The following is a 57,671-nucleotide window of genomic DNA, read 5'->3' as shown; positions in this document are numbered from 1 at the left end:
CCTATTCTCGCAGGTTCGCCGGCCCGCCGCGGCCCAGAGAACCGCGCGTTCACGGCATTCGTCCACGCCGAATGAGGGCGGAGCCCGGCGAAGAGGGTGTCCCCTCGCCGGGCTCCATCAGTGTCGGCACGGCCACCGTCGACAGTTGTCTCGGGTCAGGCCTCGATCGGGGCGCCGCGCTTCATGGCCGAGACGACCTCGATCGGCAGCACCAGGAGTGCCGGCTGCTCGGTCGCTGCGGGCTCGGTCGTCTCCGGGGCGTCGGTGGCCCCCGGCTCGTCCGCCTCCGGCTCGTCCGTCGAGGCGGCGTCGGTCGCGTCAGGCGTCTCGCCGGTCGAGCCGGGCCCCTCTTCGTTGGCGGCGCCGTCCGTCGCCTCAGGCGTTTCGGTCGGCTCACCGTCGGCCGGCGCCGACTCGGTGGGGGCCGGCGAGAAGCTCGCCGCCGTCTTGAGGCGAAGCTCACCGTTCTCGACGACGTAGACGTTGCCGTTCGGCAGCGTCACCTCGGTTCCGAGCGAGAGCGTCGAGTGCGTCAGCGTGCCACACACCTCGGGAGCCAGCTCGACGTAATCGAGCCCGAACGCCGCCTCGGTGTCGGCCGACTCGAACGGCACGAGCTTGCCGTCGATGCCGATGGAGTTGGTTCCCTCGCAGCGGACCGCCGACGAGTAGAGCGGGGCGATGTTCGACCCAAACTGCTCGAAGTTCGACTGCGGCACCGTGATGGCACCGTCAATGGCAATGTCCAGGTGCGCGGCGACGCTCGGGCTGCCGATCTGCACCAGCTGCTCGCCGTTCACGAGCCAGATCCCGGTGCCGGCGGCGTCGGTGATGACATCACCGATCTCGAGCGCCACTGGCGGCTCTTCCGTCTCGGTGGGCTCGGGCGTCGTCGTCTCGGTGGGCTCGGGCACCGCCGTCGGCACCGACGTCTCGGTGGGTTCCACCGTCGACGGGTCGGTCGGCTCCGGCGTCACCGTCGGCTCCGGCGTCTCGATCGGTTCGGTCGGCTGCGGCGTTCCTGTTGGGGGCTCGTACCCCGTCGGGACCGCCGTGACCGTGTTGCCGGTGGGCAGCTGGTCGGCAACCTGCTCCGACACGATGACGGCCCGGCTGTACCCATCACCGAATGCGTTCACGAGTTCCGGCCACCCGATGGGTCGCTTCTCGCCGCCGACGACCCAGTACACGTGCTTGCCGTCGCGGAGGATGTCGCTCATCGGTTCACCGACCGGAATGAGCCCGCACAGCGTTTCGGAGAGCGCCTGCGAAGCGAGCCCGTAGTCGGCCTCGACCTCGGAGTTCGGATAGGGGCGCAGCACCCCGCCCGCGGCGAAGCCGGTCACACCGTGGCAGGTCAACTGCGTGCCGTCGAGCGTGGTCTCACGCTGCTCGATGTTCTCGAACGACTCCGTCGTGATCGTGATCGGCGCCTGCGTGAACCCGAGGGCCTGGGCGATCTCGATGCTCGCGACCGGCTGGAGGTACATACCGTCGAGGATGAAGAGCTCCTCGCTGTTCTGCGGCTTCAGCACCGATCCATTGACGATGCCGTTGCCCTCGACGATTCCCGTGACGGCGCCGGCGACGGTCGTGTACACCGTGGCGTCGATTCCTCGCTTCTCCGCCTCGCTCTCGACCGCGGCCGCGTCGGCTAGCGGGAAGCGTTCGCCGCCGGCGATGAGTTGGATCTGGTCATCACCCTTCATCTGCACGAAGTGGGCGCCGAGCGCCGTGCCTGCGCCCGGCAACGCGGCGATGGTCGCGGCCGAAACCGTGTTGAAGCGCACGCCGCTGCCGTACTGAGCCGATGAGACCTTGAGCAAGCCCTTGTCGGTGACGAGGTAGTTCGCGGAACCGTCCGTCATGAGCGCAGAGATTGGCTCGCCCTGCTCGATGGCGGCGTAACTCTCACTCGTGAACGTCGAGGTGGTCGCGAGGCCGCCCATGGTTGCGAACTCGTCCGGCACTGGGTGGCCGATGCGATCGCCGTCGATGAGGATCGGCTGTTCGCCGCCGGCGCCGGCAATGACGCCACCACGAGTGATGATCGGCGAACCGTACGGCAGCCCATCGACGAGCTCGGCAGGAATGTTGTTGGTCACGGCCGTGAACATGCCGATGGCCTTCAGCGCCTCGAGGTTCGAGACCTCGCGCTTCGTGCCACCGGCAACGAGGAAGAGCTCGTTGCCCGCAGTGCGCACGAACGATTCGATCGTTCCTGCCGACTTGAGCTCGTCGAGCTGCTTCTCGGTGAGCTTGGCCGTGCCGACTCCGCAGCCGCCGCCGAAGGCTTCGGCGACCCCGCAGGACCGGAACTTCGCCAGTGCGCCGCTCTCGTTGAGGTAGTACGCGTTGCTGTCGGCGTCAGACAGGAACTGGTCAGCCCAGGATCCCCACGGCGTCCAGTCCAAGTGTTGCTGCGGCAAGACGGTCACGTCCCCGAAAGCGGCCGTGTACCGGTCGAGGTACTCGGGCGGAATGTAGTGCCGGATGCCGTCGCTCAGCAGGTACGTGCTCGTGCCGCCGTTCGCCATGATCAGCGACGGCTCGTCCTTGGCGTTCGAGCCCTGAGTCGAGCCGAACCAGTCGGTGTACATCCACCAGAAGTTCCGGTTGCCATACGCCGAGCAGCCGTCGCCCGTGCCGCGCAAATTGTTCAGCGCCGCCTGGTTGGGCTGGTAGGGCGTGTAGTTGTAGAGACCCGCCGTGGCGGAGTTCTCGATGTAGACGGGCGACGACCCGCATGAGAAGTTCGGGTTGTACAGGACGTTGTTGGTCGCGCCTGGGATGTGGTTGAAGCTGTACGGATTGGCCTTGTAGACCTGGAACTGCCGGGCGGCGTAGTAGATCTGGTAGAAGAATCCGCCGACGCTGGAGTCGCAGGGGGCCGTGTCGGGGCAACCGAAGCCCGTCGCCGCGGCGAGCCGCCCGGTGGTGGGAGCGGCGAGGCTCACGAGGCTCTGCTCCTTCTCGAGCAGCACGAGCATGGCCTTCTGGCTGAACTTGCAGGCGGCACCGACCTTGGCGATGATGCTGGCCGCCGAATCGTTCGCGGAGCCCTGATAGGCGGCGCAGTACTTGTCGGCCGGCATGCTCGGGGTGTTCTGCGCGTAGTTCCGCAGCGCTGTCGGGCTCGACGAGCTGTTGCGAGAGACGAGGAAGTCCTGCGCCTCCGCCGCCGACATGGCCGAGCCGTCGTAAAAGAGCTCGTCGCTGATGATGTTGCCGGGGTTCCAGTCCCGCGCCTGCGCCTGCGCGGCGGCTTGTTCGATGCCGGCGACGTCGGGGTCGGGTGCCGTGGCTTGGAAGGCCGCGAGGCCCGCCGCGGCGGTCACCCCTGCGGCCAGGAGGGCAAGGAATCTGCGAATCATGACATCCCAAACACGTTGAGTCAGTGGTCGCTCGAACTCACCACACGGGGTGTGGAACGCTCAGCAGTTTCTAAGTATGCAGACTTCTGCCCCAGAACGCCACACCTACACCAAATTTCACACAAGCCACACCAGTCTCTGTGGTGGTGACACGGGTTCAACCGGCACGGGGGCTGGCTTCGTACCCGGCAGGACCAACCATCAGCCGTCAGTCCTCGCGGTCAGCACGGCGCACCGGCGGCGCCTCGATCGGCCGCGGCGGCGTGAGGTTGCCGAACTTCGAGCCCAGCGTCACGAGACCGCCTGATTCGATCGGAGTCCCCGGCCCGACGCTGAATGTGAACGCGCGCTGCCACACGTCGTAGTTGTGCGTGCCGTCAAAGTCTTGAATCGAGGCACTCAGGTAGGCGTTGAGGGGCCGGAAGGTCACGCTTGGGATCTCGATGTCAATGGTTCCCTCACCCGGCTCGATCGCATCCGGGACGAACCCAGAATCCCGGCTCGTGTGCCCCCACAGGAACGGCCCGTTGACCACGTCGACTGACACGCCGAAGACTGGTCGCTCAATGCGCTCCGCGGCCCGGTAGTGGAGGCGAATCGTGGCCCGGTCGCCCGTCGACAGGTTCCGCACGTCACCACGCTCCGGATGGAGCAGCTCGAGCTTCGTGACCTGGGCCTCCCCAGTGCCAAACCGCTTGCCACCGCCCTCGACCAGGGTCGCACCGTGCTCCTCGTTCGAGTAGAGGTCAACGATCTCGGCCGCCGGCCCGACGTCCTTCAGCACACCGTGATGCAGCCACGCGGCTTCGTCACAGAATGAACGCATCTGTTCGAGCCCGTGCGAAACGACAACGACGGTACGGCCCTCGCGCTTAAACTCGGCAAACTTCGCCATGCACTTCTCTTGGAAGGCCATGTCTCCGACGGCGAGCACTTCGTCAACGAGCAGGATGTCGGGGTCGACGTGGATCGACACGGCGAACCCGAGACGCACGTACATCCCCGACGAGTAGTTCTTCACCGGCTGGTCGATGAACTGCTCGACGCCCGAAAAGTCGACGATCGCGTCGAACTTCCGATCGATCTCGGCCTTGGTCATACCGAGGATCGAGCCGTTGAGATACACGTTCTCCCGGCCCGAGAGTTCGGGATGAAAGCCCGAGCCGACCTCGAGCATGGCGGCGATGCGGCCGCGGTGCGTGATCGTGCCGGCATTGGGCTCGAGGATGCGCGCGATGCACTTGAGCAGCGTCGATTTACCCGACCCGTTGTTGCCGAGCAATCCGAAGGTCTTGCCTTCCGGAATCTCGAGCGACACGTCATCGAGGGCCGTGAACTCCCGATACTTACCACGGCTGCGACTGAGCACGGTCGCCTTGAGCGATTGATTCCGGTCGCGGTACACCCGGAACGTCTTCGAGACGCCGTCGATCGTGATGGCCGAGGGCTTCGTCATTACAGCTCCTCCACGATGCGGGCTTGGAACGTCCGGAAAACCAGCACACCGACCAGGAGCACGGCTGCCGCCCAGGCCAACATCGTGAGCCACGTGACGGGGCCTGGCATCGCGAAGTCGTAGAGCACCGAGCGATACGCCTCGAGGAAGTGGAAAGCGGGGTTGAGTTTAAAGATCTCGACGAGTGGAATGTGCGCGCCGAAGAACGTGATTCCCTGCTCGCCGAGTAGCCGCTCGGCCGATTCGACCATTGCGATGGGGAACACGACACCCGAGGCGTAGAACCACGCTTGATTGACGATGCCCCACAGGTGCTGGATGTCACGGAAATACACGACGCCGACCGCGAGGACGAGCCCGATGCCCAGCACGAAACACGCGGTGATCGCGACGACCACGAGCAGCACCGGGATGTACGCGAGCACGAGGAGTCCGTGGGCACCCGTCACGAAGACCGCGGCGGTGAGCATGATCGCCATAACCACCAGGAGTTCGACGAGGAACGTGGCCACGAGCGACATCACCATCGAGGTCACGAGCACGTGTCTCGGGAAGTACACCTTTGTGAGCAGTCCCGCGTTGGCGGTGATTGAGCTCATGGCGGCCTGGATGGAGCCCGAGATGAAGGTCCATGGAATGATGCCGCACGCGATCCAGAGGGCGTAGGCGTGCAGGCCCGAATTGGTGCCTTCCGGCGGTGGCGCTTGGAACAGGAAGCCGAAGATGATGGAGAAGATGGCGATGGTCGCGAGAGGATTGAGAAGCGACCACAGCCGTCCGAGCGCCGTGCGCTTGTACTGCGAGCGAATCTCTCGCAACGTGAGGTTCCAGAGCAACCCGAGGGTAGGGTGCTTCAGGAACCGACCCGGGCGCGGCCCGGGCCGCTGCTCGTCGGCGGTGATGTTCTCGGCTATGACGCACCTCCAGGTGCCTGCGCGTCGAGTTGCGCGTCGATCCATGTACAGAGGCGGCGAACTCCAGAGTCTACGGGTACCTTCGGTCGCCACCCGAGAACCGCGACCGCGTCGTCGATGACCGCGGACGCGCTTCGCACGTCGCCATTGCGAAACTGCCCGGTCACGGTCGGTTCCGGGGCGCCATAGATCTCGGCGATGAGTTTCGCGAGCTGAAGGATCGTCGTGCCCGTGCCGGATCCGATGTCGAACGGAAAGCGTGTGCCGTGGCCCGACGGCTCCGTCGGTGTGGACGCACCCGTGACGCCGCGCACAACCGCATCGACCACGTCATCGATGTACACGAAGTCGCGAACGATGTGCCCGTCCTCGTACACGGGAATGACCTCGCCGGCGCGCGCCCGCTGCGCGAAGAACGACACGATGCCCGTGTATGGATTCGTCAGCGACTGCCCCGGCCCGTAGACGTTCTGCAGCCGGAACAGCACGGGCGTCACGCGCATCGCGAGACACCACGAGCGCAGCACGTGTTCCTGCGCGAGCTTCGTCGATCCGTACACGCTCGTCGGGGCGGGCGCCACGGTCGCTGATCGGTGCGGAAGTGCCGTGAGCCCGGGAAAGTCCCACTCGCCGCGAGCGAGCATGGCCGCCGAACGCTGCCCCGGCGACACGACGCTGCCGTCCTCCGCTCGCCAATCGCCCTCCCCGTAGACCGCCCGACTCGACGTCAACACGATCCGTTCGGGCAGGCGCTCGTGCCGGACGAGCGCGTCGAGCAATTCGGTCGTGCCGACCACGTTAACCGAGGCGTGCCTCGTCGCCTCCGTGAGCGACTGTCCCGTCCCGGTCTCGGCGGCGAGGTGCACGACGACGGTCACGTTGCCGATCGTCGGCAGCAGGGCGTCCCACATGGCGGCATCGGTGACGTCGCCGTGCACGAACTCGACCCGTGAGTCGAGCGCGCGCGGTCGACGCTCGTGTGGATGCACCTGCGGATGCAGGTTGTCGATGGCGATGACGCGATCGAACGCGTCGGAGAGGGCCGACGACACGGCACAGCCGATGAACCCAGCACCGCCGGTCACGAGACAGGTGGTCGGGGCGGTGGTTGCGGGCGTTGCGGTCATGGGTTCCCGTCAGTAGGTGATTGGGGGCACGAAATTGAGGTGGCGTTCCGTGAGCTCGATGATCACCACATCGGGCTCATGCTCGAGCGCGACCGAGAAGTAGTCGACGGCCTGTTCGGGCTTGTCGAGGTTATGCGGGTATTGCCAGGTTGTCGTGAAGCCGGCCTGCCAGCCGGCCGCGATGCTGTCGCCCTGCGAATCACGGAAGATCAGTGCCGTGGCGGCCGACTGCGCCGACGGATTCTCGGTCGTCACCGGCAGCTCGAGCATGTCGACGGGCCGGTCGGTCGGCTCGCTTGCGACGGTGCCATCGGCCATCGTCAGCTGCATCTCGGGCGGCGGAGCCGCCCAGACCGGCACGGCATCGATCGGGTCGTCGTCGGTGTACCCGAAGCTCTCGAACTCGTTGCTCGCCGGTTGCAGGTCGAAACCGGAGATGTCGAGCGGCGCGAGGCCCGCGTACCGCTCCGGGTCGACGGCGGTGAGGCATTCCGCGAGGGCCTGCCAGCCCACCGTTCCGCCGAAGTCCGTCCAGTGCGAGTTGAGCGGCGTATAGACGCTCTGCTCCTCGGCCGCCGCCCGCAGCCGCTCGCGCATATCCATGACCGGCAGGTCTGGATGCGCGTACCGCAGATAGTCGAGCGTCGTCGAGCCCACGATGTTGTTGGTCCACGCCGGAAGCTTGTCGGGGTACACCGACCATTTCGCGGGCACCACCTGGATCACGAGATCGATCCCCTGCTCGTCGAGTCGGTCCCGGAGCGAGCTCATGGCCCCGTACCAGGCGTCCATCTCTTCCTGCGAGAGCACGCGGCGTCCGATCGCCTGCGAGAAGTTGTTGGCCTGCTCGTCTGCCCAGAACACGAATCCGTCGGCACCCTCGATGACGCCCGGTGCGCCGGCGGAATTGAGCCGGTACGTCGATTCGCTCGTCGACCGAGCCTGTCCCAGCCATGGCTGGTGAGCGGGGAGTGCGGCGAGCGGCGGGGCACACCCTCCGGGGAGGCTGTCACCGCTCGTCGCCGACTCGACGGGCGCTTCGACAAGCGCCTGTGCGATGCGCTCGCGCGCCACGAACCCGGCGACCGTCGCCGCGATGACGGCGACCATGAGCACGCACAGCGGCACGAGCGACCACCGCCTCCACCAGCGGCGAAGCGCGCTCGGGGCGTGAACGCGCTCGGCGAGATCGCCCGGGGCGTCGCGCAGGCCGGAGTGCTCGGCCGGTCCCCCGGTCCCCGCGGTCATCGCCGGTCACCCGCCGACTGCGTCGACGCGGCCGGGACGATTGCGCGGGCGTCCCGGAGCGTGCGCGCGTACGGCGCCGTCGAGAAGTCGGGGTTGACGGTGCGCCGTTTGACGGCGGCATCGAGTGGTCGCAATCGATCGAGGGCCCAGGCAAGGGGAGCCGGGGTCCAGTTCTTCAGGCTCATGGCGGGCTTTTCGATCGCGTGCCACGAGACGAACGCGCACAGGTGCGCGGCGATCACGATCACGAGGTGGTAGACGAACCAGCCGGTCTCGTGCAACCCGAAGTAAGCGCCGAACTGCATCAGCGGCCACGCGAAGATGTAGATGCCGTAGGAAAAGTCGCCGAACTTCTCCCAGTTCCGGAGCGCCGTGGCCCGCACGGCGAACCACATCACGAAGTACAGGAACCCGTACTGCCCCCACACGTTCCAGCCCCCGGTCGTATACGCGAGGACGGCGAAGAGCAGCGCCGCCACCGCCAGCCGGTCGTCAATGGGGATCTTGTCGCCGAAGAGCGCGAACAGCATGCCGAACGCGAATGGCGCGAAGAACATGACGTTGAACGGGTTGTCGAGGATCGACGAGATGCGAAGCATGTCGACCATGCCCGACCATGTCATGGCGTTGAGCACGATCAGGCCGAGCGCGAATGCGCCCCCGATCCACCGGTTCGCGAGCATGCCGAAGAGGCCGAGGAGCCCGACGATGATGTACGCGCGGAACTCGTACAGCAGGGTCCAGGCGCTCCCGTTCCAGTCGTAGCCACCGTGCTCGGCATAGGGGATCGACTGGCCCATTTCGGCGATGTTCCGCTGGCCGAGCGTCAGCCACATGTTGTTGAGGAAGTAGGTGAACGGCGACTCGTTCGTGGCGTTCCAGTAGCCGTCCATCGTGCCGGCACCTTGGAACCAGGCGATGGGAGCGAGCACGAACGCAGTCGTGAGCAGGGCGAGCCAGAACGCCGGAAAGATGCGCAGCGCGCGCCGCCAGAAGTAGCGGAAGATCGACGAGCGCCCCATGCGCGACTTCGTGATGAGGAAGCCGGAGAAGAAAAAGAACCCGGCGACCGCGACGCCGCCGATCGACTGCTCGCTCGAGACCTGGATGCCAAGGTCCTCGCCACCGTAGAAACCGGCAAGAGGCCCAGAATGGCTGAAGATCACGGCGAATGCCATGAGCCACCGCAGGAATCCAATGCTGTTGGCCCGGGGGTCGAACGCCTGTTGCAGCGTCAACGGCATGGGCACCTCACGTGTCGTTCGGGCCGGCCCCTCTGGCGGTGTCTACGCACGCGAGCGGACTCGCCCCGACCGGCTGCGGGCCATTGTAACCACGGCCGCGGCATCGGCCTGTTCAACGGCCGCGGGCTCGGCGGTACACGCTGCGCGCAGCCCGGTAAGCGGGACGAATCGCATTCGCGATGGCCGGCTTGCCCTCGACAAGGCGTTTCGCCAAGCCGACCGGCGACGATACCCCACCGTGCGCGGACTCCAGGTACGCCACCTGGTCGATGCCGTATCCCGGCAGGAACGCACTGACGGCCTGATACTTGTACTCGAGGAATGAGTAGTTGATACCAGCGAGCTCCGGGCTCATCACGGTACGGACATGGAATCCGTTCGCAAGCGCGACATAGCTGAACATGCGCTCGATCACATGCGCGAGCGTGCCGTCCTTGTAGCCGCCCTCAGCCGGGAAGTCCTCCCACGTGAGTCCGAGGTCGGTGAGCGAGGCGATGGCTTCGCGGCGCGCGACGAACATCGAACCGTAGGACGACAACGGCGTCGAATCGTCGAAGGGCACGGTGATGCCGAGGCGCTCTGCGAACTTCTTCGCCGGCGCCTTGTTCGCGAACCACGCATGCCCCATCGTCGGATATCCGGTGTGGATGGTCGGGGGGAACGCCATACCCAACGTGGCGTGCCGCTGGAATAGGGCAACGAGGTTCTCCGTGTAGCCCGGGCTCGCGAGCAGGTTGTCGATGAGATGCCGTTTGAACCACGTTCCGATGTTGTAGCCGTCCTGCGCCGACTTCTTCCCGTGGATCTTGACGATCAGTTCGTATTTCTCGTCGCGGAGCACGTCACCACAGCCCACGATGAAGGCCGAGATGTCGCGGCCGCGGTTCGATTCGACGACTCGGACGTCGCTGCCACCGATGAATGTGGACGCGTTGATCGCGGCCTCGATACGAGCCCGCTTCGCGTCGTCGCTCGTCGTGATGAAGAGGTCGACGGGACCGGGGATCGTGCCAACGGAGTCGAGGATCTCGCCGACGAGATCGTCGTAATAGAGATGGCAGACGACAGCGATGTTCGGGAGTGACGATCGGTCGAGGGCGCCCGGGTGACCATCGGGGAACGTCTGCTCGGGGAGGACCTCGGTCAGCGAGAGGTTGGTGGCCAGTGTGCGTGGCTTCGCTGCGCGGGTGACGTTGCGCCAGATCAGATCGCTCGGGTAGGGGCTGCGCTCGATCTCGGACATCGCATCGCGTGCGATGATCGCGTACCGGTCGAGATACAGCGGGTCGTGGAAGAACAGGCGTCGCTTCACGATCGGCAGCCTGTCGCGAAGCATGAGCACGATGTCGTCGAAGATCGGATGATCCGAGGGGTAGTCCTCGAGGGGGAATGCAACGCGCGAGACGAAGCCGGCTTGCTCGAAGTGCGCGAGGAACCGCGCCTCGTGCCGGTCGACCGATTCGTCGTATGACGAGATCATGGGCATGTCGCGCCAGTACGCCCGGTATTCCTCCGAGGAGAACATTTGCCGGCGCACCGCGATCCAGTGCGACTGGATGTGTCGCGGCATGACCCCGCTGCCGTGGTGCGGATGCGGGTCGACCTCCGCGTGCTCAGTGAGCCCCCAGAAATCGACGTCTTCGGCATCCATCCGGTCAAAGACCTCGGCGAACGGGAAGATCGGGCCGAAGAACGTGTAATTCAGCAGGATCAACTCGTCATACTCGCCCAAGCGGTCCCACCCGAATTGCTCCTGCGCCTCCTTGTAACCCCACACGTCGAAGCCGACGTTCTGGCGCTCCCAGACCGTGTCGGCGACACCCTCGAGGCGTTGTCGTCCAGCCGGCGTGAGCGGCCCATTCGAGACGACGAAGATGTGGGACGTGTGCTGACGGAGTTGCTCCAGCTTGTAGACGACATAGTCGTCCACCTGCCCGTCCGCGTCGAAGAACAGGTAGAACGCGATTCGCTTCGTCACTCGGTCGGACACGCGCGTGTCTTCGCGGTGTCGTCTGCGGGTCGCGGGCGCCGGCGCCGACGCCGCTTCCGTCGGCCCACCTGGCGTCGTCGTGCTGTCGGAAGCCGCCGCCGGTGCCGTCGACTCCGTACGCCGCCCGAGCAGCCGCCGAGCACCGCGCCGTGCAGCGAGTCCGGGCGCCATCAGCTTGCGGAGCCCACCGATGACGGGGCGGCTGTAGTCGAGCAGCTCGTTCATTCGCTGCTGCGTCGCCTCAATGCGCTTCTGTCTCTCGTCAATGCGCGCGATCTCCTGCTGGAGTTCAGCATGCACGCCTTGGAGGTGTTCTGATTGGGCGAGTTGGCCCGCGCGAATCAGCTCGGCGGTAAGACGCCCTGAGCCGGCGGCGTTCCGCTCGACCTCGTCGAATAGGCCCGAGATGAAGAGCAACTGGCCGAGGTCGTTGCCCGACGCGACGGACTTCCGCAGGTACTCGTCGCGAATCCGCCCCATGTAGTCGCGGTGGTCTCCGGCATCGACGATGACGCTGTTGCCCTCGTCACCGGTCGAGCTCTTGCGCTGATGCCAGAAGGCGCGCGGCTCGCCGTCGATGAACCCCACCGTCGTCGCCGACAGCACGCGCAGGAGGAACTCCCAGTCGGCCAGCACGGGCAGGTCGCCGCGAATGGGACCGACCGCTTCGAACACCGACCGGCGAAACACGAACGAGATCGGCGGTACCGTGCTGCGACGGATCGTATCGGCAAGCCGCACGGCGTGCAGGTCCTCGGCCAGGATCTCGCGAGCCTCTTCGATGACCCGGCCGTCTTCGATCCGTTCGAAGACCACCTCGGTGCGCACGGCGACGCCCCCGTCTTCAAGGTGCTCATCGAGGTGCCCGATCGTGCGCTCGAGGAAGTCGGGAGCCCACGAATCGTCGTCATCGTGAAGGACCAGGAACTCTCCGGCGGCGGCATCGAACCCGGTGTTCATGGCCGCCTCGCGGCCGGCCGAGGTCTCGTTCGACACGAGCCGCACTCGGCCGCTGGCCTCCTCGGCGAACTGAGCGATGAGGGCTTCGACGGGTGCCGGGTCGCCCGCATCATTGACGATGATCATCTCGTAGTCGCTAAAGGTCTGCCCCAGGACGCTCCGAAATGCTCGCTCGAGCAGCAGCGGGCGATCCTTCGTACGAGTGACAATGCTCACGCGGGCAGACATGTGTGCTCCTTCAGATGACGCCAGTGCCGCCGCGAGGGCCTCGGAGGCACGGGTGGCGAGTCGATGCTGCGCGCAAGGCTACCGACCGCGGCGTCAGACGGCGGTCAGGATGCGCCCTACGGCACGGTGACGGTGACGGTCTCGCTCGTGGCCGGGCCCGACGGGCCGTCGTACGTCATCGTGAGCTGCCAGTCGCCCGAGGCGACGTCGGGCGAGTGCAGGTTGACGACGCAGATCGTCGTCGTGACATCGGGCGTGGCCGGCTCGGTCGCCACGAAGGTGACACTGCCATTGGCGGCCGTCAGCGTGCACGAGCCGCCCGGCTCGGTGCCCTCGATGAAGCCTGCGACCGAGAAGCTCCGCTGATCGGGGATCCAGTTCCATCGGTTCAGCGCGAGGTCCGCGCTGGCGGTGGGCGTGGTCGTCGCGGCTGCCGAGGGATCGGGTGTCGACGGCGGCGCCGTCGTCGCGGTCGCGAGCGGGAGCGATTCGGTCGGCTCGGATGTCGGCGCGGGCAGCGACGTCACGGGTGCCGTGTTGTCAGCCGCAGGGCCCTGCGAGAAAGGGTTGAACCAGATCAGGACCGCGCCGATGATGAGCACGAGCAGCACGGCGAGGCCGAGTCCGGCGAACGCCCCCTTGCCGAGCCCGCGGCGTTCGGCCTCGACCAAGCGACGCTGTTCGCCGGTGTCGCCGGCAGCGAGATTGTCGTCGTCCGGGTAGCTGCCAGACGTGTCGCGATCAGCCATGACGCCTCCCTGTTTCTCGTCTGCGACGGTACCGCCGAGTGCGCCGGGCGTCACGGCAGGCGCGCCGATCGCGCATTCGATCCCCGACTTTCGAACGATGCCGGCCGGCCACAGCGCTCCGTAGGCTTCGGCTGTTCACGACGACCCGGTTGACAGGATGACGACCTCAATGACACCAACGCCCATTCAGGCGCAGCCCGGCGATCCGGTCGCGAAGATTCGGGCTCGCGTGGGCGCGTGGGTTGAGTCGGTGCCGGTCCAGCGCCTCGTCATCGCGGTCATCGTGGCGAACGCGATCACGCTCGGCCTGCAGACATCGGACGACATCATGCGCGCCGCGGGCGGCGTGATCCACGCCCTCGATGTCGTCTTTCTCTGGATCTTCGTCATGGAGCTGGCCTGCAAGCTTTTCGCGCGTGGCTGGGCGTACTTCACGGACGGCTGGAACGTCTTCGACTTTCTGGTCGTGGCCATCGCGCTCGTCCCCGCATCCGGCCCCTTCTCGGTGCTCCGAGCGCTTCGAGTGCTCCGCGTGCTCCGGCTCGTCTCGGCCGTGCCGCAGCTGCGGTTCATCGTGACGACCCTGCTCGCCGCCATTCCCGGCATCGCCTCGATCGGCGCGCTGCTCGCCATCATCTTCTACGTGGGGGCCGTCATGGCGACCGAGCTCTTCGGGGCCGCCTCCCCCGAGCACTTCGGCACAATCGGCGAATCGCTCTTCACGCTGTTCCAGATGATGACGCTCGACTCGTGGGCCGCCGTCGTTCGCCCCATCATGGACAACGGCTACCCCGCCGCGTGGGTGTTCTTCGTGCTGTTCATCGTGGTGAGCGCGTTGACGATGCTGAACCTCTTCGTCGCCGTCATCATCGACACGATGCAGAACCTGACGAAGGCGCGCGAGGGCACGGCCGAACAGCGTGCGGGCGATGACGCGGCCGATTCCACGCCGCCGCCGCGCGCCGAGCCGGCCGGGCTCACCGATGCACAGCTCGCCGCCGAACTCGTCGCGGTGCGAGCGCGCCTCGACGTGCTCGCGACGGCACTCGAGCGGCGCCAACAGCCGTAGTCGGAGCGGTACTCGATCGGTCAGCTGCGCCAGCGGGCGATTGCCGCGCGAAGTGACTGCGCGAACTTCGGGGCACGGCGAACCAGCGTCTCTCCGATCGCCTCTGGGCTCAGCGCACCGCGGCGGCGAGCACGCAGATACCGAATGGGCTCTCGAGCGCCCGGCGGCAGCATTCCCGCCACCTCGGCGTACTTCGCCTGCAAGTGCGCGAGGCTCGCCTCGAGCTGCGCCACCGTCCCCACCTCGACCGTGAGGTACCCCGCCGTCAACACGATGCGCGAGGCGAGCAGGTCGAGCTGACGCTCGAGCTCGGGCCCTCCCCCATGGGTCTGGGCCACGAGCGGTCCCCAGCCGCCCAGCGCACGGAACACGTCGGCGAGTGGGCGCAGCGCCGCGGGCCGGTAGACGGCGACGGCGGAATACGGGGCTGCGGGCCCGTGCTCGTCGAGCGGACCGTCGAGCCCGAGCCGCACCGTCAGCTCCTCGACGGCGTCACGTCGGCCGAGCCAACCATGACCGATCGCCTCCGAGCCGATGTGCGGTGTGAGCGGCACGATCGCGCCGAGCGCCGGTTCGTCGGCGAGCGCCCACGCGATGGGAGTCGGGTCGGCGAGCAGCGCGTTCCCGGCGTCGCGCGCGGCACGCACGGCGGCGGGGTCGGCGATGTGCTCGGGGCGCTCGTCGACGACCTGGCCGCCGTCGTCGTCGCCCCCCGCGGTGATGGCCCTGGTGCCGACTTCGGCCGGCGGGATCGCGCCGAGGACGGGATAGGCGCCGCGGCTCACGATGAAGTCGACGTCGTCGAGCAGCCCGCGCGGGTTGTCGGCGAGGCGGCGCCACAGGTTCCCCTCCACCCGGCGCATCCGCATACCGCCCACGATCGCCACCTCGCCCCCGGAGGTCGCGGCGGTTTCGGGATGCCCGTCTCGCGTGAGGCGTGCCGGCTCGCGCAGCGTTCGAACCCCGCCGAGTGCCGACGCAAGCGTGCGCGGCGGGGTGGTGAGCGCGGCGGAGTGCACGATCACACCCGCGTCGAAGCCGCCGGCCGCCATGGCCCGCGCCACCTCGGGCACGTCGACCGCGCGGTGGTCGAGCTCGACGGGGTCGTGGAAGAAGAGGCGACGCTTCACGATGGGGCAACCGGCGCGGAGGAGCGCGAGGGGCTGCTCGATGCTCGGATTCGCGACGCCGAAGGGTGCGGCGGCGAAGACGGGTTCGCAGCGGAAGCCGGCATCGGCGAAGAACTGCGTGAAGCGAGACTCGTGGTGGCGGATCGAGTCGTCGTACGACGTGATCTCGGGCATCGACGCCCAGTACTGGGCCCACGCATCGCTGCGAAGCACGCTCGCCCGCACGGCGAGCCAGTTCGACTGCAGGTGCGCCGGCAGTGTTCCGCGGAAGGTGTAGGGGTTCGGCGTGATCTCGCCGTGCTGGGTCATGCCCCACACATCGACGTCGCGCGCGTCCTGCCGCTCAAAGATGTGCGCGAAGGTCGCGCCCCGGCCCGGGAACACCTCGACCGGACCGAAGTTCGTCGAGTTCGTCATGAGCAGCTCGTCGAATCGCGCGAGGCGCCGAGGGCCGATCGCCTCGATCGCGGCCCGGTAGCCGCCGACGTCGAACCCGGTGTTCTCACGCACCAGCAGGTCGTCGGAGAGGCCCGCGAGCGCACGCTGTCCGTCATTACCGAGGGCGCCGTTCACGACGACGTGCAAGCGCTGTGCGAACGGGCGGAGACCCTCGAGGAACCGACGAGTGCCGGCGTCGATGCGCCCAAAGCGGTCGTGCAGCAGAACAATGACGAGTCGTTGCATGTCGCGCTGCTGCCCTTTCCTGTTGCAAGCCCACGGCCCGATTCAGGTGATGCTGCCCGAGGGGGTGCGGCGAGGCTTCACGTCCCTCACGGTACGCACGCCGGGTCGTGCCAAGCTATCAGCATGGTCGTCTCGAGCATCGTCGCGCAACGTGAACCGGGTGTGGCGCGCGCTAGCTCCGCGATCCCGCCGTCATCAGGGGTGACCGCGGTCGTGTGCACCTTTCGGGGCGAAGCGTTCCTCGCGCAGCAGCTCGCGAGCATCCTGCGCCAGTCGGTGTCCGTCGACGAGGTGATCGTGAGCGACGACGCCTCGACCGACGGCACCGTCGAGCTCGCTGCGCGAACGCTCGAAGCGTCTGAGGTGCCGTTTCGCGTCTTCACTCGATCGACCGCCCTCCGCGTGGCGGCGAACTTCGCGTTCGGCGCCGACCAGGCGCGCACGCCGCTCGTGGCATTCGCCGATCAGGACGACGTGTGGCACCGCGACAAGGTCGCCCGCCTCGCGCCGCTGCTCGCCGACGATGAAGGCGCGCTGCTGGCGCACTCCGACGCCCGGATCGTCGACCGGGCGGGCGACGAGATCGAGCCGTCGCTCTTCGCCTCGCTCGAGATCGGCGACGGCGAGTGGGCGGCATATGTGGGCGACGGCGCCGGCCCGGGCCCCGGTCCCGATCAGTTCGGGGTGTTGCTCCGCCGCAATCTCGTGACGGGGGCGACGACGATGGTGCGCCGCGACTTCGTCGTCGCGGCCGGCGTCGCACCCGACCCCTGGATCCACGACGAGTGGCTGGCGATTGCCGCCGCACTGCGTTCGGGCATTCGCACGCTCCGCGCGCCACTCATCGACTACCGGCAGCATGGGGACAACCAGATCGGGCAGGTCACGCCAACGCTCCGCGACAAGGTCGACAGAGTCGTCGGCCCCGGTTACGAACAACAACGGCTCCGGGTGCAACGAGCCGACGCGCTCCGCGCACGGCTCGGAAGCCTCGGCGCAACACCCGAGCAACGCGTCGAGGTCGAGCGCAAGCTGTCGCACGAGCGCCGGCGGCTGCGGATGCCGGACGCGCGTCTCGCGCGGGTCGGCGCCGTCGCCCAGGGTCTGCGCCGCGGCGACTACAGGCGGTACTCCTCGCGCGGCACGCTCGACGTGATCCGCGACGCTCTCCACTCCCGGAGCGACCGGCCTGACTGACCCGCCGCAGTCCGTACGCTCAGCCGAGGCCGGCGGCCTTGTGCGCCAGCAGACGCATGAGGTACTTGCCGTAGCCAGATTTCGAGAGGGGCGTCGCGAGCGCCTCGAGCTGCGCATCGTCGATCCACCCGGCGCGCCAGGCGATCTCTTCGATGCAGCCGATCTTGAAGCCCTGCCGGTCCTCGATGACCCTGACGTACTCCGACGCCTGCATCATCGACTCGAAGGTGCCGGTGTCGAGCCAGGCGGTGCCGCGGTCGAGCACGTGCACCTGCAGCTTGCCGGCGTCGAGGTAGGCCGAGTTGACCGACGAGATCTCGAGCTCGCCACGCGCCGACGGCGTGACGCCCTTCGCGATCTCGATCACCTCGTTGTCGTAGAAGTAGAGGCCCGGCACGGCGTAGTTGCTCTTGGGCTGCGCCGGCTTCTCTTCGATCGACAGCGCTTTCATGTCCTCGTCGAACTCGACGACGCCGTACGCCTGGGGGTCGGCGACCTGATAGGCGAAGATGAGCCCGCCGTCGACGTCGCCGTAGTTCCGGAGGGCCGAGCCGAGGCCAGTGCCGTGGAAGATGTTGTCGCCCAGCACCAGCGCGACCGAATCGTCGCCCACGAACTCCTCACCGATGACGAACGCCTGGGCGAGCCCCTCGGGGGAGGGCTGCACGGCGTACTCGATCTGCATGCCGAGCGCCGAGCCGTCGCCGAGCAAGGCACGGAACTGCTGGTTGTACTCCGGCGTCGTGATGATCAGCACCTCGCGGATGTCGGCCATCATGAGGGTCGAGAGCGGATAGTAGATCATCGGCTTGTCGTAGATCGGCATCAACTGCTTCGAGATGCCCTTGGTGATCGGCCAGAGGCGCGTGCCGGATCCTCCGGCCAGGACGATGCCCTTCATGCGCCGTACCCTGCCTTCGCGTCGAGTTCGCCGTAGAACGTCCTCGCCTGCTCGTACGTCGGCAGCAGTCCCTGCCGCTCGGCTTCGAGGAGTCCCGGTGCCCCCGTGTCCTTCTCCGAGAGCAGGAGCTCCTCCGACGGCAGCTCGAACTCAAGGCCGACCGTCGTGCACATCGGATTGATGCCGTGCTCGCGGCCGGGTGCGTAGGTGTCGGAGACGAGGTAGCTGACGACCGAGCCCTCTTCGAGCGAGATGAAGGCGTGCCCGAGGCCCTCGGAGAGGTAGATGGCCTTGCGGTCGACGTCATCGAGGCGCACCGAGTCCCACTGCCCGAACGTGGGCGAGCCCGAGCGGATGTCGATGACGTAGTCGACGACGGCGCCCTTGGGGCAGGTGACGTACTTCGCCTGGCTCGGCGGGATGTCGGCGAAGTGGATGCCTCGCACCACACCGCGGGCAGACACCGACATGTTTCCCTGCCTGAGGTCGAGGGGGTGGCCGACGACCTCGGCGAGCTTGTCGAAGCGGTACCACTCGAGGAACATGCCGCGCGAGTCGCCGATGAGCTTCGGCGTGATCTCGTATGCGTCGGGAACCTTCAGTTCGCGAATCTCCATGCCGCGAGTCTAGGACGCTCGAAATCGATGACGGCAACTTGTACCTGTTCATGGTCGCGGCACGTGCGCGGCCATCGGCTGTTCTACTCTTGAACGCTGGCCCGGGGCAAGATGCAGGGGGTTCCATGGCAACAGCAACGACAACGGGCCTCGTGTCCGTCGGATCGGGCGACGCCCGCAACGATCGAAGCGCCGGCACGGAAGCGGTGCCGCCATCGCCTCCGACGAACCGGTACGTGCCCGAGATCGCCGGTCTGCGCACAATCGCACTCCTTCTGGTGGCGAGCTTCCACATCTGGCTCGGGCGCGTTTCAGGTGGCGTCGACATCTTCCTGTTCATCGGCGCCTACCTCATGACGCGTTCACTGGCCGACCGCGCCGAGGCGGGCAACCTCACCAGACCGATCACGTACATCGTCCGCAAGTTCGCGAGACTGTTACCGGCGGCGCTCGCTGCCATTGTGCTCACCGTTGTTGCGGTACTCATCTTCATTGCGCCGCACTCATGGAGCACGCTCTTCGATCAGGCCCTCGCCTCTGGCACTTACTGGATGAACTTCTGGCTTCAGGGTGAGGCCGTGGATTACTACGCGGCGAACCGGCATGAATCCAGTTTCTTCCAGCACTTCTGGTCGCTATCCCTGCAGGGACAGGTCTTCGTCCTCTGGCCGTTCGTGCATCTCCTCTGCGAGTGGATCGCGCGCAAGACGGGGATTCGGCCTCGCTCACTTCTCCTCGGTGTCTTCGCCGTGGTCTCGATTGCGTCGTTCTCGTGGGCCCTGCACTTGACCTCGGTCAGCCCCGAGTTCGCGTACTTCGATCTCCCGGCGCGCCTATGGGAGTTCGCGCTGGGGAGCGTGCTCGCTCTGGTCATCCCGTGGCTTCGATTCCCCGGACATATCCGGCGCATCATGACGTCGATCGGTCTCATCGGCGCCGTGCTGTGCGGTTTCGTCATGCCCGTCGACGCCGCATACCCGGGCTGGCCCGCGATGTGGCCAGTCTTCTGCGCCGTACTGGTCATAGCCGCAGCGGACGCCCCACGGTCGACGACCCAGAGACCAGACCCTATCCTCGGCAGTCGCATACTCCAGCGCATTGGTGGCTATACGTACGCCCTCTACCTCACGCACTGGCCGATCCTCATTCTGTACGCGAATCTCGTTGGCGGCGACACCCCGAGCGCGATCGATGGCCTCGTACTGCTCCTCATCTCGGCGGCACTGGCCGTCGTCATCACCCACGCCGTGGAACGCCCGGTCACAAGATGGATGAGCCGAGAACAGCCCATGCAGAAGCGTCGACTTCCACGTCTGGGGAAACGAACCCTCGCGGTTTTCACTGTTGGCGCAGTGCTTGCAACAGGTATCGGAGTCGGGGGCGAAGAAGGACTCAAGCGAATGCAAATGTCCGCGCTTGACGCCATTTGGCTGACCGATGTTTCCGATCGTGGCCCTCAAGCGAATCCAAACGAAGAGTTCGATGCGCTCGTACCTGCGGATATGGTCGTCGAAACTCCCCCCGACATTCGTGGAGACTGGTGCCCGCTGGACAAGTGGTGGGGCGGACTTGCTTGCCTCGAGGATGGTGCTGATGTACAAAGCGGTGCCGCAGATCGCCGGATCGTTGTCATTGGCAACTCGCACGCAATGATGTACACCGGCATGCTGTGGGAGACAATGCAACAGCATCCGTCCTGGCACATTCGGGCCTACGGATCGCCCGGCTGCATCGCGCCTGGTCCCGATAGCACCCCCACAGAACAGTGCGCGAAAATGTGGGAAACGGCCATTGAGTTCGTTACCGAGACACAACCAGACCTGCTCGTCATCGTCGGAACGGTTTCGCGTGTTGGAGACACCGATCTCCTACATAATGATACGGCGTCTCCCTATAAAGACACCGTCCTCGGCGATCACGTCCCAACGGTCGCGCACGTTACCCAGCAGACGACCACCGAAGTCGTTGTCATCCGCGACACACCCCGATTCCCAACTGCGCCCTACTTCTGTGCCGTTGAGCACGGCCACGATGCAGAAGAGTGCATATTCAAAGTTCCGGAGGATCCGGATGCACTCCCGCAGTTCATCACACAGATCGAGGAAGCTGGTGGCGTATGGGTAGACGTCAACGGCGCAGTCTGCCCCGACGGCACGTGCCGACCTACTCTAGGCGGCATTGTGACGTACTTGGACGACAACCACCTCACGGCAACGATGTCACGATCGCTTGCTCAAGTATTCGCCGATCAAGTTCACCCTCACATCAGTTGGTGGCCTGCCAGCGTTTGGAGCAAGTTCTGAGTACACACTTCGGAACGCCGCCGGTGTCGGGTGACAGGCCACGCGCCGGCGATACGATGAAGCGCATGCCCCCGGTCGCGAACCCTCCGCGCATCGCCGTCCTGCTCGCGACGCACAACGGCGAGCGGTACCTCGACGAACAGCTCTCGACAATCCTCTCGCAGGAGGCGGTCGACATCACGCTCCTCGTCTCGGACGACAACTCGACCGACGGCACGCGCGCCAAGCTGAAGGACGCCGCGGCCCGCGACCCGCGCATCCGCGTCTTGACCCCCGGCATCTTCGGCGAGCCCGCCCCGAACTTCTTCCGCCTGCTGACCGAGCTCGATCTTGACGAGATCGACTACGTCGGCTTCGCCGACCAGGACGATCGCTGGGCGCCGAGAAAGCTCGCCTCGCACGCGCGCCTGTTGATCGAGCACGGCGCCGACGGCGTGTCGTCGAACGTCACCGCCTTCCGGCCCGACGGCAGTCGCACGCTGATTCGCAAGGACTATCCGCAGCGCCTCGCCGATCACCTCTTCGAGACGCCCGGTCCCGGCTCGAGCTTCCTGCTGACCAGTCGCCTGGCGCGCCTCGTGCAGCACGAGCTGCGCGACCCGGCCTCGCCCGCGCGACTCGTGTTCGCACATGACTGGCTCATCTACGCGATGGCACGTTCGGCGGGACTGCGATGGATCATCGACCCGACTCCGACGGTCGACTACCGTCAGCACGACGGAAACGCGGTGGGCGCGAACGCCGGCGCCGCCCAGGCACTCAAGCGGCTACGGCTCAGCGCGGCCGGGTGGCACCGCCGCCAGGTCGAACTCACCGTGGATGCCTGCCTCCGGGTCGCCTCGGCCGAGGAAGCACCGAGGCTCGCCTGGTTCCGCGAAGTCCTCTCGCGGAAGACGCTCACGGAGTCGCTGCGGCTCGCGCGCCGCGCCTCACAGCTCCGCCGCCGCCCGCGCGATCGTTTCGTCCTCTTCGGCCTCCTCGTCACCGGCTTGTGGTGACCACTGGGCCGATGCACCCCATAGCCGCGCTACCGCGAATGCTCCCGATCGTTCTTCGCGTCGTTTACGCTGGGGCGTCTCCGTCGCCCAACTGTGAAGGCTCCCTTCGTCTATGACGCTCCCCGCCACCGTCTCAGCGGCCCCGTCGACTGGCGCGGGCGGACCACGAGGCGACTGGATCCCCGAGGTGCAGGGGCTGCGCACCCTCGCGCTGCTGCTGGTCGCCACGTTCCACATCTGGTTCGACCGCGTCTCGGGCGGCGTCGACATCTTCCTGCTCGTCTCGGCCTTCCTCATGACGCGATCACTCGTCGGCCGCCTCGAGCGGGGCGAACCGCTCCGCCCCATCACCTATATCGTGCAGCGCTTCGGGCGCCTCATGCCGCTGGCCATCGGAATCGGGGCGGTGACCCTCGCCGCAAGCGCCATACTGCTCCCCCCGTCGCGCCTGCGCGAGTACATCGAGCAGTTCCTCGCGAGCTCGCTGTACTTCGAGAACGTCTGGCTCCAAGACGCCCTCGTCAACTATTTCGCCGACGACGGCACGCTCGCGTCGCCGTTCCAGCACTACTGGTCACTCTCGATTCAGGGGCAGATCTTCGTGATCTGGCCGCTGTTGTTCGTCGTGATCTGGCTGCTCACGAAGTTCGCGCGCGTGCCGCTCCGGCCGCTCGCCCTGACCCTCTTCGGCGCGCTGTTCGTCGCGGGTCTCGCCTGGTCGACGATTCTCACCGCGCAGAACCAGCAGTTCGCGTACTTCGACCTGAGCGCGCGCGTGTGGGAGTTCGCGGCGGGCTCCATTCTGGCGCTCGTCGTGCCATGGCTGCGCCTCGGCCCCCTCTCGCGCTCGATCATGACGTGGGCCGGCATCGCGGGCGCCGTGCTCGGCGGCATCGTCATCCCGGTTGAGGGCACCTTCCCCGGCATCGCGGCGCTCTGGCCCGTGGTGTCGGCCGCGCTCGTGATCGCCGGCGCCGGCGCCCCGACGAGGTTCGGCGGTGATCGCTTGCTGGCCCACCCGGTCATGACGCGCATCGGCGAGTACACCTATGCGCTCTACCTCGTGCACTGGCCGGTGCTCATCATCGGCATGGGCGTGTTGCGCACGCCGCGCCCCGACGTTCTGCAGGGCACCTTCCTCCTCGCACTCTCGGCAGTCTTGTCCGTTGCGGCGGTGCACCTGATCGAGAAACCCTTCGGATGGTTCACGCGCTCGCGCGCCCCGCGCAACGGTCGATGGCCGCGCACCGCGCCGTGGCGCGCCGCGGTCGTTATTGTCACGCTGCCCGCATTGGCTGCAGCTACTGCAGCGCATGCGAATACTCTCGTCGATGAGCGCCAAGTCCTTGCGTGGGAGCAGCTCAGCGAATTCGACCTCGCAACGATGGGACCAAATGCCGCCGGTGGAGAGAATCCGCACCCCGGCGTCGTGCTGCCGAACCCATGGATAAACTCGCACGACATCGGCGGCATGACTCCTTGCACAGAAAGCATGCTCCCAGCGGGCGTAAGTGATGCGGCTATCACGCATTGTCAAGCCAACCACACGTCTTTCGATCCCGAAGACACGAACCACAGCGTCTACTTGGTGGGCAATTCGCACGTGCAGCAGTTGACGCAATTCGTCGGGCAAGCGGCGATTCTCCATCAGTGGGCTCTGCGTGGCTACTTGATGTTCGGCTGCCAGTACGGCGCCTACGGCGACGTGGCCGAAGAGGAATGTCTCGGCATGTGGGACGATGCGACGATCGACATTCTCGAGAACAAACCCGATGCGGTGTTCGTCCTCGGCACTCAGAGCACGGGCCCGGACACAGAAGATGAACTCCCAGGCCTGTATGACTGGGTCGAGACGATCACCGCCGCGGGAGTCGATGTGGTCGTGGTGCGCGACAATCCCCGTTCCGACGTGAACATGCCCGAGTGCGGCGACAGGTGGGGCTACGAAAGCGACCGTTGCACCTGGCCTACCGCTCTGGTGCAGCCAAACGATGGACTGCGCACTGCCGTGGAAAACGCGGGTGGGATCTACCTCGACATCAACCACCTCATTTGCCCGGAAGGACGGTGTCGAGCCGTCTACGGCGGCATCGTGGTCTTCTTCGATAACAGCCACGTCTCGGCGACGTACATGCGCGCGCTCGCTTTCACGACGGCGCCGATGCTCGCGCAGCGCCTGCCCTGGTGGCCGCCGGCACTGAAATAACCCACGTGCGTTGATCGCGGTTACGGTGATTCGCGTGGATGCTGCGGCCGCGACTGACGCGAGGGGGACCGTCTCACACGAGCCGGTCACGCCCTCGCGCGCCCACTCCCCCGCCGGCTGGATGCCGGAGGTGCAGGGGCTGCGCACGCTCGCGCTGCTGCTGGTCGCCACCTTCCACATCTGGTTCGACCGCGTCTCAGGCGGCGTCGACATCTTCCTGCTCGTCTCGGCCTTCCTCATGACGCGATCACTCCTCGGCCGCCTCGAGCGGGGCGAACCCCTGCTGCCACTCCAATACATCGCGAAGCGATTCGGCCGTCTCATGCCGCTCAGCGTCGTCGTCGCCGCGCTGATCCTCGCAGGCAGCCTCGTCGCCCTGCCCGTTTCGCAGTTCGGCGGCTACGTCGAGCAATTCTTCGCGAGCACGCTCTACGTCGAGAACCGCTGGCTGCAGAACACGCTGGTCGACTACTTCGGCCAGGGCACTGGGCTGGCCTCGCCGTTCCAGCACTACTGGTCGCTCGCCGTGCAAGCACAGGTGTTCGTCCTCTGGCCGCTCGTCTTCGCCGCCGTCGCCCTCGCCATGCAGTCGTCGCACGTGCGGAGGCTCCTGTCGATCCGCACGCTCTGCCTGTGGGTCTTCGGCACGATCCTCGTCGCCGGGTTGGCGTGGTCGACGATCGCGACGGCGATCAACCAGCAGCACGCCTACTTCGACCTGTGGGCGAGGCTGTGGCAGTTCGCGGCCGGTTCCGTGCTCGCGCTCGCGCTGCCCTACATCCGGCTCGGCGCGGCGTGGCGGGGCGCCCTCATCTGGCTCGGTATCGCCGGGGCGGTCTCCTGCGGTTTCCTCATCCCGGTCGAGGGCACCTTCCCCGGCGTCGCCGCACTCTGGCCGGTCGTGTCGGCGGCGCTCATCATCGTCGGCGCCGGCGCCGCGACGACCGCCGACGCCCCCACGCGCTTCGGGGGCGATCGCCTGCTGGCGCACCCCGCCCTCGCGCGCGCAGGCGGCTATACCTACGCGCTCTATCTCGTGCACTGGCCCGTGCTCATCTTTGGCATGGCCGTGCTGCGCACCGACCATCCGGGCCTCCTCGAGGGCAGCGCCTACCTGCTCGTCTCGGTTGTCCTCGCCGTGCTCGTCGCGCACCTCGTCGAGCGCCCGGCAGCTCGCCTCATTCGCCGCCGTTCGTCGCGATCGGCCGCGCGACCGGAGCATCCCGCCGATCGCCCGCTGCTGCTCACCCGTGTGCGGCGTTTCCCCTGGCGCGCCGCCGGCAGCGTCGCCGCCCTCGTCGCCCTCGTCGCCGGCGTCACCTCGGCCGCGGGCGCCTACGCCGACCGGCAGCGTGACGAGGCGCAAGCGCAGGCACAGGGGGCCGACCTGTCGGTCATGGGTCCGAACGTGGTTTCCGCCGGCGCACCCGCCGGCGCCGCCGGCCCGCCCGCGGTCGTGGCGCCCGGCACCGGCTTCACCGACGACCCCGACCAACCTGACGCCCAGGCGCTCGGCGCCACGTCGCCGATCCCCGCGCCATGGGTGAGCGGCGACCTCGGCGAGCTCGCCCCCTGCGAGCCCGAAATGCTGCCAGCCGAGACCGTCGACCGCTCGCTGCGCTTCTGCCAGGCCAACCTCGACGACGTCGATCCCGCGAGCGCCGACCACTCCGTGTACGTCGTGGGCAACTCGCACGCCATGCAGCTCGCCCAACTCATCGACGAGACGGCGCGGCACGAGGGATGGGCCGTGCGCGGCTACCTCGACCACGCCTGCCAGTTCGGCGCCCTGCAGGCCGCCGACGCCGACTGGTTCGACGACGCCTGGCGAGACGGCTGCCTCGCCCTCTGGGAGGACGCGACGGCCGACCTGCTCGAGAATCGGCCGGATGCCGTCGTGGTACTCGCGTCGTGGAGCCAGGACGAGCACACCGAGCTCGAGTTGCCGGGCCTCGCCGACTGGGTTGCCGACATGACCGAAGCCGGCATCGAGGTCGTCGCCGTGCGCGACACCCCGCGAAGCGACCTGCACATGCTCGAGTGCGCCGAGCGGTGGGGCTTCGGCAGCGAACGCTGCCTGTGGGGCACGACCCTCACGGCACCGAATCCGGCGATCCGGGCATCCATCGAAGACGCCGGCGGCGTGTATGTCGACCTCAACCCGTTCGTCTGCCCCGACGGCGTGTGCCGCCCCGAGCTCGGTGGCCTCACCGTCTTCTACGACGACGACCACGTGACCGCGACCTTCATGCGCGCTCTCGCCTACACCGCCGCGCCGACGCTCGCAGAACGCCTGCCCTGGTGGCCCGAGGCGCTCGCTCCGTAACCCGGCTCCGCAATGCCCCGCGGTCGGCTGAAACCCACGGCAGCCACCGCGGCGGTCGTCTTCGGCGGTCTCTCCCCGTCAGGCGGGCTAGGCGGCTTCCCGCGCGCTCAGTGCGCGAACGCCTCGGCGTCGGCGTGCGGACGCACACCGTCGTGCAACCGCATGGCCGCGGCACGGAAGTCGTCGAGAAACCGCTCCGCCAGGTTGCGGCTGAAACCGTCGCGCACGACGATGCGCAACACCGCGATCGTCTCGGCATCGGGTGGCATCGTGTAGGCGGGCACCTGCCAGCCGAAGGTGCGCAGTTCATGCGAGAGGTCGTGCGCGGTGAACCCGAGCGTCGCATCCAGCCGTAGCGCGATGACGGGCAACTGCGAGCCGTCCGCAATGATGTACACGCCCTCGACCTCGGAGAGCCGCGTCGCAAGCCACGTGGCGGTGTCGCGGAGGGTGCGCATGATGGCGGCGTATCCATCCCGGCCGAGCCGAATGAAGTTGTAGTACTGGCCGACGATCTGATTGCCCGGACGCGAGAAGTTCAGGGTGAAGGTCGGCATGTCGCCTCCCAGATAGTTCACTCGGAAGACGAGCTCGTCCGGCAGATGAGCGGCATCGCGCCAGATCGCGAAGCCGATGCCGGGATAGGTCAGCCCGTACTTGTGCCCGCTGACGTTGATCGATACGACGCGCGGGAGGCGAAAGTCCCACTCGAGCTCGGGGTGGAGGAACGGCACGACGAAGCCACCGCTCGCGGCATCAACGTGCACGGGTACGTCCGGGCCGCCCGACGCCGCAAGGTCGTCAAGCGCGGCCACGATCTCCGCGATCGGCTCGAACTCGCCCGTATACGTCGTACCGAGGATGCCGACCACGCCGATCGTTTCCTCATCGACGGCCTCCCGCACCTGGTCTGGCGTGATCGTGTACTGACCTGAGCGCACCGGAAGGTAACGGGGTTCCACATCGAAGTACCGGCAGAACTTCTCCCACACAACCTGCACATTGCTACCGAGCACGAGATTCGGCGCCGCAGCTTCGGCACCGGCCTCGCGGCGCCGCTGACGCCAGCGCCACTTGAGCGCAAGCCCCGAGAGCATGACGGCCTCGGATGAGCCGACCGTCGACACGCCCGTAGCGTCAACGGGGTCTTCGCTGAGCCCCGGCGCGTTGAGCAAATCGGCGACGATCGCCACGCAACGCTCCTCGAACCGGGCAGTGACCGGATACTCGTCCTTGTCGATCATGTTCTTGTCGAACGTCTCTGCCATGAGGCGATCGGCCTCTGGATCCATCCAGGTCGTGACGAAGGTCGCCAGGTTCAAGCGCGAGCTGCCGTCGAGCTGCAGCTCTTCGTGCAAGTACTGGTAGGCGTCCCGTGGCTCCATGCCGGCTTCGGCGAGGCGCGTCGCGGGGAGTGGGCGCAGGCCGGGGCGTCCCGTGAACGCGGGCCGGGCGGGCTGTTCGCTGGCGGACTCGGTGACGTCTTGAGACATGACCACAGGCTAACCACATGGCACCGGCGCGACGGGGCACGGGGTGAGCATCGGCTGCTATGGTCAGTCGCTGAGAGCCGATGCGGGTTCTCCCCGAGCACTGACATCCGGGGCCAGTCAGGCGCTCACGTTTTGCGAGTCGCACCTCGCCCCGCGGCTGCGGCACTGCGACCGTGCCGCGCGCACCCGTCGGGAGGCGCGCCCCGGCGTCACTGCGAGTGGCGTCCACCGATCCCGTTTGACAGGGTTTCAGGCGCTGACGTGCTCGCGGGTGCCTCGCGGTACCATGCCGGGTGGACGCCCGGATCCTCGGGCGACCCGCGCACTCGATCACCACGCAGCAAGGACCACGCATGCAGCTTCTCGTGACCGGCGGAGCCGGATTCATCGGCTCCAACTTCGTACGACGCGCGCTTGAAGACGCGTACCCCGGTCTCGAGGGCGCCGAGGTCGTCGTGCTCGACGCGCTCACCTACTCGGGCAACCGGGCCAACCTGGACCCCGTCGCCGACTCGCCGCGGCTCACGTTCGTGCACGGTGACATCCGCGACAACGACGTGCTCGACGAGTGGATGCCGAAGGTCGACGCGGTCGTGCACTTCGCAGCCGAATCGCACGTCGATCGCTCCGTGCGCGACGCCTCGATCTTCGTGGAGACCAACGTGGTCGGCACGCAGCGCCTGCTCGACGCCGCCTTGCGCCACGGTCTCGAACGCTTCGTGCACGTGTCGACCGACGAGGTGTACGGCTCGATCGAGGAGGGCGAGTGGGACGAGGAGTGCCCGCTGCTGCCCAACAGCCCTTATGCGGCGTCGAAGGCGTCGAGCGACCTCATGGCGCGGTCCTACTTCCGCACCCACGGCATGAACCTGTCGATCACGCGCTGCAGCAACAACTACGGCCGCTACCACTTCCCAGAGAAGCTCATCCCGCTTTTCGTCACGAACCTGATCGACGGCAAGCACGTGCCCCTCTACGGCGAGGGCAACAACGTCCGCGACTGGCTGCACGTCGACGACCACTGCCGGGGCATCGCCCTCGTGCTCACAAAGGGCCGTGCGGGCGAGGTCTACAACATCGGCGGCGGCACGCAGCTCACTAATAAAGAGGTCACGCAACAGCTGCTCGACGCCACCGGCAGGGACTGGTCGTACGTCGATCGGGTCGCCGACCGCCTTGGCCACGACCTGCGCTACTGCGTCGACATCTCGAAGATCCAGAACGAGCTCGGTTACGAGCCGCAGGTGCCGTTCGAAGAGGGCCTCGCCGATGTCGTGCAGTGGTACCGCGACAACCGCAGCTGGTGGGAGCCCCTGAAGGAGCGTGCGGCCCTGTGACGCGCGCCTCGTCGAGCTCGGCTGACACGCCGCGGTCCGGCGGGCCAACGCGCGTGCTCATCGCCGGGGCCGGTGGCATGCTCGGCCTCGACCTCCAACGTGCGCTCGAGGGGCGAGGAGTCACGGCGCTTGACCACGCCGACCTCGACGTGGCCGACGCCGCCGCGTGCCTCGCCGCCGTCGAGGGGCACGACGCCGTCATCAACGCGGCCGCGTACACGCGCGTCGACGACGCCGAGGGCGACGAAGACGCGGCCTACACCGTTAACGCCACGGGAGCGGCCAACCTCGCGGTCGCCGCTCGCGAGGCCGGCGCCCGGTTCGTGCAGCTTTCCACCGACTACGTCTTCCGCGGCGACGCGACCTCGCCCTACCCCGAGGATGCCCCGCTCGACCCGATCTCGGCGTACGGGCGCACCAAGGCGGCCGGCGAGCGGCTCGCGCGCGCCGAGCATCCCGACGGCACCCTCATCGTGCGCACCGCCTGGCTGTATGGCGCCGGTGGGGGCAACTTCGCGCGCACGATGGCGCGCCTCGCGGCCTCCCGCCCCAGCGTCGAGGTCGTGGCCGACCAGCTCGGGCAGCCCACCTTCACCGGCGACCTCGCCGCGCAGATCGTCGCTCTCCTGGACGCCGACGCGCCCGCCGGCGTGTATCACGGCACCAACGCCGGTGAGGTCTCGTGGCACGGGTTCGCGCGTGAGATCTTCCGGCTGGTCGGCGCCGAGCCCGACGCCGTGCACGAGACCGATTCCTCGGCATTCGTGCGCCCCGCCCCGCGCCCCGCGTACTCGGTGCTCGGACACGACCGGTGGCGCGAGGCCGGTATTGCCCCCATGCGGCCGTGGCTCGAGGCGCTCGAAGACGCCGCCCGTCAGGGGGTGCTGGCGGTCTGATGGTCACCCTTCGCGTCATTCTCGACCGGATGCTCGACGACCGGCCCAGCGGTGGGCGCCGCTACGCCCGCAACCTCGCCGAGCAGGTGATCGCGCGCGCCCCCGTCGGCTGCGAGGTCGAGGCGATCCTCCCGAAGGCCACGCCCGACGAGTTCGAGCGCGTGACGAGCGAACTGCCCGGTCTGACCGAGATCACGCAGCTCTCGAAGCGGCCCGACGCCCTCGGGAGGGCGTGGCGGCGTGGCTTCGCGACCGGGCGTGCCGGCGGCGGCTTCATTCACGCCATGAGTCTGCTCGCTCCCGTGCGCGACATCTCGCTCGCCTACGGCATCGACCAGACCGTCGTGTCGGTGCACGACACGACCGCGCTCCGACGGCCCGAGCTGCGCTCGCCCGCGGCCGTGACGTTCGAAACGGCCATGTTGCGGCGCGTGCACCGCTACGCCTCGGCGGTCGTGGCGCCCACGAACGCCGTCGCGGACGAGCTCTCGGAGCACTTCGACTTCGGTGATCGCCTGCGCGTCATCGGCGGCGCGGCCGACCGGCGCATCGTGCTGCCGCCCACCGAGGACGAGGGCGACCGCATCGCCGAGCGACTGGGGCTGCCCGACGACTACGTGCTCACGTTCGCGAGCGCCGCGCCGCGCAAGGGGCTCGCGCCACTCCTCCGGGCCTTCGCGCGGCCGAAGCTCGCCGACGCGACCCTCGTCGTCGTCGGCCCGACCTCGGCCGGGACCGACGACGAAGCGTTGACGACCGAGGCGCTCATCGCCGCCAGCGGTGTCGACCCTCGGCGCGTGCTGGTGCTCGGCGTCATCAGCGACACGGCCGTGGCCGTCGCGCTGCAGCGGGCTTCCGCCCTCGTCGTGCCGAGCCTCGAGGCCGGCTTCGGGCTGCCCGTCGTCGAAGCGTTCCAGTTCGGCACCCCCGTCATCACCTCCGACGCCCCCGCGCTCCGCGAGGTCGGCATGGATGCGGCGCACGTCATCGAGCGCGGCAGCGCCGCGAACGCCGCCGCGTCGCTCGACGGCGGCGATGTCGAGACAGCCCTCGCCGACTACAGCGAACGCCTCGAGTCGGGGGTCGCCGACGTGCTGGGCAACACCGATCTCGCTCGGCGACTGCGCGTCGCCGGGCGCGACCGCCACGATGTCTACCACTGGTCCGCATCCGCCGACCAGGTGTGGGAGCTGCACGCCGACCTGTAGGCGGATCGGGGTGGCGGCCGGCGATCGCTCACGGCCGTCCAACGGCAATGGGCCGTGCTCGACGGTGGATTCGGTCGGCGGCCTTGACCACGAGCTTTGCCGTCTCAAGCAGTTCGTGCCTCATGTCGAGCCTCGACCTCGGCGCGACAACGACGACGGCCGACGTGCAGGTTCCGTCGCCGGCCACGATCGGCGACGCGACCGACGCGATCGGGGCCCGGAATCCGCCCATGGTCACCGCCCAGCCGGTCTGCCGCACTCGCTCGAGTTGAGCGGCAAACTGCTGCCAGGTTGTTCCCTGCAACGGCTCAGGCTCGTCGCCACTCGCCGGAAAGTAGCGGCGGACATCGGACGAGTCGCGGCGTGACAGCATCGCCTTCCCCGCCGCCGTGGCGTAGGCGGGAAGCACACGGCCGTTCTGCGGGCCGATCGAGGTTTCTCTCGTACCGGGAATGGACTCGACGAAACGCACGGTTCTGCCCTCGAGGACCGCGAGCGCTACCATCTCGCCGCTTTCGCTCGCCAGCCACGACATGGCCGCGTCCGTGGCTTCGTTCAATCGAGATTCCGCCTCCAGCAGACGCGCCGTCTCGCGCAGCGTCGGGCCCACCGTGTACGGGCCACCCCATCGCTGTTGCGTCGCGAACCCGCTCGCGCGGCAATCGCCGAGGATGCGGTGCGCGGTCGTCGTCGGTACGTCGAGTGCCCTGGCAAGCTGCGTCACCGTCACCGCTCCGCGCTCCGCGAGCAACGCCACCGCCCTCAGCGTGAGTTGCGCCGCCGTCACCCGGTCCCCCGTTTCCCCACAACGCCGTGCGCGCCGCATCCGTCCCTTTCCACATTACGGAAAACAGCTCGCACGTGTTTGTTGCATCACCGACGTGTCTGATGCTTGTGCACGGATCCCCTGGACGCGCCAACGGCGGCGCCCCTCGCTCACGCTGCTGCTCGCGGTTGTCCCGCTGACAACCGTCGATCAGTCATGCGCATTGTTCACCTAATCAGCGCGCCTTCGAGGTCGGAACCGTGCATGACGCATTCGTCCCGGCTCACAAGCTCACGGTCATCACACACGGAGAGGAATCCGCATGATCCACCCAGCCGTCGCGATGTTGCACGACTACATCGACACGTTCAATGCCGGGGATTTCGATCGCCTCGTCACGTTCTACTGCCGCGAGATCGACTTCGTCGTATCGAAGGGCACGGTGCTCACGACGCCGCACCAGGTCGTCGACCACTACCGCACCGTGCAAATGACATCGACGCGCACGATGCGTATCGATGACGCGTTTGCGAACGGCGACCGGCTCGCAGCAGAGTTCATCTCCGACTTCCGCTTCATCGAAGACGCCCCCGAGTTCCCGTCCGGCGCCGCGGCCAAGGGCGACCGGCTGATGGTGCACACGTTCGTGCACTACCGACTCCTCGACGGGCTGTTGTGGCGTGCCCGCTCAGCGACGCTGGAGCGGACATGGCAACGCACAACCTAGGCACCCGGATCGCTCGTCTCGAGGCGATCCGCGCCATCCGGCAACGCCAATCACAATTCGGTCGTCTGCTAGCGCGCCCCGATCCCGCGGCGGCTGCGGCCTGCTTCCTGCCGGATGCGACGATAGAGATCGGCGCGAGCGGAGTGTTCGTCGGGAGACGGCGCATTCAAGCCGCCCTGACACGGCTCGTCGGGGCCGAAGGGCCGAGCTCACCCGGCGGGATGCCGAACCTGGCCATGCACGCGCAGATCATGCCGATCATCGTGGTCGGCCCCACCGGGGATCACGCCATGGCCACCTGGCGAGATCTTGACACGGGGGCGAGGAACGGCAGCGCCTACTGGGCCGATGGCGTGGTGCTCACCAGCTACCGACTGACGCCGACCGGCTGGATGCTCGCCTCCCTCCGGTGGGAGCGCACCATTCACGTTCCGTTCGACGGCGGATGGCGCGAGAACGCAGACGCCTGTCCGCCGCTCGGCATCGAGCCTGACCGGCCGACGACGCATCACGTCCCGGTCTGGCCCAACGTGCCGAGCGAGCCGCTCGAACTCGAGCCAAGGCTTGCCCCCGTAGGGGACGAGGCGCCTGAGCACGCAGACGCCGATGTCACTCCGTCCCACCCGGACGACGCCGTTTTGGCACGCGTCGAATCTCTCGAGCGCACGTTCGAGATCTCGTACCTCGTCTCGCGACTCGGCTACGCCTTCGATGACGCCGATTGGGAGCGGTTCGCAGATCAGCTCAGCGACGACGTCGTCGTCCGGTTAGGAACACGCGCCATCCGGAGACGCACCGCGGTCCTTGCCGCACTGCGTGCCATCTGCAACGACCGCGACACCGAAGGCCGGTTGTTGGAGACGGTGCTGTTCGAACCCGAGATCACGTTCGACAACGGGCGAGCACGCGTCACCGTGCGGTTCTTCTCCCAGTGGACGGCATACGGCATCTGGCACGAACTCGGTGTCGGCACGTGCGACATCGAGTTCACTCGCGTCGCGACCGGGTGGAGCATCACACGCCTCGATGCCTCGGACGCGCAATTCACGCCGTATGACCGAGGCTGGGCGAAACACCGCTCCACGAACAGTCGTCTGGCTCGCGCCGAGCGCCCCGCTCCAGTCACCCAACCGCCCGAAGGGAGCGCCGGCGTCACCAGAACGGCCGCCGCATGGCCGATCGCCGCCCCCAACGGCGACTGCACCACAGACCCTGCGCTACCGGTCGAGCAGCGGCTACGTAGGCTCGAGTCGCTCGTGGAGATCGAGCAGACGCAATACGCGTATGGCTACCACCTCTCCTCACTCGCCTGGGACCAGCTGACCGAGTTGTTCACCGACGACGGCACCATCGAGATCGCGCACCGCGGCATCTACCGCGGGCGCCCGTCGATCCGGCGAAGCTTCGACCTGTACGGCGCCGGCCCCGAGGACGGTGTCTTGCACAGTCACCTGCAGTTCCAGCTCATCGTCGAGCTGAGTTCTGACGGGTCACACGCCACCGTCCGCGCGCGAGCGTTCAGCATGCTCGGAAGGTACCGATCGTCGGCGATGTGGACGGCGGGGAGGTATCGGAATGAGTATGCCCGGCTTGATCGTTTCGGCCCTTGGCGCATCGCGGTCGATCACCTTGTGAACCGATACTTCGCGCCGTACGAAGTGGGCTGGAAGGACATTCCGCATCGGGATCCGCCCGGGCCGAGCGAAACGAGTCCGCCGGACGCGCCGTCGACGGAGCGGTTCTCCCTCTATCCGCACTAGGGCGCGGCACGCTCGGCGCACCGTCTCCGAAGACGTGAGTATCGTTGACGCATGGCCGAGCTGCCGTCTTCTCCCCCCTCCCTCTCCCCCACCCCCACCGCCGAAACCCCGGCATCCGGCGCGCCACGGCAGCGCCCCGCTTGGTTGCGCGCCGCCGCCCGAATGCCGGCCACGCTCTCGATCGTCGTACTCCTGCTCGCTGCCGGCGTCGTCTCGCAAAGCCTGTGGTCGCCCTTCTCCGAGCATGGCTGGTTCGACCAGGTCGCTTACGGCCTACCCTCCTTCGCCGAGGGACGCTGGTGGACCCCGCTCGTCGGCACGTTCTTCGTCGTCGAACCGTGGGTCTACGTCCCGACGCTGCTCGCCTTCGCGGGCATGGGGTACCTGGAGTGGCGCCGCGGCAGTCTCGTCGCGCTACGCGTGTTCTGGCTCGGCCAGCTCTTCGCAATCCTCGCGACCGCCCTGTTCGTCTTCGCGCTGCAGTTCACCGGCTGGCCGTGGGCAACCGGTCTCGCCGGGGTCATCGACGTCGGCCCCTCGGGCGGCGCGATGGCCTGCATCGCGGCCGCGGTCGGCATCTTCGCGGCACCGTGGCGCCAGCGGGCCTGGGTGCTCGTCTTCCTCTACGCCACCGTCAGCCTGCTGTTCCTCGGCACGCTGGCCGACGTCGAGCACGCCTTCGCGATCCTGCTCATCCTCGCGATCGATCGCTCGTTCCGCGTGCAGCAGACCACGATCCCCGAGCAGCGGATGCTCGCGGTCGCCACCGTCATCGCGCTCGGCGCGATCGCGCTCATCGTCCTCTGGTTGCCCACGAGCGGCCCCTTCGGCGACACCACGCCCGAGCCGTTCTCGCTGGCCGACGCACTGTTCGACCTCGTCGTCGTCGGCTTCGCCGTGCTGGGGCTGCGGAAGGGCCGCCGCTGGGGCTGGCTGCTCGCGCTCCTGCTCGTCGCGCTCAACCTCGTCACGGCGGTGGTCGTCGGGCTCCTGCTGCTGCTGGCGCCCGGCGAGCTCGCGCCCTACATCGGCGACGCTGACGTGGCCCTCGCGTCTGGCGTTCTGTGGGCGGCATTCGGTGTCTTCCTCGTCGCCACGCGCCGCGCCTTCAGCCTGTGGCGCCAGCGCCCGCTCACGCAGGGAACCGCCCCGGTCACCGTCGAGGAAGTGCGCGACCTCATCCGCACCGAGGGCGGCGGCACGCTGTCGTGGATGACGACGTGGGAGAGGATGCGCTACCTGCGCACCGAGACCGGCATCATGCCCTACCAGAGCCATGCGGGCGTTGCGATCGTGCTCGCCGACCCGCTCGGCGCCCCGGACGGCCACGCGACCTCGATCCGCGAGTTCATCGACGCGGCCGAGCGCAACGCCCTCGCCCCCTGCTTCTTCAGCGCCTCTGAGGCAACGCGCAGCGCAATGCCCGACGGGTGGCGATCGCTCGTGATCGCCGATGACACGATCGTCGATCTCGAGGGACTCACGTTCACCGGCAAGGCGTGGTCGAAGGTGCGGCAGTCGTTCAGCCGGGCCGATCGCGAGGGCATGACGTTCCGGCTCACCCGGCTCGCCGACGAGCCCTTCGCCGTGCGCGCGCAACTGCAGGCCATCTCAGAGCAGTGGGTCGGCGAGAAGGAGCTGCCCGAGATGCGCTTCACGCTCGGCACCCTGCAGGAGGCCGCCGACCCGGACGTGCGTCTCGCGCTCGCGATCGACCCGCAGGGCAACGTCGACGGGATGCTCAGCTGGCTTCCCGTCTACGGCCGCGCGGGCGAGGACGGCGCGCCGCACGTGCGCGGCTGGACCCTCGACCTCATGCGCCGCCGCGACGGCGGCTTCGGCGCAGTCATGGAGTACCTCATCGGCTCGTCGGCCCAGGCCTTCGGCGAGGAGGGCGCATCGATGCTGTCGCTCTCGGGCGCGCCGCTCGCCCACGAAGCCGGCGAAGATGAGGGCGTCATTGGCGACCTGCTCGGCCGGCTCGGCGCACTGCTCGAGCCCGTGTACGGGTTCCGCTCGCTGCATCGGTTCAAGAAGAAGTTCAACCCGCGCTATGAGCCGATCTACCTGCTGTACCGCGACGAGGGCGACCTGCCGGCGATCGGACGCGGGCTGACGCAGGCGTTCCTGCCCGACGCGTCGCTGCGCCAGCTCGCTTCGGCCGGTCTCGGGCTCGTCGGGAGCGCCCGCACCGAATCCTGACGACCTAGCTCGAGTCGCCCTCGCCGCCGTCGGTCGGCTCGGGCTCGGGCTCGGCCGTGAACGACTCCTGCACCAGCTCGTGGATCAGCCCGATGTCGGGCGATCCCTGGTCGATGAGCGGAGGCACCAGCTCGACCGTGCCGTTCGGCTGGCCGCGCGAGCGCAGCAGGAGGTCGGCGACGAGCCCCGCCATGCCCTCCGGCATGTCCGACACCACGATGTTCTCGGCCGCGTCGAGCACGGGGCCGAGGTTGCCGAGGATGTTCTGGGGTGTGAGCTTCCCGATGATCGCGGCCTGCAGCTCGCGCTGCCGCTCCATGCGCTCGAAGTCGGTCGTCTCGTAGCGCGAGCGCGCGTACCAGAGCGCCGTTGAGCCGTCCATCGTCTGCAGGCCCGGCTCGATCCACTCGGTCGCCGGCTGCCACCCCGGCGAGCCGTCGTCATTGATGCCGATGCCGACGGGCTTCGTCACGTTGATCTCGACCCCGCCAAGGGCGTCGATCAGGCTCGCGAAGCCCGCCATGTCGACGAACACGTAGTAGTGGATCTTCAGGCCAGTGATGCCCTCGACCGCGTCGCGCGTCGCCTCGATGCCGGGCAGCGACCCCTCGGATTCAGCATCCGGATACAGGTCGGGCGACATCAACTCGACCTCGGTGTACACCGAGTTGAGGTAACAGACATCGACCTCGCAGCCGTACGCATTGCCGTAGCCGTCGGGGTACTTGTCGCGCATGGGCCCCTCGGAGAAGGGGAATCCCTCCAGCGCACGGGGGATGCCGATCGAGACCGACCGGCCCGTGAGCACGTCGAAGCTCATGACGCTGATCGAGTCGGGCCGGTTGCCCTCACGGTCCTCGCCCGCGTCACCCCCGAGCATCATGATGTTGATTCGCCCGTTGGACGGGAACTCGATGCCGCCCCTGCCCCCGCCGAACAGCGTCGAGACGGTGTCCTGCACCTGCGCCGTGACGTTGACGGCGCCGATGCCGACAACCGCGGGAATCAGTGCGAGCACCACGCCGATGATGCCGATGAGGGGGCGCGCGAGCGCGTCCAGCTTGACGAGGCGGGTCAGCCGCAGGGCATCGAGCTGCGAAACGACCCAGCACGCGACGAAGACGAGGAACACGGCGCAGAGGAGCGTGAGACCGATCGTGGAGGTGCCGAGAAACAGCAGCGGTGCGCGGAAGAACAGGCCCATCAGCGCGACCACGATGAGCGTCACGATGCCGATGAGCCAGAGGCGAAGCATGAACCGGCCGAAGCGGCGACTGCCCGCGAGCACCTGGGCAGTGCCGGGGATGATGAGGTTCGACAGCAGCAGCCACCAGGCGCGCCGCGTCATCACCTCGCTCGACGACGTGTTGGGATAGCGCAGCGGCAGCTGTGGCCCAGCGTTGAAGAGTGAACTCATGGGTGTCGATGCCTCGCGGGCGTCACAGGTTCTCCTGCAGGGCCGCGTTCTTCTGCTCGACCAGGTCGGTGAGCTCGGCGGCGTAGGCGTCGAGTCGCACGCGGAGGGCATCGTCGCTGGTCCCGAGGATGCGCGCGGCGAGGATGCCCGCGTTCTTGGCCCCGCCGATCGAGACGGTCGCGACGGGGATGCCGGCCGGCATCTGCACGATTGAGAGCAGCGAATCCATGCCGTCGAGGTACTGCAGGGGCACCGGCACGCCGATGACCGGGAGCGTCGTCATCGAGGCGACCATGCCGGGCAGATGGGCGGCGCCCCCCGCGCCCGCGATGATGACGCGGATCCCCCGGCTGGCCGCTCCGCGGGCGTACGAGACGAGTTTGTCGGGCGTGCGGTGGGCCGAGACGACCTCGACCTCGACCGGCACGTCGAACTCGCGCAGGATGTCGCGCGCCGCCGACATCACCCGCCAATCGCTGTCGGAGCCCATGATGATGCCGACGCGAGGTGTATCCGTCATGCCGACGAGGGTATCGGGCGGCCGCACGGGGCCGCTGTCACCGCGCTGATGAACGCGCACCCGAGTCACCGCGGCAAACCGAGTGCAGCGCGTGCCACAGCCCGCAGCATCCAACGGCGTGTCGCGCATCTGATGCACTCAGACTGCCACGGAGGAGTGGGGCTGGGAGCCCGGGTGAGGGGGGCGGCAGCTGTACGGGCGGTGGCAGAGACGCGGTACGGATGCCCGGCGGGCGGATGCGGGGCTCAGTCGTCGAACGCGTCCGCCGCCGCGCGGGCGCGGTAGGCGACGTCGTCGAGGTCCTCGCCCACAACCGTGACGTGACCGACCTTCCTGCCCGGTCGAGCATCCTTGCCGTACGTGTGGAGCTTCGCGCCGGGGTACGACTGCCACGCCTGCGCGAACCTCGCGTCGATCGGCTCCGACTGCGGGCCGCCCAGGACGTTGATCATGACCGACCACGACGAAACCACGGCGGTGTCGCCGAGCGGCAGGTCGAGCACGGCACGGAGGTGCTGTTCGAACTGGCTCGTGACCGAGCCGTCGATCGTCCAGTGGCCCGAGTTGTGCGGTCGCATGGCCAGCTCGTTCACGAGCACGCGCTGGTCGGTCGTCTCGAACAGCTCGACCGCCAGCACGCCGGTCACGTCGAGCCCCTCGGCGATGCGCTCGGCGATCTGGCTCGTCACCGTGCGCACGCGATCGGCGCCGCCCTCGGTTCCGGGCGCGGGGGCGACGACCTCTGCGCACACGCCGTCGCGCTGCACCGTCTCGACGACGGGCCAGAACGCCCGCTCGCCGCTCGGCCGGCGCGCGACGAGCTGGGCGAGCTCGCGACGGAAGTCGACGAGCTCCTCCACGAGCAGCGCGTCGAAATCGCCGCGACCGAACCAGTCGGCGCCATCGGCGCCCGAGCGCACGACCCGCACGCCCTTGCCGTCGTAGCCACCGCGGGGGAGATTCAGCACCGCCGCTCCGCCGTTCGCATCGATGAAGGCCTGCAGCTCGTCCGGGCCGCGAACCGTCGCCCACTCGGGGACCGGAACACCGAGCTCGCTGAGCCGCTCGCGCATCCGCAGCTTGTCCTGCGCGAACTCGAGCGCGTGCGGGCCCGGATGCACGCGGACGCCACGGTCGACGAGCGCGCGAAGCACGGGCTGGGGCACGTGCTCGTGGTCGAAGGTGACGACGTCGACCGTTTCGGCGAAGGCCAGCACGGTCGCCTCGTCGCGGTAGTCGCCGACGAGCGTGGCCGCCTGACGGGCGCTCGAGCCCTCCTGCTCGGCGAGCACGGCGATCTCGATGCCGAGCTCGACCGCCGGGGGGATCATCATGCGTGCAAGTTGTCCGCCACCGATGACGCCGACGCGCTGAACCATTGCAGACTCCTCGTTCGTGGCGCGCGCCGGGGCCGTTCTCACGGCGCGCGAGTTGCTCCGCCGATTGTCGCAGAACCACGCACGTACACTGTGCAGATGCCTTCGCCAGGTCGGCGTACGGCGCCGAACGGAGCAGGGATGACGACGAACGACTCGAGTCGGTCGTCGCTCGTCGCCGGGCCCCCCAGCGGTGGACCGGACGACGGCGACCGAGCGGCCGCCGCTGCGCCCGACGCGTACGTCGACGTCCCGGCTCCGGACGCGCGGACCGATGCTGGGCAGTCTGCCGGCGAAACCGTCGGAAGCACGGCGATCGACGCGGGCACCGAGCCAGGCGACTTCGTCGAGTTCGTCGCCGCGGAGTCGTCGGAGGCGAAGGTTCACGACGGCGTGCCCGGGCGGGGCTGGAACGGCCGTTTCATGCGGCTCGTGCGACAACTCGGCAAGTTCGGACTCGTCGGCGGCGTCGGCTTCGTGATCGACATCTCGCTGTACAACGTGCTCGTGCTGACGGTACTGGCACCCGCGAGCATCGCCGTGGGACCGCTGCTCGCGAAGACGGTCTCGACGCTGGTGGCGATCACGACCAACTGGATCGGCAACCGGTTGTGGACGTTCCGGCAGCATCGGCGCCGCGGCGATTCGGCACGCGAGGGTGCCGAATTCTTCGCGGTCAGCCTCGCGGGGCTCGTCATCGGGCTCGTGCCGCTGTGGGTATCGCACTACCTGCTCGGGTGGAACTCCCTGCTCGCCGACAACATCGCCAACGTCATCGGGCTCGGCATCGGCAGCATCTTCCGTTTCGCGCTGTACCGCTTCTGGGTGTTCTCGCCATCGCGCCGGCGCAGCCGCGAATCCCCCGGTGATCGACGTTCGGGTTATCCCCAGGAATCTCGGCGCGCTACCCGGCCCGACAGTCCCCGCGTCGGTTCCTAACGTTGCTGGTGTCGGGCGATAACGGCCCGGCTCGCGACGGAGGGACCACACGTGAACACGGCCACAGCATCCGCCACCCGCAGCCAGAGGCACACGTACCGCCTCTCGCACGCTCACCGCCCCGGCGACGCCGGGCGCGACGCGAGCGGGATGCCCGTCGGCGACGGCGCCCCCGCCCAGCACGACGCGCGTGTCCGGATGCGCCGAGCCGTCACCGTGACCCTCGCGATCTCGTTCGGAGCGGTGCTCGCCATCACGGTGCCATCGATGCTCGGCATCGGGGGCACCGAGTGGCTGTCGATCGCAACGCCGGTCGCGCAGTGGTTCCCCGCCGTCGCCGTGCTCGTCGCGGCGCGAGTCGCGGGCCTGCGTCTTCCGGTCTCGAAACTGTTGTCGCTCGGTCCCGTCCGCGCCTCGCGAGGCGCCGGGACGTGGGGGTGGGCGATGGCGCTCGTGGGCGCAGCGCTCGTCGCGTTCCTGGCCATGCACTTCGGCATCGCGACGCTCACCGGCACGGTCGAGTGGACTGCCGGAGTCGACGTGCTGCCCATTGCGGTGATGGTCGTACCCATGCTCGCGTTCGCGGCGGTCGCCGCGCTCGGTGAGGAGGTCGCGTGGCGCGGGTTCCTCTGGCAGGCGTGGCGGGAGCGCTTCGGACTGTTCGGCACGATCCTCGCGACGACCGGCGTCTGGGTGCTCTGGCACCTTCCGCTCCTCGCCGCCTACGGCATCGCCGGCGACATGTCGTGGCGTGCCGTACTCGCTTCGCTCGCCTCGCTCGCGTTCGCGTCGGCGCTTCTCGGGATCGCCCGCGAACGCGGCGGTAACGTCTGGCCGGCAGTGCTCGGCCACGCACTGATGAACTCGATGCTCGTCTTCGCCACCTCGAACCTCGTGACGCCGGCCGACTCATTGACGGACAGCGCGTTCTGGGCGTTCCAGTCGCTGGGTTGGGCCGTGTGGGCGATCGTGCTCTCCGCGCTTTCGGTCACGGTGCCGCCGCGCCCCCGCGCGATGGCCTCACCAGCGGCATAGCGCCGCAGCTCGGGCAGGGGGTGTCGGCGAGCGCCCCCGCTACCGGGCGAACTCGTCGAGCTCGCGGCCCCCGGCCCGAGCCGGTACGACGGGTGCGTCGACCTCGGCGCGACCGAGCAGCTCGGCCATGCGACGCTGCCGGTTCGGGGGGATCAGCGTGACGACCGTGCCGCGGCGGCCGGCACGGCCCGTTCGACCCGCACGGTGCAGGTAGGTCTTGTACTCGTCGGGCGCATCGGCCTGGATCACGAGATCGATGTCGTCGACGTGAATACCGCGCGCCGCGACGTCGGTCGCGACGAGCACGTCGGCTCGCCCATTCGCGAACTTCTCGAGGTTTCTGCTCCGGCGCTCCTGCGAGAGGTCGCCGTGCAGCGCAATCGCGGGCACGCCGCCGTCGTCGAGCCGCTGGGCGAGCTGCTCGGCCCCGAGCTTGGTGCGCGCGAACACGAGCACGCGCCCGCCCGCCGCGGCCAGCTGCCGAAGCACCGCGTCCCGGTCGCCACGTTCGACCACGAGCACGCGGTGCTCGATGTCGGCGTGATCGCTTGCCTCGCCCGCGACCTCGTGCACTGCCGGGTGCACCAAGAACTCGGCGACCAGACTGCGCACTGCGGCGTCGAGCGTTGCCGAGAACAGCATCCGCTGCCCGCCGCGCCTGACGATGCGAAGGATGCGCTGCATCGAGTCGAGGAACCCGAGGTCGCACATGAGGTCGGCCTCATCGAGCACCGTCACCTCGATGCTCGACAGATCGAGGTGCCCCTGGCGGTGCAGGTCTTCGATGCGGCCCGGCGTGCCGATGACGATGTCGACGCCGCGGCGCAGTCCGCCGACCTGCCGCTGCTGCGGGACCCCGCCGTACACCTGCGTCGTGAACAGGCCGACGCTGCGGGCGATCGGCCGCACCGTGCGGTCGATCTGCAGGGCGAGCTCGCGCGTGGGCGCGATGATGAGGCCGCGGGGCGGGCGCCCGACGACCCGCTTGCCGCGCTCCTCGCGCGGGCGGGTCACCAGGAGCCGCTCGACGATGGCAGAGCCGAACGCGATGGTCTTTCCCGAGCCGGTGCGCCCGCGGGCCAGCACGTCGCGACCCGCGAGCGCATCGGGGATCGTCGCAACCTGGATGGGGAACGGCGCGGTCGCCCCGAGCGACGCGAGCGCCTCGACGATGCGCACGCCGAACCCGAGGTCTTCGAAGGTCACACCCTCGGCAAGCTCGGGGGTGATCGCCGTGGCCTCGAGACGCTCTGGGACGACGTCGTCGGGCCGCCCGCGGCGGGGCGACGGCTGACCGACCACGTTGCCGACGCGGAGGCGACCCTCGGTGGTGCCATCGCGGGGCCCATCGCTGCGGACATTGCGGGACTCGACGTTCCGGGGGGTGCCGCGCTCGTCGCGTCGGGGGGTGCCGCGCTTGTCGCGTCGGGGGGTGTCGCGGGCGTCGCGCGCCGGCGCCGGCCGACCGCGGTCGCGCGCCGTGCCGAGCCCGGTGCCGGGCGCGGACCCATCGATGCCATCGGAGGCGTCCCTGCGGTCGCGGTCGAATCGTCCGGCTCCGCCGGCGCCGCCCGGCCGGTGCTTCGACGGCTTCGCGTCCCGGGGCAGGTAGTGCTTCGGCGCCCGGTAGCCGCCGCCTTTGCGCTTCGGCATGATGTCCTCCCATTCGGCACGCGATGGCGCCCGCGTGGGGCAGGCCTGCCCGCCCGTTCAGGCTACGTCATGCTCCGATGGCGCCGACGACGCCATGCGCGGCGCCGGTCCGGGTCACGTGTCACCGGTGCGCTCAGCGCTGAAGGAATGCGAGCACGGCCTTGTTCCACGCGTCCGCGTGGCTGATCGGGCAACCGTGGGGCGCCCCCTCGATGACGTGCAGCTGGCTGCCGGCGATCGCCGAGTGCGTGCGCGCGCCCGATCCCTCGAGCGGCACGATCGAGTCACCGTCGCCGTGCACGATGAGCGTCGGCAGCATGATCTCCGCAAGGTCGTCGCGGAAGTCGGTCGCGCCGAAGGCGGTCATGCACTCGAGCGCCGCCGCCTTGCTCGCCTGATGGCACAGATCGAGCGCCTCGCGACGCTGCTGCTCGCTCACCAGCAGACGACCGTCGACCGAGAAGAACTCGGTCATGAAGTCGTCGTAGAACGCGTCGCGGTTCGCTGTGAGCCTTGCGGCCATCGCCGCCGCCTCCGCCGCCGCGAGCGGGCCATCGGGATTGCTCGGCGTCTTCATCAGGTACGGGGTCACCGCGGATGCGAGCACGAGACTCCGCACGCGGTCGCCGCCGTCGCGGGCGGCAAAGCGGGAGGCCTCGCCCCCGCCCATGGAGAAGCCCACGATCGTGGCGTCGCGGAGATCCAGGCCCGTCATGATGGCCTCGAGATCATCGGTGAGCGTGTCGTAGCCGTACCCGGTGAGCGGCTTGTCACTCCGGCCGAACCCGCGCCGGTCGTACGTGATCACGCGGTAGCCGGCCGCAGTCAACGCGGTCACCTGACCGCTCCACGCGGCCCCGGAGAGCGGCCACCCGTGGAGGAGGACGACCGGGCGACCGGTGCCGCCGTGGTCTTCGACGTGAAGTCGGATGCTGTTGAACGGACCCTGGTGCACGGTGATTTCGCTCACGGTTTCCTCTCACCGACGTCTTCTTGCGCGCGCGACCGCGCGGGCGCCACGAAACTCTGCCCCTCCCGTTGGCGGGAGCGCCACGTCACCGGGGAGGGGCCGCCGCATCCGGCCTAGTCCAGGCCGGCTGCCGCCAGCTCGGCCTCCGCGCGGGCCTCACGCTGCTTGCGGCGACGCTCCCGCGGCCCCTCGACGACGAGGTAGAGCGCCGGCAGCACGAGCAGGGTGAGGACGGTCGACGAGAGCAGGCCGCCGATGACCGTCACGGCGAGCGGCTGCGAGATGAAGCCGGAGTGGCCGGTGATGCCGAGCGCCATCGGCAGCAGGGCGAAGATGGTCGCAAGGGCCGTCATGACGATTGGCCGCACACGCCGCGAGCCGCCGTGCACGATCGCCTCACGCACGTCGTGGCCGCGGTTGCGGAACTGGTTCACGAGGTCGATGAGGACGATCGCGTTGGTGACGACGATGCCGATGAGCATGAGCACGCCGATGATCGATGACACGCCGAGCGGGATGTCTGCCACAAGTTGCAACAACACCGCGCCGGTCGCCGCGAACGGGATCGACACGAGCAGCAGGAACGGCTGCAGCAGGCTCTTGAACGTCGCGACCATGATGATGTAAACGATCAGGATCGCGGCGAGGAGCGCGAGCCCCAGCTGTTCGAAGGCCTCGGCCTGATCGGCACTCACGCCCCCGACCGAGACGGATGCTCCGGCCGGCAGCTCGAGGCCGTCGAGCACTCCCTCCACGAGCGGGTTCATCGTCGACAGGTCGTCGCTCTCGGGAACGATCGTCACGGTCGCCGTCGGCGTGCCCCGCTCCGCTGTTATCGCGACCGGACCGTCGACCACCTCGATCGACGCGACGGTCGAGAGCGGCACGGGACCGAGCGCCGTGACGAGCTGGAGGGAGCGCAACTCGTCGAGCGACTGCGGCGGGTCGCCACCGAGCAGGTAGACGGAGACCGACTCACCGTCGATGACGAGGTCGCCGACCGGCCTCGGCTGCATCTGCTGCGCGACCATGCCGCCGATCATCAGCTCGCTGAGCCCGTACTGCGCCGCTGCCGCTGGGTCGACCTCAAGTTGCACGAACGGGCTCGTGCTGTCGAGACTGCTGCTGACCTCCACGATGCCGGGCTCCGCCGCCAGCGCTTCGGTCACCTGCTGCGCCGTCTGCCCGAGGGCCTCGTTGGTCGGCGCGGTGACCTCGACAGTCAAGTCGCTCGACAGACCGGCCCCGCCCGCCTCGCTCACCGAGATCTCGCCGAGGTCGGCGTTGCCGCTGAGCTCGCCGCGCACCTGCGACTGAAGCTCCTGCAGGTCGGCGTCGTCGCTGGCGATCACCGAGAACGACGCGGTCGACCCGCCTCCACTCCCGCCTGCACCCCCGAAGAAGCCGCCGCCGCCCCCGGAGATGGTCAGCTGCACGGTCTCGATGCCCTCGGTCGCCATGAGCACGTCCTCGACCTGTCGCGCCGCCTCGTCGCGGGCCTCGAGGCTCGCGTTGGGGGGCAGCGTCTGGGTCACCGAGAACGTGTTGCCGGCCATGTCGCCCAGGAAGTTCGTCTTCATGAGCGGAACCAACAGGCCAGTCAGCACGAGGACGAGCACGGCGGCCACGAGCGTGATCGCGGGACGCCGCAGCGTCCAGGTCAGGACCGGTTCGAAGCCGCGCTGCAGCCAGGTGCGCGGCTCGTCGTCCAGCACCCCGTCGTCGCCCGCAGGAACGGCCGGTTGCCGGCCCGCCGTGGGGGCGTCAGGCGCGTCGCCGGGCGTCGACGAGGACGCGGCGACGTGGTCGTCGTCGCGCGATTGCTGCTGCTGCTCCGGCTGCGGCCGGTAGGTCGGGTCACCGTGCCGGGCCTCGCCGAGCGCGGCATCGACCTCGTCGCTGCCGTATCGCTCGCGCAGCTCGCGAAGCGCGCGGCGACTGAGCGTGATCTCGCCCGTGGACGCGTCGCGTGGCAGGTCGTCCGCGGAGAGGTGCGGATGCTCGGTCGAGCCGCGCGGTGGCGCGCCCGCTTCATCGGCGGCCGGGTCGGGGACCGAGGTGCCCGGCCGAGACCGCGGGTCGTCGGCGGTCTCGTCGCGGAGCGCGAGCGGCGAGAACCGTTCACGGTCGGCAGCGGCTCGTTGCTCGCTCGCTCGCGGCCGTCGCCGGTCGTCGTCGGCCGACGTTTGCGCGCCGCGGGCATCGGCGCCGGTCCGCGCACCGGTGACCTCGTGCTGGCCGCCGCGCGGCTGGGCATCCGCACCCGCGGTCGCGGGTGCGGGTGTGCCCGCGCGAACGCTGTCGAGCAGCGGCCCGCCCCCGACGGCGGGCGCGGCAGTCTTCGCGCGGCGACGCTTCGTCGAGGCGCCCCCGAGCATCCAGTAAGCGAGCACCGGCACGATAGTCAGTGCCACCACGAGCGAGGCCAGCAGCGCGATGACGCTCGTGAGGGCGAAGGGACGGAAGAGCTCGCCCGAGATGTCGCTGACGAAGGCGATGGGGAGGAACACGGCGACGGTCGCGATGGTCGAGGCCGCGATCGCGCCGGCGACCTCGCGCACGGCGCCCGTGATGACTGCCGCTCGCTCCGAGCCACGGCGCGAGGCCGCGGGGTGCATCGCCATGTGTCGGTTGATGTTCTCGATGACGACGATCGAGTCGTCGACGACGCGGCCGATCGAGATCGTGAGCGCCCCGAGCGTGAGGATATTGAGGGAGTAGTCGGCCGCCTGCAGCCCGATGAAGGTCACGAGCAGCGAGGTCGGGATCGAAATCGCGGTGACGATCGTCGCCCGTGCCGAGAGCAGGAAGACGAAGATGACGATGACCGCGAACGCGAGTCCGAGCAGCCCCTCGATCACGAGCGTTTCGATCGACTGCTCGATGAAGGGCGCCTGGTCGAACGCGATCGTGAACGCGATGCCCGCGCCGAGCTTCGACTCGAGCTCGGGGATGAGGTCGCGAACGGCCTGCGACACGGTGACGGTGTTGGCGTCGGGGCGCTTCGTAACCGAGATGGTGAGGGCGTCCTGGCCATTGACCCTCGAGATCGACGCGACGGGCTCCGTGTCTTGCTCGACGGTCGCCACGTCGCCGATCGTGACGGGTTGCCCGCCCGCGCCCGTGGCTCCCTCGAGGGGCAGGGCCGCGATGTCCTCGGCGCTCGAGAGCAGGGCGCCCGCCTGCACTGTGAGGGTTTCATCGCCCTCGGTGAGCTGTCCGATCGGGATGAGCGACCCTGAGGCGTCGAGCGTGTCGGTGATGGTCTGCGTCGAGGCGCCAGAGGCCGCGAGCTGTGCCTGGTCCGGGGTGATCGCGATGCGCGGCGACGGAGCGCCCGAAAGCGTCGCGTCGCGCACGCCGTCGATCTCGAGCAGATCCCCGAGGGCTTCGATGCGCAACAGGTTCGCGACCTCGTCGGTGTCATCGCCGACGACCGCGAGCTGCAGCACCGGGAAGTCGTCGATCGACCCGGCCACGACATTGGTGGTGGCTCCCTCGGGCAGTGTCTCCTGCACGCGATTGAGGGCGACCTGGATGCGCTGCTGCGCGTAGACGAGATCGGTGCCGTACTGGAACTCGACCATGACGCTTGACACGTTCGTGCTCGAGGTCGTCGTGGTGTTCTCAAGCCCCTCGAGGCCCTGCAATGACGCCTCGATGGGCCGCGAGACGTCTTCGTCGATCACCTCGGGCGACGCACCCGGGAGGCTCGTGACGACCGACACGATGGGGAGCGTCACCGATGGCACGAGCTCCTGCTTGAGCGAGGTCATCGAGATCACGCCGAAGAAGGCGATGGCGGCCGTCACGAGCGCGATGAGGGCACGGTTGGCGAGGCTCAGCGAGGCGAGTCGATGCACGGCGGTCGTCCCTTTCGTCGTGTGACCAGTGTTTCACGCGTTGCGAACCACCCACGCCCAAGCGGCCCCCAGCGAACGCACAGGGCGCCGACACGGCTGAGCATTGCCCGACGACACAAACGCGATATATCGTGAGTGCGGGAAACGCGATGTATCTCGATGTGCATCGAGCCTACTCGCGTCATCCGACATCGCGTGCCCCAAGCACACCGGCAACGACATTCCAGCTCCCATGACAAATCTCCGGAGGAACCCGTGGCAATCGAACAGTGGCTCGTCGAAGGTCAGAAGACCATCGACATCGAGCGCATCCGACGCGTGAAAGCAAATCTCGTCGGCGGCTCTCTCGCCGTCCTTGCGCACGACGAGCCCCAGGCCCGCGTCGAGGTCACCTCGACGTCGGTGCGCAACCTCAAGGTCGCGGTCGACGGCGACACCCTCATCATCGATCACCCCCAGCTGTCGCTCGGCGACGTCACCGAAGGCGCGAAGACGCTGTGGCACCGACCGGAAGCCGTCATCAGCGTGCTCGTGCCGCAGCACTGCGATGTCGACGTCAAGGCCGCTTCTGCCGAGGTGCTCGTGGTAGGCGTCACGGGCGACGTACGGCTCAACACGGCCGCAGGCGAGCAGTTCATCGATAGCACGACGGGCGAGCTCACGCTCGGCACCGTCGACGCCGAGATCTCGGTCCGCCACCACCACGGCTCCGTCGCGACGAAGACGGTCGCGGGCGACGTCACGGTCGCCGGCACGATCGCCGCGTTCGCGGGCAACACCGTCACCGGCACGACCGTTCTCGACATCACCGACGGGCTTCCCGACCGCATCTCGAACCGATCGGCGACGGGCACCACGACCATCCGCATCCCGTACGGCGTCACGCCCGACTACCACATCGCCACGGTCACGGCCCGCGCCCACCTCGAGGGCGAGACCGAGCAGCCGTCCCCCGGCCGCTCCTTCGCGTCGCCCAAGCGCGACTACGAGAAGCGCCTCACCGAGGTGCACCTGCGCACGGTCGCCGGCCGCATCACGGTCGTGCGCGCGGGCGAGGGCGCCGACGCCGGCACCGGTGCCTCGGCCGCCGATGCCTCAGATCGCGGCGGCGACGAGGGCGCTCCGGGGTCGGTGCTCACGACGCGCAGGATCTTTCGCCGGATCGTGAAGGACAACTTCGACGAGCGCATCGACGAGCGCGTCGCGACGGCGAGCGACCAGCTCGGGGTTGAGCCGACGCCGTCCGCGGGCGTCGACGAGTCCTCGTCCTCGGCAGCCGGCCAGCCAAACGCAGCCGACACCGCGGGAGCGGGCGACGCCGGATCAGCGGGGCCCGACGCAGGCGACGCGCCCACCGGAGCGTCTGCTGCACCAGCCGCAGGCACGGCCCCCGATGGTGGCGACGGCTCGCCCGAGGCAGACGCCGAGCAGCGCGACGACGACAGGCAGAACGAGGCAGGCTCATGACCCCGCCCGTTTTCGCACACGGCCGGTTGCGGCTGTACCTGCTCGCGCTGCTCAACGAGCAGCCGCGGCACGGGTACGAGCTGATCCAGGCCCTGACCGAGCGATTCGACGGCACGTACGCGCCGAGCGCCGGCACGATCTACCCGCGACTGGCCAAGCTCGAGGCCGAGGGGCTCGTCACGAAAGAGGTCGACGGCCGCAAGACCATCTACCGCATCACCGACGAGGGTCGCCGCGAGGTCGAGTCGCGCGCCGACGAGCTCGCCGACATCGAGAGCGACGTCGACAACTCGGTACGCCGGCTCGCGCAGGAACTCCGCGACGACCTCACGGTCGCGCGCGACAAGCTGCGCAGCGAGTTCTCGGCGTTCCGCGAACGTCAGACCGGCGACGAGGGCTCCACGTGGGGCAGCGACTTCGGCAAGAAGGCGTCGATGTTCGCGCATCGGGCCGCCGAGGCCGCGACGGCCGGCTGGTCGGCCGGAGAGTCGCAGCACCGGTCCGGCGCCGACATCGGCGCGTCGGCGAGCGCCGCATTCCACGCGGCATCGGGCACATTCACGACGGGCGAGGGAGTGCGCGACGCCGCCGGCGGCGACGGTTCGCCGACCGACGATCGGCCGCGACCGCAGGACGCTCCGACGCCGCCGGACGAGACCGCGGCATCCGGCGATGGCACGCCGTCCGGTGGCCCGGCGGGAACCGGCGAATCGGCGCCCGACGGCTCGGGACCGGATACGAGCATCGCGCGTCGTGCCGACCTCTCGCTCGACCGCTTCCGGCAGGACGTGCGGCAGGACCTTCGCCGGGCCGAGGCCGAGGGTCGCGTGACCGACGACGTGCTCGCCCTCATCGACGCCGAGCTCAGCCGGGTGCGCGACCTGCTGCACCACGTGCTCGGTCCCCGCGACAACCGGTAGACCGGGCACCACGAGGCCCCGTCCCGCGGCAACTCGCCGCGCGGCGGGGCCTCGGCGCGTCCGCGCCCACACGAGCGGCCGCGCCCGGTGCCGCGAGGTGCTCCCCGGGCATCCCCTACTCGCGCGGTGGTCTTCGAGCGCGGGGATCTCGGTGACGGGCCTCGCGTCCGCGCGGGTCGTGCGCCGCATCGAGCTCCGCGTAGTACACGCGACTCGCCCTGGACGTGCCCGCGAGCGGCGGCGCGAGGCGCTGGCCCGCCGTCGCCGCGGTCCCGTCGCCGGGCGCGTAGGCGTCGCGCAGGGCTCGCGTGATCCCCGCCGCGGCGAAGGTGAGCAGTTCGATCTCGGCCGAGGGGGTGCGCGCGTCGTTCGGGATCACGATCCCGAGCGCCGCGTACACCGCCCCCTGCGGGCCGAACACGGGCACGGCGACGCCACGCGATGCCTCGTGGATGTACCCATCCGTCACGGCGACCCCCTGGGATCTCGCGCGGCGGATGCACGCCTGGAGTTCGTCGCCGCCTCGCGGCGTACGCGGGGTCGGGTGCGGCCAGCCCGCCACGATGACGCGTTCGACCGTCTCATCACCGGCGTGGGCGAGGAGCACGAGGCCGCTCGAGCTCAACGGAAGCGGCGTGCGCCCGCCGATGAGCGTCGCGTTGATGACGGCGTCCGGTCGTGACAACCGCTCGACGAACAGCACGTCCGTGCCGCTGAGCACGCCGAGCTGCGTGTGCTGGCCAATGCGCGCGTGCACGGCCTCCATGAACGGCCGTGCGAGCTCGCGCAACCCGAGCGCTCCGGGGGTGCGCGACGCGAACTCCCACAACCGGATCCCCAGGCGGTAGGTGCGGTCCGGCATGCGCTCGAGCAGCCCCTCGCGCACGAGCTCTCCGACGAGCCGGTGCGCGGTCGAGCGAGCGAGCCCTGCGGCGTCGGCGATCTCGGCCAGCGTCAAGAACGGCTCGAGCGCATCGAAGGCCTCGAGCACGCGCAGGTGCTTGGCGAGCGCCGACTCGCCATCGGATCGGCGCGCCATCGTCCGCTAGAACTCCTCGTGCGTGTCGGGATCGAAGTCCGGGTCGACGGGCTTCGCGAGCGCCGCGATGCGCGCGAGGTCGTCATCGGTGAGATCGAACCCGAAGGCCGCGAGGTTCTCGGCCTGCCGCACCGCGTTCGACGACTTCGGCAGGGGCACGAGCCCGCCCTGCGTGTGCCAGCGCAGGATCGCCGTCGCGGGCGTCACCCCGTGCGCGTCCGAGATCTGCGCGAACACCGCGTCGGCGTCCTCGCCGAGGCCGCGCCGACCGCCGAGCGGGCTCCATGACTCGGTCACGATCCCGAGCTCGGCGTGCGCGGCGCGCCACTCGTGGCGCGGGAGGATCGGCGAGACCTGGATCTGATTGATCGCCGGAACGACGCCCGTCTCGCCGATGATGCGCTCGAGGTGCGCCGGGGTGAAGTTGGAGACGCCGATGCTGCCGAGCTGCCCGTCATCGCGAGCCGCGATGAGGGCCCGCCACGACTCGACGTACCTGTCGAGGCGAGGCAGCGGCCAGTGGATGAGGTAGACGTCGATACGCTCGAGCCCGAGCCGCTCGAGCGACCCGTCGATCGACCGGCGCGCCTCGTCATAGCCGTGGTCGCGGCCCGGGAGCTTCGACGTGACGAGCAGTTCCTCACGTGCGGCGACGCCATCGGCAACGGCTGCGGCGACGCCCCGGCCCACCTCCACCTCGTTCTCGTAGCGCATGGCCGAGTCGATGAGCCGATACCCCGCCTCGATCGCACTGCGCACGACCGCCTCCCCGTCGGCGCCGACGACCTTGGAGGTGCCGAAACCGATCGCCGGGATCACGGTGCCATCATTGAGCCGAACGCCGGGAATCGCAGTGGTCATGGTTCAACGGTAGCCGGGGTTCGGTTTGGAGGCACGGCACGTGACGAGACCTGACGCACCCGGCGAGACGGTTCCCGCCGAGGCCACAGCCCGTCCTCTCGCGGCTCGGACGCTCGTGGCCGTCGCCGTCGGCGGCGCGCTCGGCACGGCGGCGCGAATCGGGTTCGGCGACCTCGCCGCACTCGGCGATCCCGCGGCCGCCTGGTACGGCGACAACCCCGTCGACGATCTCGGCGCCTTCGGCGATGCCGCCCTGCTCGCAACCCTCGCCGTGAACCTGCTCGGCTCGCTGCTGCTCGGCGTCATCGCGGGCGCCGCGTGGCCGGCCCGGCTCGACTGGCTGCGCGCCGGTTGCGGCGCGGGCTTCTGCGGTGCCTTCACGACGTTCTCGTTCGTCGCGCTCGTCTTCGCGGTGCTCGGTTACTCCTCTGGCCTCGCGTGGGGGCTGCTCATCAGCGGCGTCCTCGGCGGCCTGCTGTTCGTCGCGATCGGCGCGATCATTGGGCGCGCCATCAGCCCGGGCGCCATTCGCCCCGGCACCGCGCATCCCGACACCGCCGAGCATCCCGGGAGCAGCGCATGACCCCGCTCGTCGTCACGCTCACGATCGCGGCGGGTGCGGGCGGTGCCCTGCTCCGCTACGTGCTGCAATCGGCCGGGCACCGCCGACGCGACGACGGCAGGACACGAGGCCTCACTCCCGAGTGGCGCATCGTCGTCATCAATATCGTGGCCTCGTTCCTCGCTGGGGCGGCATTCGCGGTGCTGCCTGCCGCGTGGGAACCGGTCGCCATCGCCGGCTTCTGCGGCGGACTGAGCACGTGGAGCACGTTCATGCTTGACGCGCACGGCGCCTGGCGAGCACGTCGCCGCCTGCGCGCGGTGGCGCTGCTCGCGGCGACGATCGGCTACGGGCTGCTCGCGGCAATCGCCGGCGTCTACGTCGGCGCGATATTGATCGGCGGGATCCTCGTCGACGGCATGCCGCTCGGCGCGTGAACCGCACCGGCCCTCTACTCGAGGCGATCGAGCGCGTCGACGGCGTCATCCGCGATGGCGAGCGCGTGCACGAGGGCGTCGGCGCTCCGCACCTCGGTGCCTTCCCCCACGATCGCCACGCGCCTGTCGCGCCGGTTCCAGCCCGACCGGGCCCGGTACGACGTGAGGGGCTCCCGGAGCCGCAGCGGCGCAAGGTGCCGCAGCGGCACGTGTGAACCCGTCGCCCATACGACCGAGTCGAGCTCGAGGCGATCCCCGTTGGCGAGGCTCGCTACGCGACCGTCGAAGCGCTGCAGGGCACCGCGCGACCGCAGCAGCCCCCGATCGATCGCGGCCGCGACCTCGGCCGTGCGCATGATCCACGCACGCCGGCTCCGCAGCCGCACCGGCCCCGCGGTGCCGCCGTCCCACATGCGATTCACGGGATGCCCGTATCCGGCACGAGGGACCGGGGCCGGCCCCTCCTGCGGCCGCGCCAGGAATCGTTGCGCGTCACCGAACGCACGTAACCCTGGATCGCGCGCCACGGCATCCGCCGCCCCGCCGACGCCCTCCCGGGCCTCGGACGGCTCGCGCGGCTCCGGCTCTCGGAACTCCGGCTCGCGCCGCGTCGACCAGGCGACCGTCGCCGCTCGCCCTTCAAGCAGCCGCAACAGGTCGACCGCCGTGCGTCCGCCGCCGACGACGAGCACCCTCCGTCCCTCCAGGTCTCCAAGGCGTTCGAGCCGAGCCGCAGGGACATGCACCCCGGGGAACCCGCGCATGCCCGGCACCCACGGCACGAACGGCGACGACCAGTGGCCAGTCGCGTCGATCAGAATGCGGCATTCGATCGTGCGCCTCGTGCCCGTCGGCCCGACGTACTCGACGTGCAGACGATTCGTCCGTCGCGGCGAGGTCACCGCGACGACGCGCGCGGGCCGGTAGATGTACAGGTTCGAAGCATCCTCGAAATAGGCGAGGGTGCGGGGCACGACATCGCGAACCGGCTCGTCCGGGTCGGCCCGGTCGTAGCCGAGCTGGAAGTCGGAGAGCCCCTCCGGCTCGACGAGATCGTCAGCCATGCGCATTGGCAGGCCGTCCCAGGCCCGGCGCCACGATCCTCCCGGCCCCGACTCGGCGTCAAGGACGATCACGTCACGCATCGTCTGCATCCCCTGACGCTGGAGCTCGAGCGCGACCGTCAATCCCGCGGCGCCACCGCCAACGACCACGATGTCGGTCGATGACTGCACTGGATCTCCTCGGGGAATCGGTCGGGAGGGGCTGGAGCGACACGCTGAGCGCGCAGATGAGGCGGGCGGTGAGGATACCCCGAGTGGCGCGGTCGCGGCACGCATGCGCAAGCATAGGTACGACTTCGGGACGAGGGGCGACGGCACGCGCCATGCTAGGGTGAACGCCAGATTTCCGATTCCTCTGTCCCTGGGCGATTCGTTGTGCCCGTGTCCAGGCGAGAAGCATAAAGGGGGTTGCGCATGGGGCGTGGCCGTCAGAAGGCGAAGCACACCAAGGTCGCCCGAGCGCTCAAATACTCCGTACCCGAAACCAACTATGGCGAGCTCGAACGTGAGCTCGCCGGTGCTGGTGCACGGCACGACGTCGCCGCCGAATACGACGGCACCGACCCCTCGGAGCAGTCCGAGGACGAGCTGTCGAAGTGGGCCGAGTACTACGATCCGGCCGACGACGCCGACGGCGATGAGTACGACGCCTACCCCCGTCGTGCGTAGACGCGCCCACTCCCCGGCGACGCATCGGCCCCCGGCCGGCCCCGGCAACGCCTAAGCCGTGGAGGGATATCAATCGCCGCCCATCGGCATGGCGATCCTCATCGCCATCCTGCTGCTGGCGGGCAATCTGCTCGTCATCCTCACGATCTCGCTCTGCGCCAACGGCACCATCACGCGCGGTGGCCTCGCGGGCATCCGCACCGCCGCGACACGGGTGTCCGAAGCCGCGTGGACGGCGGGGCACGCCGCAGCCCTGCCCGTCGCCCGGGTGGGTCACGGAGTGGGAGCCGTGTGCGCGGTCGGCTCGCTCCTGGTGTCCAACACCGTCCTGCCCTACCTGCTCGTGCTCGGCACCGCCGTTGCGGTCATGATCGTCTCGGTCGTCGTGGAGGCCGTCGTCGCCCACCGGGCGGCCGAACGCGCTGAGGCGCCGGCGAGCCGGCCGCATCTCCGCCGGCCTCGCCGGGATCGCTGAATTCCTGCGCCATAACGCCCCGGGAGCCGCCGCGACCCATCCGTCGCCGCGAAGGGCCGCGGCGCTAGGCGGCGACGATCAGGCGCGGTACGAACCGACGAGGCGCACGGCGCCCCCGTCGACGCCCTTCGCGCCCTGCTCGAACCCGTCGAGATCGCGCTCGCCGACGACCACGGTGCCCGCGCGCCACGCCGCGAACCCCTCCTTCTCGAGGGCCGCGAGCACGGCATCCACACCGTCGGCGTCGACGATCGCGAACATGCCGATGCCGAGGTTCCAGGTGCCCTCGGTCGCCTCGAGCGGCGAGCCGGCCATATCGGCGAGCACGCGGAACACGGGAAGCGGCGACCAGGTGCCACGGTCGAGCTCGACCCACGCGCCGCTCGGCAGCACGCGCGCGAGGTTGGCCGCGATGCCGCCGCCCGTGACGTGGCTCAGCGCGCGGATGCTCTCGGCCACCGTGTCACCGTGCTCGCCGCGCAGCACGCGCACGAGCTCACCCGTGTAGAGACGGGTCGGCTCGAGCAGCACCTCGCCGACGACGCCGCCGAGCTCGTCCGACCGGTCGGTGAAGGCGAGCCCCCGGTCGGCGATGACACGGCGCACGAGCGAGAACCCGTTCGAGTGCAGTCCGGATGCTCCGATCGCCACGACCACGTCGCCGTCGCGCACCCGATCGGGTCCGAGCACCCGATCGGCCTCGACGACACCGACCGCGGCACCCGCGACGTCGTAGTCGTCGGGCCCGAGGAGGCCGGGGTGCTCGGCGGTCTCGCCGCCCGTGAGCGCCGTGCCCGTTGCGGCGCAGGCGCGCGCGATGCCCTCGACGATCGCCGCGATGCGCTCCGGCACGACTTTGCCGCAGGCGATGTAGTCGGTCATGAACAGGGGTTCGGCTCCGACGACGACGATGTCGTCGACCACCATTGCGACGAGATCCTGGCCGATCGTGTCGTGCTTGTCGATGGCCTGGGCGATGGCGACCTTGGTTCCGACGCCGTCGGTCGAGCTCGCGAGAAGGGGCTTGCGCATCCCGACGAGGCGGCTCGCGTCGAACAAGCCGGCGAAACCCCCGACTCCCCCCAGCACCTCCGGCCCATGCGTGGCCTTGACGGCCCGCTTCATGAGTTCAACGGCGAGGTCGCCGGCTCGCGTGTCAACGCCCGCGCGGGCGTAGAGGTCTTCGGCCACGGTCGTCCTCCCGGGTGGTGCTCTGGGCGACCCCAGCCTAGTGGCGGGTCGGGGTGCCGGCGTGCGCCTACCCGCCTCCGCGCAGCCGCGCCCGCAGGCCCTG

The 57,671-nt window shown here is 68.8% G+C and carries 44 protein-coding genes (1 of these 44 only partly in view); 20 read left to right on the top strand and 24 right to left on the bottom strand.

Translation table 11 applies throughout. From position 1 onward, the window contains the following. Positions 1–155 precede the first annotated feature (155 nt). From F8O04_RS02210 to F8O04_RS02175, 8 genes are all read right to left on the bottom strand, one after another. A complete protein-coding gene (locus F8O04_RS02210; RefSeq protein WP_158027709.1) occupies positions 156–3,374 on the bottom strand; it encodes a hypothetical protein in 3,219 nt (1,072 codons plus the stop codon). Between the two features lie 208 nt (positions 3,375–3,582). After that, positions 3,583–4,830, bottom strand: coding sequence for an ABC transporter ATP-binding protein (locus F8O04_RS02205; protein ID WP_158027708.1), 1,248 nt, complete (start codon positions 4,828–4,830; stop codon positions 3,583–3,585). Further along, positions 4,830–5,666, bottom strand: a complete 837-nt coding sequence (locus tag F8O04_RS02200; RefSeq protein ID WP_225734822.1) for an ABC transporter permease — start codon at positions 5,664–5,666, stop codon at positions 4,830–4,832. Before F8O04_RS02200 ends, F8O04_RS02205 begins: the two co-directional genes overlap by 1 nt. A gap of 74 nt (positions 5,667–5,740) precedes the next feature. Then, positions 5,741–6,871: an NAD-dependent epimerase/dehydratase family protein gene (locus F8O04_RS02195; protein ID WP_158027706.1), complete on the bottom strand. Its 1,131-nt coding sequence runs from the start codon at positions 6,869–6,871 to the stop codon at positions 5,741–5,743. Between the two features lie 9 nt (positions 6,872–6,880). Next, the gene (locus F8O04_RS02190; RefSeq protein WP_158027705.1) at positions 6,881–8,119 is read right to left on the bottom strand and encodes an alginate O-acetyltransferase AlgX-related protein; all 1,239 of its coding nucleotides are present in this window, start codon (positions 8,117–8,119) and stop codon (positions 6,881–6,883) included. Next, on the bottom strand, positions 8,116–9,363 hold the full coding sequence (locus tag F8O04_RS02185) for an acyltransferase family protein (protein WP_158027704.1): 1,248 nt from the start codon (positions 9,361–9,363) through the stop codon (positions 8,116–8,118). Before F8O04_RS02185 ends, F8O04_RS02190 begins: the two co-directional genes overlap by 4 nt. 112 nt (positions 9,364–9,475) lie before the next feature. After that, positions 9,476–12,541 (bottom strand): rhamnan synthesis F family protein, encoded by a 3,066-nt coding sequence (locus F8O04_RS02180; RefSeq protein WP_158027703.1) that lies wholly within the window; start codon positions 12,539–12,541, stop codon positions 9,476–9,478. 116 nt (positions 12,542–12,657) lie between these two features. Further along, positions 12,658–13,290, bottom strand: coding sequence for a hypothetical protein (locus tag F8O04_RS02175; protein ID WP_158027702.1), 633 nt, complete (start codon positions 13,288–13,290; stop codon positions 12,658–12,660). Positions 13,291–13,459: 169 nt separating this feature from the next. Here F8O04_RS02175 and F8O04_RS02170 point away from each other — a divergent pair, with 169 nt between their 5' ends. Then, positions 13,460–14,359, top strand: coding sequence for an ion transporter (locus F8O04_RS02170; RefSeq protein ID WP_158027701.1), 900 nt, complete (start codon positions 13,460–13,462; stop codon positions 14,357–14,359). A 20-nt stretch (positions 14,360–14,379) separates the two neighbouring features. On the opposite strand, the gene F8O04_RS02165 is transcribed toward F8O04_RS02170, so the two are convergent. Further along, positions 14,380–16,173, bottom strand: coding sequence for a rhamnan synthesis F family protein (locus F8O04_RS02165; RefSeq protein ID WP_158027700.1), 1,794 nt, complete (start codon positions 16,171–16,173; stop codon positions 14,380–14,382). A gap of 123 nt (positions 16,174–16,296) precedes the next feature. Here F8O04_RS02165 and F8O04_RS02160 point away from each other — a divergent pair, with 123 nt between their 5' ends. Next, complete coding sequence (locus F8O04_RS02160) at positions 16,297–17,370, top strand: glycosyltransferase (protein ID WP_158027699.1); 1,074 nt, start codon at positions 16,297–16,299, stop codon at positions 17,368–17,370. 19 nt (positions 17,371–17,389) lie between these two features. Here the strand turns inward: F8O04_RS02160 and rfbA are convergent, their stop codons facing one another. Further along, positions 17,390–18,271, bottom strand: coding sequence for a glucose-1-phosphate thymidylyltransferase RfbA (rfbA, locus tag F8O04_RS02155; protein ID WP_158027698.1), 882 nt, complete (start codon positions 18,269–18,271; stop codon positions 17,390–17,392). Continuing rightward, positions 18,268–18,888, bottom strand: a complete 621-nt coding sequence (locus tag F8O04_RS02150) for a dTDP-4-dehydrorhamnose 3,5-epimerase family protein (RefSeq protein ID WP_158027697.1) — start codon at positions 18,886–18,888, stop codon at positions 18,268–18,270. Before F8O04_RS02150 ends, rfbA begins: the two co-directional genes overlap by 4 nt. Before the next feature lie 125 nt (positions 18,889–19,013). Between F8O04_RS02150 and F8O04_RS02145 the strand changes: the two genes are divergently transcribed. From F8O04_RS02145 to F8O04_RS02130, 4 genes are all read left to right on the top strand, one after another. Further along, positions 19,014–21,191 (top strand): acyltransferase family protein, encoded by a 2,178-nt coding sequence (locus tag F8O04_RS02145; RefSeq protein WP_188726325.1) that lies wholly within the window; start codon positions 19,014–19,016, stop codon positions 21,189–21,191. A 65-nt stretch (positions 21,192–21,256) separates the two neighbouring features. Next, complete coding sequence (locus tag F8O04_RS02140) at positions 21,257–22,189, top strand: glycosyltransferase (protein WP_188726326.1); 933 nt, start codon at positions 21,257–21,259, stop codon at positions 22,187–22,189. Between the two features lie 112 nt (positions 22,190–22,301). Further along, complete coding sequence (locus tag F8O04_RS02135; RefSeq protein ID WP_158027694.1) at positions 22,302–24,395, top strand: acyltransferase family protein; 2,094 nt, start codon at positions 22,302–22,304, stop codon at positions 24,393–24,395. A 34-nt stretch (positions 24,396–24,429) separates the two neighbouring features. Continuing rightward, positions 24,430–26,721: an acyltransferase family protein gene (locus F8O04_RS02130; protein ID WP_158027693.1), complete on the top strand. Its 2,292-nt coding sequence runs from the start codon at positions 24,430–24,432 to the stop codon at positions 26,719–26,721. A gap of 107 nt (positions 26,722–26,828) precedes the next feature. Here F8O04_RS02130 and F8O04_RS02125 read toward each other — a convergent pair whose 3' ends face one another. Further along, complete coding sequence (locus F8O04_RS02125; protein WP_158027692.1) at positions 26,829–28,214, bottom strand: glutamate decarboxylase; 1,386 nt, start codon at positions 28,212–28,214, stop codon at positions 26,829–26,831. Between the two features lie 353 nt (positions 28,215–28,567). Between F8O04_RS02125 and rfbB the strand changes: the two genes are divergently transcribed. Genes rfbB through F8O04_RS02110 form a run of 3 tightly spaced genes read left to right on the top strand, consistent with a single transcriptional unit; the run spans position 28,568 to position 31,655 of the window. Further along, complete coding sequence (gene rfbB, locus F8O04_RS02120) at positions 28,568–29,551, top strand: dTDP-glucose 4,6-dehydratase (RefSeq protein WP_158027691.1); 984 nt, start codon at positions 28,568–28,570, stop codon at positions 29,549–29,551. Further along, positions 29,548–30,447, top strand: coding sequence for a dTDP-4-dehydrorhamnose reductase (gene rfbD, locus F8O04_RS02115; protein ID WP_225734821.1), 900 nt, complete (start codon positions 29,548–29,550; stop codon positions 30,445–30,447). Before rfbB ends, rfbD begins: the two co-directional genes overlap by 4 nt. After that, positions 30,447–31,655, top strand: a complete 1,209-nt coding sequence (locus tag F8O04_RS02110; protein ID WP_158027690.1) for a glycosyltransferase family 4 protein — start codon at positions 30,447–30,449, stop codon at positions 31,653–31,655. Before rfbD ends, F8O04_RS02110 begins: the two co-directional genes overlap by 1 nt. A gap of 28 nt (positions 31,656–31,683) precedes the next feature. Here the strand turns inward: F8O04_RS02110 and F8O04_RS02105 are convergent, their stop codons facing one another. Beyond that, entirely contained in the window at positions 31,684–32,412 is a 729-nt protein-coding gene (locus F8O04_RS02105) for an IclR family transcriptional regulator (protein WP_188726327.1), read from the bottom strand. 331 nt (positions 32,413–32,743) lie between these two features. On the opposite strand from F8O04_RS02105, the gene F8O04_RS02100 reads away from it, so the two are divergent. From F8O04_RS02100 to F8O04_RS02090, 3 genes are read left to right on the top strand one after another with little or no spacing between them, the layout of a single operon-like run. Then, positions 32,744–33,148 (top strand): nuclear transport factor 2 family protein, encoded by a 405-nt coding sequence (locus tag F8O04_RS02100; RefSeq protein ID WP_158027687.1) that lies wholly within the window; start codon positions 32,744–32,746, stop codon positions 33,146–33,148. Continuing rightward, entirely contained in the window at positions 33,130–34,908 is a 1,779-nt protein-coding gene (locus F8O04_RS02095; protein ID WP_158027686.1) for a nuclear transport factor 2 family protein, read from the top strand. Before F8O04_RS02100 ends, F8O04_RS02095 begins: the two co-directional genes overlap by 19 nt. 51 nt (positions 34,909–34,959) lie before the next feature. Further along, on the top strand, positions 34,960–37,110 hold the full coding sequence (locus F8O04_RS02090) for a bifunctional lysylphosphatidylglycerol flippase/synthetase MprF (protein ID WP_225734819.1): 2,151 nt from the start codon (positions 34,960–34,962) through the stop codon (positions 37,108–37,110). Positions 37,111–37,114: 4 nt separating this feature from the next. Here the strand turns inward: F8O04_RS02090 and F8O04_RS02085 are convergent, their stop codons facing one another. The 3 genes from F8O04_RS02085 to F8O04_RS02075 all read right to left on the bottom strand — a co-directional run bounded on the left by F8O04_RS02085 (position 37,115) and on the right by F8O04_RS02075 (position 40,468). Next, on the bottom strand, positions 37,115–38,527 hold the full coding sequence (locus F8O04_RS02085; protein ID WP_188726328.1) for an LCP family glycopolymer transferase: 1,413 nt from the start codon (positions 38,525–38,527) through the stop codon (positions 37,115–37,117). Between the two features lie 22 nt (positions 38,528–38,549). Further along, positions 38,550–39,047 carry a 5-(carboxyamino)imidazole ribonucleotide mutase gene (gene purE / locus F8O04_RS02080; protein WP_158027682.1) on the bottom strand — a complete coding sequence of 166 codons (498 nt, stop codon included), beginning with the start codon at positions 39,045–39,047 and terminating at the stop codon, positions 38,550–38,552. A gap of 245 nt (positions 39,048–39,292) precedes the next feature. Continuing rightward, the gene (locus tag F8O04_RS02075) at positions 39,293–40,468 is read right to left on the bottom strand and encodes a 5-(carboxyamino)imidazole ribonucleotide synthase (protein ID WP_225734818.1); all 1,176 of its coding nucleotides are present in this window, start codon (positions 40,466–40,468) and stop codon (positions 39,293–39,295) included. Positions 40,469–40,564: 96 nt separating this feature from the next. On the opposite strand from F8O04_RS02075, the gene F8O04_RS14960 reads away from it, so the two are divergent. Both F8O04_RS14960 and F8O04_RS02065 read left to right on the top strand, forming a co-directional pair. Beyond that, positions 40,565–41,362: a GtrA family protein gene (locus F8O04_RS14960; protein ID WP_225734817.1), complete on the top strand. Its 798-nt coding sequence runs from the start codon at positions 40,565–40,567 to the stop codon at positions 41,360–41,362. Positions 41,363–41,413: 51 nt separating this feature from the next. Further along, the gene (locus tag F8O04_RS02065) at positions 41,414–42,397 is read left to right on the top strand and encodes a CPBP family intramembrane glutamic endopeptidase (RefSeq protein WP_158027679.1); all 984 of its coding nucleotides are present in this window, start codon (positions 41,414–41,416) and stop codon (positions 42,395–42,397) included. Between the two features lie 39 nt (positions 42,398–42,436). On the opposite strand, the gene F8O04_RS02060 is transcribed toward F8O04_RS02065, so the two are convergent. From F8O04_RS02060 to F8O04_RS02050, 3 genes are all read right to left on the bottom strand, one after another. Next, entirely contained in the window at positions 42,437–44,050 is a 1,614-nt protein-coding gene (locus tag F8O04_RS02060; protein ID WP_158027677.1) for a DEAD/DEAH box helicase, read from the bottom strand. A gap of 133 nt (positions 44,051–44,183) precedes the next feature. After that, positions 44,184–45,020 carry an alpha/beta fold hydrolase gene (locus tag F8O04_RS02055; protein WP_158027676.1) on the bottom strand — a complete coding sequence of 279 codons (837 nt, stop codon included), beginning with the start codon at positions 45,018–45,020 and terminating at the stop codon, positions 44,184–44,186. Between the two features lie 113 nt (positions 45,021–45,133). Further along, entirely contained in the window at positions 45,134–48,883 is a 3,750-nt protein-coding gene (locus F8O04_RS02050; protein ID WP_158027674.1) for an efflux RND transporter permease subunit, read from the bottom strand. 255 nt (positions 48,884–49,138) lie between these two features. Between F8O04_RS02050 and F8O04_RS02045 the strand changes: the two genes are divergently transcribed. Together F8O04_RS02045 and F8O04_RS15265 are read left to right on the top strand one after the other, a co-directional pair. Beyond that, a complete protein-coding gene (locus F8O04_RS02045) occupies positions 49,139–50,350 on the top strand; it encodes a DUF4097 family beta strand repeat-containing protein (RefSeq protein ID WP_158027672.1) in 1,212 nt (403 codons plus the stop codon). Further along, positions 50,347–51,270 (top strand): PadR family transcriptional regulator, encoded by a 924-nt coding sequence (locus F8O04_RS15265; protein ID WP_158027671.1) that lies wholly within the window; start codon positions 50,347–50,349, stop codon positions 51,268–51,270. The genes F8O04_RS02045 and F8O04_RS15265 overlap by 4 nt, the downstream gene beginning before the upstream one ends. Before the next feature lie 115 nt (positions 51,271–51,385). On the opposite strand, the gene F8O04_RS02035 is transcribed toward F8O04_RS15265, so the two are convergent. Together F8O04_RS02035 and F8O04_RS02030 are read right to left on the bottom strand one after the other, a co-directional pair. After that, positions 51,386–52,309: an IclR family transcriptional regulator gene (locus F8O04_RS02035; protein ID WP_158027669.1), complete on the bottom strand. Its 924-nt coding sequence runs from the start codon at positions 52,307–52,309 to the stop codon at positions 51,386–51,388. Between the two features lie 6 nt (positions 52,310–52,315). Then, positions 52,316–53,170 (bottom strand): aldo/keto reductase, encoded by an 855-nt coding sequence (locus F8O04_RS02030; protein ID WP_158027667.1) that lies wholly within the window; start codon positions 53,168–53,170, stop codon positions 52,316–52,318. A gap of 40 nt (positions 53,171–53,210) precedes the next feature. Here F8O04_RS02030 and F8O04_RS02025 point away from each other — a divergent pair, with 40 nt between their 5' ends. Beyond that, complete coding sequence (locus F8O04_RS02025) at positions 53,211–53,753, top strand: fluoride efflux transporter FluC (protein ID WP_188726330.1); 543 nt, start codon at positions 53,211–53,213, stop codon at positions 53,751–53,753. After that, entirely contained in the window at positions 53,750–54,169 is a 420-nt protein-coding gene (locus F8O04_RS02020; RefSeq protein WP_158027664.1) for a CrcB family protein, read from the top strand. The genes F8O04_RS02025 and F8O04_RS02020 overlap by 4 nt, the downstream gene beginning before the upstream one ends. A 14-nt stretch (positions 54,170–54,183) precedes the next feature. Here the strand turns inward: F8O04_RS02020 and F8O04_RS02015 are convergent, their stop codons facing one another. Further along, complete coding sequence (locus F8O04_RS02015) at positions 54,184–55,404, bottom strand: FAD-dependent oxidoreductase (RefSeq protein WP_188726331.1); 1,221 nt, start codon at positions 55,402–55,404, stop codon at positions 54,184–54,186. Positions 55,405–55,647: 243 nt separating this feature from the next. Between F8O04_RS02015 and F8O04_RS02010 the strand changes: the two genes are divergently transcribed. Together F8O04_RS02010 and F8O04_RS02005 are read left to right on the top strand one after the other, a co-directional pair. Next, positions 55,648–55,902 (top strand): DUF3073 domain-containing protein, encoded by a 255-nt coding sequence (locus F8O04_RS02010; RefSeq protein WP_158027662.1) that lies wholly within the window; start codon positions 55,648–55,650, stop codon positions 55,900–55,902. 58 nt (positions 55,903–55,960) lie between these two features. Beyond that, positions 55,961–56,377, top strand: coding sequence for a hypothetical protein (locus tag F8O04_RS02005; RefSeq protein ID WP_158027660.1), 417 nt, complete (start codon positions 55,961–55,963; stop codon positions 56,375–56,377). 78 nt (positions 56,378–56,455) lie between these two features. Here F8O04_RS02005 and purM read toward each other — a convergent pair whose 3' ends face one another. Both purM and F8O04_RS01995 read right to left on the bottom strand, forming a co-directional pair. Then, positions 56,456–57,568 (bottom strand): phosphoribosylformylglycinamidine cyclo-ligase, encoded by a 1,113-nt coding sequence (gene purM / locus F8O04_RS02000; RefSeq protein WP_158027658.1) that lies wholly within the window; start codon positions 57,566–57,568, stop codon positions 56,456–56,458. 67 nt (positions 57,569–57,635) lie between these two features. Further along, a protein-coding gene (locus F8O04_RS01995; RefSeq protein WP_188726332.1) for a tyrosine-protein phosphatase crosses the window boundary here: on the bottom strand, positions 57,636–57,671 show its 3' portion. Its footprint extends 951 nt past the window's final position; 36 of the gene's 987 nt are visible here — the last part of the coding sequence; the start codon falls outside the window, past its right edge — the gene reads right to left on this strand; its stop codon occupies positions 57,636–57,638.

The sequence above is a fragment of the Pseudoclavibacter endophyticus genome, from assembly GCF_008831085.1.
GTDB lineage: Bacteria > Actinomycetota > Actinomycetes > Actinomycetales > Microbacteriaceae > Pseudoclavibacter > Pseudoclavibacter endophyticus.
This window is presented reverse-complemented; position numbering and strand designations above follow the sequence as displayed.

What these genes read in the sequence shown, in the direction of transcription:
- F8O04_RS02060 (WP_158027677.1), bottom strand. Translation starts at nt 44,050, where the DNA reads ATGCCGAAGCGCAAAGGCGGCGGCTACCGGGCGCCGAAGCACTACCTG.
- F8O04_RS02145 (WP_188726325.1), top strand. Translation starts at nt 19,014, where the DNA reads ATGGCAACAGCAACGACAACGGGCCTCGTGTCCGTCGGATCGGGCGAC.
- purE (WP_158027682.1), bottom strand. Translation starts at nt 39,047, where the DNA reads ATGACGGATACACCTCGCGTCGGCATCATCATGGGCTCCGACAGCGAT.
- F8O04_RS02150 (WP_158027697.1), bottom strand. Translation starts at nt 18,888, where the DNA reads ATGGAGATTCGCGAACTGAAGGTTCCCGACGCATACGAGATCACGCCG.
- F8O04_RS02140 (WP_188726326.1), top strand. Translation starts at nt 21,257, where the DNA reads ATGCCCCCGGTCGCGAACCCTCCGCGCATCGCCGTCCTGCTCGCGACG.
- F8O04_RS02085 (WP_188726328.1), bottom strand. Translation starts at nt 38,527, where the DNA reads ATGAGTTCACTCTTCAACGCTGGGCCACAGCTGCCGCTGCGCTATCCC.
- F8O04_RS02135 (WP_158027694.1), top strand. Translation starts at nt 22,302, where the DNA reads ATGACGCTCCCCGCCACCGTCTCAGCGGCCCCGTCGACTGGCGCGGGC.
- F8O04_RS02180 (WP_158027703.1), bottom strand. Translation starts at nt 12,541, where the DNA reads ATGTCTGCCCGCGTGAGCATTGTCACTCGTACGAAGGATCGCCCGCTG.
- F8O04_RS02175 (WP_158027702.1), bottom strand. Translation starts at nt 13,290, where the DNA reads ATGGCTGATCGCGACACGTCTGGCAGCTACCCGGACGACGACAATCTC.
- F8O04_RS02170 (WP_158027701.1), top strand. Translation starts at nt 13,460, where the DNA reads ATGACACCAACGCCCATTCAGGCGCAGCCCGGCGATCCGGTCGCGAAG.
- F8O04_RS02010 (WP_158027662.1), top strand. Translation starts at nt 55,648, where the DNA reads ATGGGGCGTGGCCGTCAGAAGGCGAAGCACACCAAGGTCGCCCGAGCG.
- F8O04_RS02160 (WP_158027699.1), top strand. Translation starts at nt 16,297, where the DNA reads ATGGTCGTCTCGAGCATCGTCGCGCAACGTGAACCGGGTGTGGCGCGC.
- F8O04_RS02035 (WP_158027669.1), bottom strand. Translation starts at nt 52,309, where the DNA reads ATGGCGCGCCGATCCGATGGCGAGTCGGCGCTCGCCAAGCACCTGCGC.
- F8O04_RS02190 (WP_158027705.1), bottom strand. Translation starts at nt 8,119, where the DNA reads ATGACCGCGGGGACCGGGGGACCGGCCGAGCACTCCGGCCTGCGCGAC.
- F8O04_RS02030 (WP_158027667.1), bottom strand. Translation starts at nt 53,170, where the DNA reads ATGACCACTGCGATTCCCGGCGTTCGGCTCAATGATGGCACCGTGATC.
- F8O04_RS02210 (WP_158027709.1), bottom strand. Translation starts at nt 3,374, where the DNA reads ATGATTCGCAGATTCCTTGCCCTCCTGGCCGCAGGGGTGACCGCCGCG.
- F8O04_RS02165 (WP_158027700.1), bottom strand. Translation starts at nt 16,173, where the DNA reads ATGCAACGACTCGTCATTGTTCTGCTGCACGACCGCTTTGGGCGCATC.
- F8O04_RS14960 (WP_225734817.1), top strand. Translation starts at nt 40,565, where the DNA reads ATGACGACGAACGACTCGAGTCGGTCGTCGCTCGTCGCCGGGCCCCCC.
- F8O04_RS02100 (WP_158027687.1), top strand. Translation starts at nt 32,744, where the DNA reads ATGATCCACCCAGCCGTCGCGATGTTGCACGACTACATCGACACGTTC.
- F8O04_RS02020 (WP_158027664.1), top strand. Translation starts at nt 53,750, where the DNA reads ATGACCCCGCTCGTCGTCACGCTCACGATCGCGGCGGGTGCGGGCGGT.
- F8O04_RS02095 (WP_158027686.1), top strand. Translation starts at nt 33,130, where the DNA reads ATGGCAACGCACAACCTAGGCACCCGGATCGCTCGTCTCGAGGCGATC.
- F8O04_RS02110 (WP_158027690.1), top strand. Translation starts at nt 30,447, where the DNA reads ATGGTCACCCTTCGCGTCATTCTCGACCGGATGCTCGACGACCGGCCC.
- F8O04_RS15265 (WP_158027671.1), top strand. Translation starts at nt 50,347, where the DNA reads ATGACCCCGCCCGTTTTCGCACACGGCCGGTTGCGGCTGTACCTGCTC.
- F8O04_RS02195 (WP_158027706.1), bottom strand. Translation starts at nt 6,871, where the DNA reads ATGACCGCAACGCCCGCAACCACCGCCCCGACCACCTGTCTCGTGACC.
- rfbB (WP_158027691.1), top strand. Translation starts at nt 28,568, where the DNA reads ATGCAGCTTCTCGTGACCGGCGGAGCCGGATTCATCGGCTCCAACTTC.
- rfbA (WP_158027698.1), bottom strand. Translation starts at nt 18,271, where the DNA reads ATGAAGGGCATCGTCCTGGCCGGAGGATCCGGCACGCGCCTCTGGCCG.
- F8O04_RS02185 (WP_158027704.1), bottom strand. Translation starts at nt 9,363, where the DNA reads ATGCCGTTGACGCTGCAACAGGCGTTCGACCCCCGGGCCAACAGCATT.
- F8O04_RS02205 (WP_158027708.1), bottom strand. Translation starts at nt 4,830, where the DNA reads ATGACGAAGCCCTCGGCCATCACGATCGACGGCGTCTCGAAGACGTTC.
- F8O04_RS02125 (WP_158027692.1), bottom strand. Translation starts at nt 28,214, where the DNA reads ATGTCTCAAGACGTCACCGAGTCCGCCAGCGAACAGCCCGCCCGGCCC.
- F8O04_RS02090 (WP_225734819.1), top strand. Translation starts at nt 34,960, where the DNA reads ATGGCCGAGCTGCCGTCTTCTCCCCCCTCCCTCTCCCCCACCCCCACC.